Annotated in this window: 62 protein-coding genes and 3 tRNA genes (2 of these 65 running past the window's edge); 38 read left to right on the plus strand and 27 right to left on the minus strand. The window is 56.6% G+C overall.

Going from position 1 to position 55530, the window contains the following annotated elements; genetic code table 11:
• The 9 genes from tsaB to NMK_RS15455 all read left to right on the plus strand — a co-directional run.
• Window positions 1-266 carry the end of a tRNA (adenosine(37)-N6)-threonylcarbamoyltransferase complex dimerization subunit type 1 TsaB gene (tsaB, locus tag NMK_RS15415; RefSeq protein ID WP_109016661.1) on the plus strand. Its footprint begins 418 nt before the window's first position, so only the last 266 of its 684 coding nucleotides appear in the window; the start codon falls outside the window, past its left edge; its stop codon occupies window positions 264-266.
• Entirely contained in the window at window positions 263-724 is a 462-nt protein-coding gene (gene rimI, locus NMK_RS15420; protein ID WP_109016662.1) for a ribosomal protein S18-alanine N-acetyltransferase, read from the plus strand. Before tsaB ends, rimI begins: the two co-directional genes overlap by 4 nt.
• Window positions 721-1512: a uracil-DNA glycosylase gene (locus NMK_RS15425; RefSeq protein WP_109016663.1), complete on the plus strand. Its 792-nt coding sequence runs from the start codon at window positions 721-723 to the stop codon at window positions 1510-1512. Before rimI ends, NMK_RS15425 begins: the two co-directional genes overlap by 4 nt.
• A 28-nt stretch (window positions 1513-1540) precedes the next feature.
• A complete protein-coding gene (locus tag NMK_RS15430; RefSeq protein ID WP_109016664.1) occupies window positions 1541-2134 on the plus strand; it encodes a LemA family protein in 594 nt (197 codons plus the stop codon).
• Window positions 2135-2180: 46 nt separating this feature from the next.
• Window positions 2181-2975 (plus strand): TPM domain-containing protein, encoded by a 795-nt coding sequence (locus NMK_RS15435; RefSeq protein ID WP_109016871.1) that lies wholly within the window; start codon window positions 2181-2183, stop codon window positions 2973-2975.
• Window positions 2976-2977: 2 nt separating this feature from the next.
• Window positions 2978-3469, plus strand: coding sequence for a TPM domain-containing protein (locus NMK_RS15440; protein ID WP_227871531.1), 492 nt, complete (start codon window positions 2978-2980; stop codon window positions 3467-3469).
• Window positions 3450-4052 carry a hypothetical protein gene (locus NMK_RS15445; protein ID WP_227871532.1) on the plus strand — a complete coding sequence of 201 codons (603 nt, stop codon included), beginning with the start codon at window positions 3450-3452 and terminating at the stop codon, window positions 4050-4052. The genes NMK_RS15440 and NMK_RS15445 overlap by 20 nt, the downstream gene beginning before the upstream one ends.
• 76 nt (window positions 4053-4128) lie before the next feature.
• Complete coding sequence (locus NMK_RS15450) at window positions 4129-5829, plus strand: proline--tRNA ligase (protein ID WP_109016666.1); 1701 nt, start codon at window positions 4129-4131, stop codon at window positions 5827-5829.
• Window positions 5817-6431 carry a lytic transglycosylase domain-containing protein gene (locus NMK_RS15455; RefSeq protein WP_109016667.1) on the plus strand — a complete coding sequence of 205 codons (615 nt, stop codon included), beginning with the start codon at window positions 5817-5819 and terminating at the stop codon, window positions 6429-6431. Before NMK_RS15450 ends, NMK_RS15455 begins: the two co-directional genes overlap by 13 nt.
• 30 nt (window positions 6432-6461) lie before the next feature.
• Here NMK_RS15455 and NMK_RS15460 read toward each other — a convergent pair whose 3' ends face one another.
• Window positions 6462-7346 (minus strand): hypothetical protein, encoded by an 885-nt coding sequence (locus NMK_RS15460; RefSeq protein WP_109016668.1) that lies wholly within the window; start codon window positions 7344-7346, stop codon window positions 6462-6464.
• A gap of 82 nt (window positions 7347-7428) precedes the next feature.
• Here NMK_RS15460 and NMK_RS15465 point away from each other — a divergent pair, with 82 nt between their 5' ends.
• Entirely contained in the window at window positions 7429-8529 is a 1101-nt protein-coding gene (locus tag NMK_RS15465; RefSeq protein ID WP_109016669.1) for a glycosyltransferase family protein, read from the plus strand.
• Here NMK_RS15465 and queA read toward each other — a convergent pair.
• Complete coding sequence (queA, locus tag NMK_RS15470) at window positions 8493-9521, minus strand: tRNA preQ1(34) S-adenosylmethionine ribosyltransferase-isomerase QueA (protein ID WP_109016670.1); 1029 nt, start codon at window positions 9519-9521, stop codon at window positions 8493-8495. The two genes, NMK_RS15465 and queA, sit on opposite strands and share 37 nt — an antisense overlap.
• 34 nt (window positions 9522-9555) lie before the next feature.
• Between queA and NMK_RS15475 the strand changes: the two genes are divergently transcribed.
• Window positions 9556-9640 (plus strand) — tRNA-Leu (locus NMK_RS15475).
• A gap of 91 nt (window positions 9641-9731) precedes the next feature.
• Here NMK_RS15475 and NMK_RS15480 read toward each other — a convergent pair.
• Window positions 9732-10904: a GGDEF domain-containing protein gene (locus NMK_RS15480; protein ID WP_109016671.1), complete on the minus strand. Its 1173-nt coding sequence runs from the start codon at window positions 10902-10904 to the stop codon at window positions 9732-9734.
• 157 nt (window positions 10905-11061) lie between these two features.
• Here NMK_RS15480 and NMK_RS15485 point away from each other — a divergent pair, with 157 nt between their 5' ends.
• Window positions 11062-11673 carry a histidine phosphatase family protein gene (locus NMK_RS15485; RefSeq protein WP_109016672.1) on the plus strand — a complete coding sequence of 204 codons (612 nt, stop codon included), beginning with the start codon at window positions 11062-11064 and terminating at the stop codon, window positions 11671-11673.
• 78 nt (window positions 11674-11751) lie between these two features.
• Entirely contained in the window at window positions 11752-12585 is an 834-nt protein-coding gene (murI, locus tag NMK_RS15490; RefSeq protein WP_109016673.1) for a glutamate racemase, read from the plus strand.
• Here the strand turns inward: murI and NMK_RS15495 are convergent.
• Window positions 12582-12773, minus strand: a complete 192-nt coding sequence (locus tag NMK_RS15495; protein WP_109016674.1) for a zinc-finger domain-containing protein — start codon at window positions 12771-12773, stop codon at window positions 12582-12584. The genes murI and NMK_RS15495 overlap by 4 nt on opposite strands.
• A gap of 23 nt (window positions 12774-12796) precedes the next feature.
• Window positions 12797-13723, minus strand: a complete 927-nt coding sequence (locus NMK_RS15500) for a branched-chain amino acid transaminase (RefSeq protein WP_181376311.1) — start codon at window positions 13721-13723, stop codon at window positions 12797-12799.
• 73 nt (window positions 13724-13796) lie between these two features.
• Between NMK_RS15500 and NMK_RS15505 the strand changes: the two genes are divergently transcribed.
• From NMK_RS15505 to NMK_RS15530, 6 genes are all read left to right on the plus strand, one after another.
• Window positions 13797-14654, plus strand: coding sequence for a PfkB family carbohydrate kinase (locus NMK_RS15505; protein ID WP_109016675.1), 858 nt, complete (start codon window positions 13797-13799; stop codon window positions 14652-14654).
• Between the two features lie 162 nt (window positions 14655-14816).
• Entirely contained in the window at window positions 14817-15293 is a 477-nt protein-coding gene (locus tag NMK_RS15510; protein WP_181376312.1) for a DUF2244 domain-containing protein, read from the plus strand.
• Window positions 15294-15318: 25 nt separating this feature from the next.
• Complete coding sequence (gene coxB, locus NMK_RS15515) at window positions 15319-16488, plus strand: cytochrome c oxidase subunit II (protein ID WP_109016677.1); 1170 nt, start codon at window positions 15319-15321, stop codon at window positions 16486-16488.
• 25 nt (window positions 16489-16513) lie between these two features.
• The gene (gene ctaD / locus NMK_RS15520) at window positions 16514-18115 is read left to right on the plus strand and encodes a cytochrome c oxidase subunit I (RefSeq protein ID WP_109016678.1); all 1602 of its coding nucleotides are present in this window, start codon (window positions 16514-16516) and stop codon (window positions 18113-18115) included.
• A gap of 141 nt (window positions 18116-18256) precedes the next feature.
• Window positions 18257-18793, plus strand: coding sequence for a cytochrome c oxidase assembly protein (locus NMK_RS15525; RefSeq protein WP_109016679.1), 537 nt, complete (start codon window positions 18257-18259; stop codon window positions 18791-18793).
• 122 nt (window positions 18794-18915) lie between these two features.
• Window positions 18916-19791, plus strand: a complete 876-nt coding sequence (locus NMK_RS15530; protein ID WP_109016680.1) for a cytochrome c oxidase subunit 3 — start codon at window positions 18916-18918, stop codon at window positions 19789-19791.
• A 49-nt stretch (window positions 19792-19840) separates the two neighbouring features.
• On the opposite strand, the gene NMK_RS15535 is transcribed toward NMK_RS15530, so the two are convergent.
• Window positions 19841-20044, minus strand: coding sequence for a twin transmembrane helix small protein (locus tag NMK_RS15535; protein WP_109016681.1), 204 nt, complete (start codon window positions 20042-20044; stop codon window positions 19841-19843).
• Between the two features lie 50 nt (window positions 20045-20094).
• Between NMK_RS15535 and NMK_RS15540 the strand changes: the two genes are divergently transcribed.
• The 13 genes from NMK_RS15540 (at window position 20095) to NMK_RS15600 (ending at window position 33132) form a co-directional block, all read left to right on the plus strand.
• Window positions 20095-20829 (plus strand): SURF1 family protein, encoded by a 735-nt coding sequence (locus NMK_RS15540; RefSeq protein ID WP_181376313.1) that lies wholly within the window; start codon window positions 20095-20097, stop codon window positions 20827-20829.
• Entirely contained in the window at window positions 20826-21407 is a 582-nt protein-coding gene (locus NMK_RS15545; protein ID WP_109016683.1) for an SCO family protein, read from the plus strand. Before NMK_RS15540 ends, NMK_RS15545 begins: the two co-directional genes overlap by 4 nt.
• A 5-nt stretch (window positions 21408-21412) precedes the next feature.
• Window positions 21413-22384, plus strand: coding sequence for a COX15/CtaA family protein (locus NMK_RS15550; RefSeq protein WP_109016874.1), 972 nt, complete (start codon window positions 21413-21415; stop codon window positions 22382-22384).
• Window positions 22381-23289, plus strand: coding sequence for a heme o synthase (gene cyoE, locus NMK_RS15555; RefSeq protein WP_109016684.1), 909 nt, complete (start codon window positions 22381-22383; stop codon window positions 23287-23289). Before NMK_RS15550 ends, cyoE begins: the two co-directional genes overlap by 4 nt.
• 192 nt (window positions 23290-23481) lie before the next feature.
• The gene (locus tag NMK_RS15560) at window positions 23482-24204 is read left to right on the plus strand and encodes an OmpW/AlkL family protein (RefSeq protein WP_109016685.1); all 723 of its coding nucleotides are present in this window, start codon (window positions 23482-23484) and stop codon (window positions 24202-24204) included.
• Window positions 24205-24318: 114 nt separating this feature from the next.
• Entirely contained in the window at window positions 24319-24900 is a 582-nt protein-coding gene (locus NMK_RS15565) for an SCO family protein (protein WP_109016686.1), read from the plus strand.
• 116 nt (window positions 24901-25016) lie between these two features.
• Window positions 25017-26456 carry a cytochrome-c oxidase, cbb3-type subunit I gene (gene ccoN / locus NMK_RS15570; protein WP_109016687.1) on the plus strand — a complete coding sequence of 480 codons (1440 nt, stop codon included), beginning with the start codon at window positions 25017-25019 and terminating at the stop codon, window positions 26454-26456.
• 29 nt (window positions 26457-26485) lie between these two features.
• On the plus strand, window positions 26486-27238 hold the full coding sequence (ccoO, locus tag NMK_RS15575; protein ID WP_109016688.1) for a cytochrome-c oxidase, cbb3-type subunit II: 753 nt from the start codon (window positions 26486-26488) through the stop codon (window positions 27236-27238).
• Window positions 27239-27256: 18 nt separating this feature from the next.
• The gene (locus NMK_RS15580) at window positions 27257-27418 is read left to right on the plus strand and encodes a cbb3-type cytochrome c oxidase subunit 3 (RefSeq protein WP_109016689.1); all 162 of its coding nucleotides are present in this window, start codon (window positions 27257-27259) and stop codon (window positions 27416-27418) included.
• Between the two features lie 40 nt (window positions 27419-27458).
• Window positions 27459-28388: a cytochrome-c oxidase, cbb3-type subunit III gene (gene ccoP / locus NMK_RS15585; RefSeq protein WP_109016690.1), complete on the plus strand. Its 930-nt coding sequence runs from the start codon at window positions 27459-27461 to the stop codon at window positions 28386-28388.
• A gap of 100 nt (window positions 28389-28488) precedes the next feature.
• Window positions 28489-29928 (plus strand): cytochrome c oxidase accessory protein CcoG, encoded by a 1440-nt coding sequence (gene ccoG, locus NMK_RS15590; protein WP_109016691.1) that lies wholly within the window; start codon window positions 28489-28491, stop codon window positions 29926-29928.
• Between the two features lie 12 nt (window positions 29929-29940).
• On the plus strand, window positions 29941-30717 hold the full coding sequence (locus NMK_RS15595) for a FixH family protein (RefSeq protein WP_227871533.1): 777 nt from the start codon (window positions 29941-29943) through the stop codon (window positions 30715-30717).
• Between the two features lie 9 nt (window positions 30718-30726).
• Entirely contained in the window at window positions 30727-33132 is a 2406-nt protein-coding gene (locus NMK_RS15600) for a heavy metal translocating P-type ATPase (RefSeq protein WP_109016692.1), read from the plus strand.
• 15 nt (window positions 33133-33147) lie between these two features.
• Here the strand turns inward: NMK_RS15600 and NMK_RS15605 are convergent, their stop codons facing one another.
• The 6 genes from NMK_RS15605 to lnt all read right to left on the minus strand — a co-directional run bounded on the left by NMK_RS15605 (window position 33148) and on the right by lnt (window position 39655).
• Window positions 33148-33852 carry a M48 family metallopeptidase gene (locus NMK_RS15605; protein WP_109016693.1) on the minus strand — a complete coding sequence of 235 codons (705 nt, stop codon included), beginning with the start codon at window positions 33850-33852 and terminating at the stop codon, window positions 33148-33150.
• 64 nt (window positions 33853-33916) lie between these two features.
• Window positions 33917-34627 carry a lysophospholipid acyltransferase family protein gene (locus tag NMK_RS15610; protein WP_109016694.1) on the minus strand — a complete coding sequence of 237 codons (711 nt, stop codon included), beginning with the start codon at window positions 34625-34627 and terminating at the stop codon, window positions 33917-33919.
• Window positions 34624-35166, minus strand: a complete 543-nt coding sequence (gene gmhB, locus NMK_RS15615; RefSeq protein ID WP_109016695.1) for a D-glycero-beta-D-manno-heptose 1,7-bisphosphate 7-phosphatase — start codon at window positions 35164-35166, stop codon at window positions 34624-34626. The genes NMK_RS15610 and gmhB overlap by 4 nt, the downstream gene beginning before the upstream one ends.
• Window positions 35167-35176: 10 nt before the next feature.
• Window positions 35177-37276 carry a glycine--tRNA ligase subunit beta gene (gene glyS / locus NMK_RS15620; protein ID WP_181376319.1) on the minus strand — a complete coding sequence of 700 codons (2100 nt, stop codon included), beginning with the start codon at window positions 37274-37276 and terminating at the stop codon, window positions 35177-35179.
• Window positions 37273-38190, minus strand: a complete 918-nt coding sequence (gene glyQ, locus NMK_RS15625; RefSeq protein WP_109016697.1) for a glycine--tRNA ligase subunit alpha — start codon at window positions 38188-38190, stop codon at window positions 37273-37275. Before glyQ ends, glyS begins: the two co-directional genes overlap by 4 nt.
• 37 nt (window positions 38191-38227) lie before the next feature.
• On the minus strand, window positions 38228-39655 hold the full coding sequence (gene lnt, locus NMK_RS15630; RefSeq protein WP_265415777.1) for an apolipoprotein N-acyltransferase: 1428 nt from the start codon (window positions 39653-39655) through the stop codon (window positions 38228-38230).
• A gap of 139 nt (window positions 39656-39794) precedes the next feature.
• On the opposite strand from lnt, the gene mscL reads away from it, so the two are divergent.
• The gene (mscL, locus tag NMK_RS15635) at window positions 39795-40250 is read left to right on the plus strand and encodes a large conductance mechanosensitive channel protein MscL (protein ID WP_109016699.1); all 456 of its coding nucleotides are present in this window, start codon (window positions 39795-39797) and stop codon (window positions 40248-40250) included.
• 71 nt (window positions 40251-40321) lie between these two features.
• Here the strand turns inward: mscL and NMK_RS15640 are convergent, their stop codons facing one another.
• The 6 genes from NMK_RS15640 to NMK_RS15665 form a co-directional block, all read right to left on the minus strand.
• The gene (locus NMK_RS15640; protein ID WP_109016700.1) at window positions 40322-40717 is read right to left on the minus strand and encodes a hypothetical protein; all 396 of its coding nucleotides are present in this window, start codon (window positions 40715-40717) and stop codon (window positions 40322-40324) included.
• Between the two features lie 51 nt (window positions 40718-40768).
• Window positions 40769-41611 (minus strand): CorC family transporter, encoded by an 843-nt coding sequence (locus tag NMK_RS15645; RefSeq protein WP_109016701.1) that lies wholly within the window; start codon window positions 41609-41611, stop codon window positions 40769-40771.
• A complete protein-coding gene (gene ybeY, locus NMK_RS15650) occupies window positions 41604-42077 on the minus strand; it encodes an rRNA maturation RNase YbeY (protein ID WP_109016702.1) in 474 nt (157 codons plus the stop codon). Before ybeY ends, NMK_RS15645 begins: the two co-directional genes overlap by 8 nt.
• The gene (locus NMK_RS15655; protein ID WP_109016703.1) at window positions 42074-43021 is read right to left on the minus strand and encodes a PhoH family protein; all 948 of its coding nucleotides are present in this window, start codon (window positions 43019-43021) and stop codon (window positions 42074-42076) included. The genes ybeY and NMK_RS15655 overlap by 4 nt, the downstream gene beginning before the upstream one ends.
• Entirely contained in the window at window positions 43011-44357 is a 1347-nt protein-coding gene (miaB, locus tag NMK_RS15660; protein WP_109016704.1) for a tRNA (N6-isopentenyl adenosine(37)-C2)-methylthiotransferase MiaB, read from the minus strand. Before miaB ends, NMK_RS15655 begins: the two co-directional genes overlap by 11 nt.
• A 290-nt stretch (window positions 44358-44647) precedes the next feature.
• Window positions 44648-44724, minus strand: a tRNA-Met gene (locus tag NMK_RS15665).
• Between the two features lie 131 nt (window positions 44725-44855).
• Between NMK_RS15665 and NMK_RS18915 the strand changes: the two genes are divergently transcribed.
• From NMK_RS18915 to NMK_RS18820, 3 genes are read left to right on the plus strand one after another with little or no spacing between them, the layout of a single operon-like run.
• A complete protein-coding gene (locus tag NMK_RS18915; RefSeq protein ID WP_265415778.1) occupies window positions 44856-45185 on the plus strand; it encodes a DEAD/DEAH box helicase in 330 nt (109 codons plus the stop codon).
• Window positions 45182-46096, plus strand: a complete 915-nt coding sequence (locus tag NMK_RS18815; RefSeq protein WP_265415779.1) for a RecQ family ATP-dependent DNA helicase — start codon at window positions 45182-45184, stop codon at window positions 46094-46096. Before NMK_RS18915 ends, NMK_RS18815 begins: the two co-directional genes overlap by 4 nt.
• Complete coding sequence (locus NMK_RS18820; protein ID WP_227871534.1) at window positions 46063-46569, plus strand: DUF3553 domain-containing protein; 507 nt, start codon at window positions 46063-46065, stop codon at window positions 46567-46569. Before NMK_RS18815 ends, NMK_RS18820 begins: the two co-directional genes overlap by 34 nt.
• Before the next feature lie 62 nt (window positions 46570-46631).
• On the opposite strand, the gene ychF is transcribed toward NMK_RS18820, so the two are convergent.
• The 9 genes from ychF to NMK_RS15715 form a co-directional block, all read right to left on the minus strand.
• The gene (gene ychF, locus NMK_RS15675; protein WP_109016705.1) at window positions 46632-47717 is read right to left on the minus strand and encodes a redox-regulated ATPase YchF; all 1086 of its coding nucleotides are present in this window, start codon (window positions 47715-47717) and stop codon (window positions 46632-46634) included.
• 175 nt (window positions 47718-47892) lie between these two features.
• Window positions 47893-48453, minus strand: a complete 561-nt coding sequence (locus NMK_RS15680; protein ID WP_109016706.1) for a cytochrome b/b6 domain-containing protein — start codon at window positions 48451-48453, stop codon at window positions 47893-47895.
• Between the two features lie 167 nt (window positions 48454-48620).
• Entirely contained in the window at window positions 48621-49205 is a 585-nt protein-coding gene (gene pth / locus NMK_RS15685; RefSeq protein ID WP_109016707.1) for an aminoacyl-tRNA hydrolase, read from the minus strand.
• 72 nt (window positions 49206-49277) lie between these two features.
• Window positions 49278-49880: a 50S ribosomal protein L25/general stress protein Ctc gene (locus NMK_RS15690; protein WP_109016708.1), complete on the minus strand. Its 603-nt coding sequence runs from the start codon at window positions 49878-49880 to the stop codon at window positions 49278-49280.
• Window positions 49881-49964: 84 nt separating this feature from the next.
• Window positions 49965-50900, minus strand: a complete 936-nt coding sequence (locus NMK_RS15695; protein WP_181376320.1) for a ribose-phosphate pyrophosphokinase — start codon at window positions 50898-50900, stop codon at window positions 49965-49967.
• Window positions 50901-50987: 87 nt separating this feature from the next.
• Window positions 50988-51064: transfer RNA gene (locus NMK_RS15700), tRNA-Gln, on the minus strand.
• A complete protein-coding gene (gene ispE / locus NMK_RS15705; protein ID WP_109016710.1) occupies window positions 51042-51902 on the minus strand; it encodes a 4-(cytidine 5'-diphospho)-2-C-methyl-D-erythritol kinase in 861 nt (286 codons plus the stop codon). The genes NMK_RS15700 and ispE overlap by 23 nt, the downstream gene beginning before the upstream one ends.
• Window positions 51902-52501, minus strand: a complete 600-nt coding sequence (gene lolB, locus NMK_RS15710) for a lipoprotein insertase outer membrane protein LolB (RefSeq protein WP_109016711.1) — start codon at window positions 52499-52501, stop codon at window positions 51902-51904. The genes ispE and lolB overlap by 1 nt, the downstream gene beginning before the upstream one ends.
• The gene (locus NMK_RS15715; protein ID WP_109016712.1) at window positions 52501-54210 is read right to left on the minus strand and encodes a tetratricopeptide repeat protein; all 1710 of its coding nucleotides are present in this window, start codon (window positions 54208-54210) and stop codon (window positions 52501-52503) included. The genes lolB and NMK_RS15715 overlap by 1 nt, the downstream gene beginning before the upstream one ends.
• Window positions 54211-54417: 207 nt before the next feature.
• Between NMK_RS15715 and NMK_RS15720 the strand changes: the two genes are divergently transcribed.
• Both NMK_RS15720 and NMK_RS15725 read left to right on the plus strand, forming a co-directional pair.
• The gene (locus NMK_RS15720) at window positions 54418-55353 is read left to right on the plus strand and encodes an ABC transporter ATP-binding protein (protein WP_109016713.1); all 936 of its coding nucleotides are present in this window, start codon (window positions 54418-54420) and stop codon (window positions 55351-55353) included.
• Window positions 55354-55381: 28 nt separating this feature from the next.
• A protein-coding gene (locus NMK_RS15725) for an ABC transporter permease (RefSeq protein ID WP_109016714.1) crosses the window boundary here: on the plus strand, window positions 55382-55530 show its 5' portion. The gene runs 598 nt beyond the window's last position; 149 of the gene's 747 nt are visible here — the first part of the coding sequence; the start codon lies at window positions 55382-55384; its stop codon lies beyond the right edge, outside the window.

Below are 55530 nucleotides of genomic sequence, written 5' to 3' on the forward strand. Positions count from 1 at the left end.
CCCCATTAGATGTTCCGAAGGTTGAGGGCACAGGTTGGTGCGGTATCGGCAGCGGTTGGGATCAATTCGGTGACGCAATGAACCAGGTTTATGCTGGCCAGTTTGAGCAAACCATCGAAGGCGCCTTTCCCCTGGCGCGGCACATGGCCGAATTGGCCGCCCCTCGACTGGCTCGCGGCGAAGGGCGTCCTGCTCATGAAGCGGCACCGCTCTACATCCGCAACAAGGTCGCCTTCACCACACGCGAACGCGAGGCGGCCAAATGAGTGCCGTGCTCAAACCTGCGGTCAGCTACCGCCCGATGAAGTCGGGCGACCTGGATACCGTGATGACGATCGAGCCGGAGATTTACCCTTTCCCTTGGACACGCGGCAATTTCGCCGACTCGCTCAAGGCCGGCTACAGCTGCTGGGTTTGCGAGCACGAGAAACAGATCATCGGTTACGCGGTACTCATGATGGTGCTGGACGAAGCGCACCTGCTCAACATCAGCATCGCTAAGGAATATCAGGGCCGTGGGTTGGGCAAAAAGCTCCTCGAACACATCATGCAGGTCGCACGCGGCCATAAGGGGCAGATGATGTTCCTGGAAGTGCGGCCGTCCAATAAGTCCGCATTGCGGCTTTACGAGAACATGGGCTTCAACGAGTTTTCGGTGCGCAAGGGCTATTACCCGGCAGCAAATGGGCGTGAGGATGCGATTTTGATGGGGTCGGCACTGTGACGGTCACGCGTATCGATATTCTGCGCGAACTGGAATTGCTGCCGGTATGGCGGCTGAGGGAACCGGTCGTCAATGCCGCCGAGGATGCCAGCGTTATTGAACCTGAGCCTCAATCTGTAGCGCAGGCGGCCTCGCCTGCGGCAACGATGGAAACTTCGGCTGCAGTTCCGGCAACTGCAGCCGCGCCAGATCGCCACCCCCTCATCATGCAAATGGATTGGCCAGAACTCAAGCAAGCCGTTGCTGCATGCGAAGCCTGTTCCCTTGCATCCACTCGCACGCAAACCGTGTTCGGCGTAGGTGACGAGCATGCCGAATGGCTATTTGTTGGCGAAGCGCCAGGTGCGGAGGAGGATAAACGAGGCGAACCTTTTGTCGGCGCCGCCGGGCAACTGCTCGACAATATGCTGGGAGCAATCCAACTGAAGCGCGGCGAGAACGTCTACATCGCCAATGTACTCAAATGCCGCCCCCCGCAGAATCGCGACCCGCAGGGGGAAGAAGTGGTGAAATGCGATCCTTTCCTCAAACGCCAGGTCGAACTGATCAAGCCCAAGCTGATTGTCGCGCTGGGACGTTTTGCGGCGCAGTCTGTGCTGGCCACCGAGCAGTCCATCGGTGCATTGCGCGGTAAGCTGCACGATTATCACGGCGTGCCGGTCATTGTGACGTACCACCCGGCGTATTTGCTGCGCAACCTGCCGGACAAGGCCAAGGCCTGGGAGGATCTGTGCTTTGCCCGTGCGACCATGCGCAACTTGCAATCCGCCGATTCGCCCGCATCTTGAGGATGAGTTTCTCACCAAGGAGTTAAAAATGCGCAAACTTATGACTGCTTTCCTGTTACTCGCCACGCTGGCCCTATCCGGCTGCGGCTACAACGCCTTCCAGTCGCAAGACGAACAAGTCAACGCCGCTTGGGCGGAAGTGCTCAACCAGTACCAGCGCCGAGCCGATCTCGTGCCCAACCTCGTGAATACCGTGAAGGGCTACGCCACCCACGAGAAGGAAGTGCTGGAGCAAGTGACCGAGGCACGTTCCAAGGTGGGTAGCATCCAGGCCACGCCGGAACTGGTCAACGACGAACAGGCGTTTGCCAAGTTCCAGGCTGCACAAAGCCAATTGACCTCGGCGTTGTCTCGTCTGTTGGTGGTTTCCGAAAACTATCCGCAGCTCAAGGCCGATGCTAATTTCCGCGACTTGCAAGCCCAGCTCGAAGGCACGGAAAACCGCATCACCGTCGCCCGCAACCGCTACATCAAAGCTGTGCAGGAGTACAACGTCACTGTGCGCTCCTTCCCCACCAACCTCACGGCCATGATGTTCGGCTACAAGCCCAAGCCTTCCTTCACGGTGGCGGACGAAAAAGCCATCTCGACCGCGCCCAAGGTCGATTTCGGCACCAAGTAAGAGGCGCGTCCCCGTGCGTCGTTGGCTGGCGATTTTCTTCCTCAGCATGCTGCCGCTGCTCGCGGCGGCGGAGGTGCAGGTGCCTGCACTGACGGCGCGCGTTACTGACCTAACTAATACCCTGTCACCGGATCAGCGCGGCGCGCTGGAATCCAAACTCCAGGCCTTCGAGACGCAAAAAGGCAGCCAGATCGCCGTGCTCATCGTGCCGACCACCCAGCCCGAAACCATCGAGCAGTACGGCATCCGGGTCGCCGAGCAATGGAAACTCGGGCGCAAGGGGGTGGATGACGGCGCGTTGCTGCTGGTGGCCAAGGATGACCGTACCTTGCGCATCGAAGTCGGCTATGGCCTTGAAGGCGCGCTCAACGATGCGACTTCCAAGCGCATCATCGAAGACATCATCATTCCCCGTTTCAAGCAGGGCGACTTCTACGGCGGCATTTCCGCCGGCGTGGACGGCATCCTTAAGGTCGTGCAGGGCGAGCCCTTACCGGAGCCTGTAGCCAAGCGGGGGAGTGCTTCGCATCCTATCGATCAATATTTCCCCGTACTGTTCGTCGTCGCCATCGTTGCCGGTGCCATCTTGCGCGCCGTGCTCGGCAGTTTCATGGGCGGCGTAGCGACGGGCGGTCTGGTCGGTGTTGTGGTCTGGCTGTTGGGCGCCGGATTGGCGTTCGCTCTCATCCTGGGGTTCGTCGCTTTCATTTTTACGCTAGCCGGCGGACGCGGCGGTTTTCCGGGAGGCTTTGGCGGAGGCGGTGGGTTCGGTAGCGGCGGAGGCGGGTTCAGCGGGGGAGGCGGCGGCTTCGGCGGCGGTGGCGCTTCGGGAAGGTGGTGATAATGCGCGTGCTTCAACATCTGTTCAGTGGGCCCTGGCTGGTGCGGCGTTCTTTCACGGCATCGGCACTATCCAAGATAGAAACGGCGATCCAGCATAGCGAAAGCTCACATCTGGGCGAGCTGCGTTTTGTGGTCGAGCCTGGGCTTCACCTGTTCGACTTGTTGCGCGGCAAGTCGGCACGCGAACGCGCCCTGGAAGTGTTTTCACAATTACGCATCTGGGATACCGAGCATAATTCCGGCGTATTGATTTACTTGCTCCTGGCCGAGCGCGATGTGGAAATAGTCGCCGATCGTGGAATCCATCAACGCGTGGGTGAAGGCGCTTGGCAAGCCATTTGCAAAGAAATGGAAACCCGTTTCAAGCAGCAACAGTTCGAGCAAGGTGCGATTGAGGGGATCGCCCGCATTACGGCCTTGCTGCAACAGCATTTCCCAGCCGATAACAATGATAATCCCAATGAACTTCCGGATGCGCCGCTTATTCTTTAGCCTGCTGTTACTTCCCTGCTGTGCCTGGGCCGATGGCCCCACGATGACCCGAGTGCTTCAGTCCCCGGCATCCATTGAAAAATTCCTGTTCTGCGACGGCGGCACCTGTGCCGAAGTGCAAACCGTGCACCTAACGAAAGACGAATGGCAAGAGGTGCGCGACTTGTTCGACCCCCAACCCGAAACCGCCGAGCAGGAACGCGAGGTGCTGCGCGACGCCATCGGCCTCATGGAGCGCATCGTCGGGCCCAAGACGGGTACGGACGACGACCGCGGCGGCACCTTCGGCAATTCGGAATATCCGGGGCAGTTGGACTGCAACGACGAGGCGACTAACTCCACCACCTACATGCGCTTGATGGCGGCGGACGGATTATTGCGTTTTCATCGCATTGCGGACACCAAGACGCGCGGCGGCTTCCTGTTTTTCGGACGGCATTCGGCGGCCGTTATCAGCGAAATCGCTACAGGCAAGTTTTACGCGGTGGACTCGTGGTTCTACGACAACGGCTATCCGGCCGAAATTCTGCCACTGGAACAGTGGCGTAGCGGCTGGCGACCGGCCTTGAGCAGCGCCCACTAACGCCCGCCGTTGCTGACGCGGCGAGTGAAATCCTATAAAATTCCGCGCCTTAACCGAACGTCAGAAAGCCATTCTCATGCGCGTCAGCCAGTTTTTCCTTTCCACCCTCAAAGAAGCCCCGGCAGAAGCCGAGCTCGCCTCGCATCGCCTGATGCTCCGCGCCGGCTTGATCCGCCGCTTGGGTTCAGGTCTCTACAACTGGATGCCGCTGGGCCTGCGGGTGCTGCGCAAGGTGGAAGCCATTGTGCGCGAGGAAATGAACAAGGCCGGCGCGCTGGAGCTGCTGATGCCCGCAGTGACACCCGCCGAGTTGTGGCAGGAAACCGGCCGCTGGGAAGTCTTCGGCCCGCAGATGCTGAAGATCAAGGACCGCCACGAGCGCGATTTCTGCTTTGGCCCCACCCATGAGGAAGTCATCACCGATATCGCTCGCAAGGAAATTCGCAGCTACAAGCAGCTGCCGCTCAATTTCTACCAGATCCAGACCAAGTTCCGCGACGAGATCCGTCCTCGATTCGGCGTAATGCGTGCGCGTGAGTTCGTCATGAAGGATGCCTATTCCTTCCACACCGACAAGGCTTCTCTGGAGCAGACCTACGAGGTGATGTACCAGACCTACTCCAACATCTTCACGCGTCTGGGACTGCAATTCCGCGCCGTGCGTGCCGATACCGGTGCCATCGGCGGCACCGGTTCGCATGAGTTCCACGTGCTGGCCGATTCCGGTGAAGACGCTATCGCGTTCTGCCCGGATTCCGACTACGCCGCCAACGTCGAACTGGCGGAAGCGCTGGCACCGACCACGCCGCGCGCAGAGCCTGCGCAAGCCATGCAAAAGGTGCATACTCCAGGCGCCAAGACCATTGAGCAGCTGTGCGATTTCCTCAAGGTGACGCCGCAGCAAACCTTGAAGGCGTTGGCGGTGATGCACAACGACGCGTTCTCGCTGCTGCTGCTGCGCGGGGACCATGAGCTCAACGAGATCAAGCTGCAAAAAATTCTCGATCCGTTCCGGTTTGCCACGCCGGAAGAAATCGAGCGCCACATGGGCGGCAAGGCCGGCTACATCGGGCCGGTGGGGGTTAGCGTCAATATCATCGCCGACCGTGCCGTCACGGCCATGAGCGATTTCGTCTGCGGTGCCAACGACGAAGGCTACCACCTGGCCGGTGTCAATTTCGGCCGCGATCTGCCGTTACCCACTCAAGTGGCAGACATTCGCAATGCCGTTGCCGGCGACCCCAGCCCCGACGGAAAGGGTGCGCTGGAAATCTGCCGCGGCATCGAAGTCGGCCATATTTTCCAACTCGGCAATAAATACTCCCAGGCGATGGAAGCCACCTATCTCGACGAAAACGGTCAGCACCAGGTCATGGAAATGGGTTGTTACGGCATTGGCGTGTCCCGCATCGTTGGCGCGGCCATTGAGCAGGGCAACGACGACCGCGGCATCATCTTTCCCGAAGCCATCGCGCCGTTCCAGGTCGCTATCGCAGCGATTGGCTTCGATCGCAGCGAAACCGTGCGTGAGGCTGCCGTCAAGCTGCACGACGAACTGCAGAACGCCGGTTTCGACGTACTGTTGGACGACCGCGGCGAGCGGCCTGGCGTGATGTTTGCCGACCTCGAGTTGATCGGTATCCCGCACCGGATTACGATAGGCGAACGCGGGCTCAAGGAAGGTCAAGTCGAGTACCAGGCCCGCAAGGGAGGTGAAATGCAAACGGTTGCGTTGGCGGAAGTCCAAAACTTCCTCAAGGAAGCATGTCTCGCCTGATTCTGGTCTTGTTGCTCTGGCCGGCCCTGGCGCTGGCCGGTGCGCAGCGGGAAGAGCCGCTGTCAGCTAGCGTGCGTGCGGTGATGCAGAAAACCGTCTCCGACAGCGCGCCGCCGCGATTGGTATTCGATTCCGAAACCGAAGGGTATGCCTGGCTGGCGGAAATGTCCCGTCGCCTGGAGAAACGGATCCCTGACAAGGAGTTCCGCGTCGATTTCCTCAAGACTGTGCATTACGAGGCTACCCGTGCCGGACTCGATCCTCAATTGGTGCTAGGCTTGATCCAGGTGGAAAGCGGCTTCAAGAAGTATGCGGTTTCTACCGTCGGTGCTCGAGGATTCATGCAGGTGATGCCGTTCTGGGTCCGCCAGATCGGCACGCCGGAGCAAAACCTGTTTCACCTGCGCATCAACCTGCGCTACGGCTGCACCATCCTCCGCCATTATCTCGACATCGAAAAAGGCGACCTCTACCGCGCGCTGGGCCGTTATAACGGTAGCCTAGGCCAGCCGGAATACCCCACCATGGTCGTCAACGCCTGGCGCAACAACTGGAGTTATCGACAGGTCGGTACGCTGGCCCAAGCAAAAACGCCGCTTTGAAGCGGCGTTTTTTATTTGGATCGTGAGCGGTTATTCGCTCTTGGCCTGGTCCGAAATCCGGTAGCCGTGATAGGTGCCAAATTCCCCTTCAGTCTCGCTATATACGAAGAACATGCCGTTGGCGTAGCCCAAGCCGTTGTAGTGGTTCTGGGCGCGCAGCTTGATCCCGGCAGGTAGGGCACTGCGGCCGACGAACTTGCCGTTCTGGTCGAATACCAGGATGGCTTTATGGTCCACGTCCAGCACGGCCAGTTCCTCCGATGGAATGCCTGTCCATGCGACGTAGTGGTCGCTGATGTCGTCGAATTGAACGCCGGCGGCGTTCAGGTCCAGGTTGATTTCCGCGATCTTCTCGCGGCTCTCCAGTTTCACCACCAATACTTTATTGCTGCGTGCCTGCTTGGCGAAATAGCGGTTTCCGGCGGGATCATAGCTAGGCATGGTGCCGGCTTCGCCAAAGGCCGGATTGTAGTTGCCGACCTGGTCGCGGTCGCTCACCAATGCGCCTTTGTCATCCAGCACGACGGAGAATACTCCGGCATTGGGCGTGAACCCTGCATCGCTGGAAATGTTGTAGGTGATAGCCTCCAGCTTGCGGCTGTTGGGGTTGTAGTAAAGCGAACGGCTATCCAGGCCTGGTTTTCCTGATTGCAAATACACGCCGTCGGCGCCGAAGGCATGCACTTCGGACTTGGGCGTGGGCACCCCGCCGTTTTCGTCCACACCGCCCAGGCCGCCGTCGGCAATATAGTAGCGTTTATAATCCGGCACGTAAGCAACGCCCATGGGGCGGGTCGTCGGTTTTTTTGCGAGGACGATCTTCATGGTATCGGCCGCCTCGGGCAGTACGGCCGAATGCGCCCATGGTGCGATGCCGAGCAGCAGGCCTGCGGCGATGAATAGTTTGATCTGCATGTACTGTATCCCTCTTGAAGCGCTTGGTAGCCGGCCATTGTAAGAAAAAAGCCGGCCCTGTAAAGACTCATCTAAAGACCTCATGAAAGCCGATTCTGTTCCTTATCTGTTGGTTTATATTTCCGGGCACGGTTTCGGTCATGCCGCCCAGGCTGCGCCGGTGATTAATCGCCTGTGCGAACTGGCGCCTAAACTTCGGCTGACCATTATTTCTGCGGTGCCTGCCGCACATCTTCATTCGCGGATACACGGCGATTTCGAGCATATCTCGGAAGCCGTGGATTTCGGCATGAAGATGGAATCGGCCCTGGACGTGCTGCCGAAAGAAAGTCTGGAGGCATACCAGGAATTTCATCGCGATTGGTCACAGAAGGTGAATGCAGAGGCAAATCGGATCACGGCGCTTGACCCCGATTTCGTTCTCACCAATGTGTCGTATCTTCCGTTGGCTGCTGCCCGAAAAGCCGATATCGCGTGCGCGGCCATGTGTTCGCTCAACTGGATTGATATCTTCCAGCATTATTGCGGCGCTATGCCGGGGGCCGAGGCGGTGCTCGCTGAGATGCGCGAAGCTTATGTTGCTGCTGATCGATTTCTGCGCATTACACCCGGCATGACGATGGGAACGCTGCCCAATGTGAAGCCGATTGGGCCGATTGCCAGGATGGGGGTAAACCGTCGCAAAGAGATTGCGCAGCGATTGAGGTTGAATCCACGCGACAAGCTGGTGCTGGTGAGCATGGGCGGTATTGCCACGGACTCGCCAATGGCTAGTTGGCCGTCGATCCCCAGCGTGCGCTGGCTGGTGTCGCCAGAGTGGGCGTTGCCGCGTGAGGACGTTTCGAGCTTGGCCGAGTTGGGCATGGACTTCACCGATCTACTGGCGAGTTGCGACGCCATGCTCTGCAAGCCGGGCTACGGTAGCTTTACCGAGGCGGCTTGCAACGGCGTCGCCGTGCTCTACGTGAGCCGTAAGGACTGGCCGGAAGAGCCGTGTCTGGTTTCGTGGCTGGAGCAAGTTGGGCGGTGTCAGGAGATTTCGCGGGAGGCGTTCGAAACCGGCCGTTTTCAACAGTCGCTAGAAGACTTGCTGGCAAAACCCGTTAAACCGCCCATCGCCCCGACAGGCATCGACGAGGCAGCGCGTTATCTTTTGCGTTCGATCAGCATCGCATCGCCGTAGCTGAAAAAGCGATAACGCTGCTCCACGGCGTGGCGATAAGCCTCGCGGATATTCTCGACGCCGGCGAAAGCGGATACCAGCATCAGCAGGGTGCTCTTGGGCAGGTGGAAGTTCGTGAGCAGACGCTCGACCACCTGAAATTGGTAACCCGGCGTAATGAAAATATCCGTTTCTCCGCTCCCCGCCTTCAACTGCCCGTCGCGTGCGGCACTCTCCAGGGCGCGCATGGCCGTCGTGCCGACAGCGGTCACAGTCCTTCCTGCGGCGCGCGTCGCCTCAATGGCATCCACCGTGGCCTGAGGGACGTTGTAACGCTCGCTATGCATACGGTGTTCGGCGATGTTATCTACCCGCACCGGTTGGAACGTCCCGGCACCTACATGCAACGTGACATGGGCGATGCCAATCCCCTGATTTTTAAGTTCCTCCAGCATGGCGTCGTCGAAATGCAAGCCCGCCGTCGGCGCCGCAACGGCGCCTGGTTCGCGGGCGTAGACGGTCTGGTAGCGGTTCTCGTCAAACTCGTCCGGGTTGTGCTGGATGTAGGGCGGCAAGGGCAGGGCGCCATATTCGTCCAGCAGGTCCAACAAGGGCTTTTCGCCAAGAAAGCGGAGCCGGAACAAATCCCCTTGGCGTTCGACCATTTCCGCCTCGACCGCATCTGCAAATATCAGGCGCTGCCCTGGTTTGGGAGCATGGGATGCACGTACATGGGCCAAGGCCTCGTGTTCATCGAGAATGCGCTCGATCAGGGCTTCGACCTTGCCGCCGCTTTCCTTCTGGCCGAGCAAACGCGCCTTGATGACGCGCGTATCGTTGAAAATTAGCAAATCTCCCGGCACGAGCATGTTCGGCAAGTCCTTGAACCATGCATCGGACAGTGCGCCGCTGTTGCCGTCCAGCCGCAGCAATCGGCTTGCACGACGTTCAGGAGCGGGAAATTGGGCAATCAGGTCTTCGGGGAGATAAAAATTGAAATCTTCTGTTCGCAAAATCGGGTCAGTTCGTTATAATGCTGCCTCCCAAGCCGGGATGGCGGAATTGGTAGACGCAGCGGACTCAAAATCCGCCGCCGCAAGGTGTGGGGGTTCGAGTCCCCCTCCCGGCACCAGATTTGAATTTTATATTCAAAATCAATGAGTAGCAAACGCGGGTGTGCCGCGTTTCTGCTTTCTTAAGCTGATGACCTCTCGTAGTGCTTTTTAAAGATTCAGTGGCATGTCGTCCGCAACGATGCGGTTTCTGCCTGAGGTTTTTGCACGATACATGCGCTTGTCGGCGATTTCGACGAGTTCTTTCCAGTTCAGGCTGTCGTCGGTGGAGATTTCCGCCAACCCGATACTGGCGGTGACTGGCGTGCCGTTAGGGCGCAACCCCAGGCCTTGCTCGGTGAGTCGCTCCAGGGCGGTCAATGCTTGCAGCCGGTCGGTATTGGGCATGACGAGCAGGAATTCTTCCCCGCCCCAACGTACCAGCATGTCGCCCATACGCATCCTGTTTCGGATGGTGGTGCTGGTCTTGATGAGCACTTCGTCTCCAGCGTCGTGTCCGTAGCGGTCGTTGATTTCCTTGAAGTGGTCGAGGTCCAGGAATGCGAGGGAGAGCGCCATGCCGCTGCGACGTGCAAGTGTGAATTGCAGGTCGATGAGTTCTTCGCCGCTGGGGCGAGAGAAGCAGCCTGTCATACTGTCCCGGATGTTTTCACGCACCAGTACGATCATGAAGGCTAATTGGGAAAGTCCGGCCAGGGCCGATACTGCGGTGATGAGGATCAACAGCCATAGCGAGGCTGCGACTGTTGGCCAGTCGAGTACCGGCCAGCGCATGACGGCGGCGAGCGATTGAAAAGCGAGGATGGGGCCTGCGAATGCCAGACATTCCGCCAAGGTCAGCGGAAAGATGGAAAGGCCCGCCACAACGACGAACGGTAGGAACGCATAACCCGTACTGAAAGCGGCTTCAAACCCGTGCATCTCGAAATGCGCCATGTGCTGGTAGGTAAAAAGAAAGAACAGCATGGGGATGGCGAACAGCATGGCGAGCGCGCGATAGGCATTTTGTATGGTATCCATGCGTCGAGCTGCAACCAGGATCAGCACAAAGGCAATGGTGGCGCCGAGCCTAGCTGCCGCTAGTCCATGCCATACTTCGGGCTGAAAAGCGAAGACGTCGGCGACGATCCAGAGTGGGGTAAAGAGCGCGAACAATCCGGCCATGAGGCGGACGCGGGTAACGATGATGGTGGTGCGGCGACTGGTCAGCAGGGACATGTGATCGCGTGGGCGCAGCAGCCAACCGATTTCCTGGCTCGTCATCTCCATCAGCACGAGCGACCAGGCGCGTAGCCATAGACGCTTCAAGGCATCGGTCAGCATGTTTCTGTGTCCCTCTCGATCAACACAGGCATTTAAGATGTATGTAAAAGTTAAGTTAATATGTGGAGTTTATCATCCTTTATTCTGATAAATTCTGGCAGGAATGCTCTCGCATGTCTAAAGTGCTATTTGATTCAAGTGTATTGGTTTGAAAACATTGAATAACTCTAAATCTACCATTGTCGATCTGATTCGTCACGGCGAACCTGTTGGCGGACGCAAGTACCGCGGGCATCTTGATGACCCGTTATCTGAAAAAGGATGGCAGCAGATGTGGAGTGCTGTGGGAGCCTTTGACGGCTGGAATGCCATTTATTCCTCACCCTTGCTGCGATGTTCCGAATTTGCACAGGCTTTGGGCGAGCGGTTGGGCGTGGATGTCTATGTCGATGAGCGCTTGAAGGAAGGCGGATTCGGTGTGTGGGAGGGCAGGCTGCCGAGCGAGATTTGTGCCGAGGATCCGCAACGCCTATTCCGGTTTAAGCGCGATCCGATCGAAGCGGCGCCGGAAGGCGCGGAAGCTTTATCGGCGCTACATGACCGAGTCGGGGAGGCATGGGGTACCATGTTGGATCGACATGTCGGGCAGCATGTGCTGGTCGTAGTGCATGCTGGAGTCATACGAATGTTGATGGCCCATGCCTTGGGCCTGCCCTTGGCAAATATTTATCGTATCGAGGTAGGAAACGCCGCGCTGACTCGGCTCAAGGTCGAGCGGTGGGACGATGAGATGCTCGCCAGCCTGGTATTTCATGACGGTAAGCTGTAACGCGTTTGGGAGCACTTTGCAATCGTGTTACCCTTCCGCTCCATCGTCTTCTAACGCTCAAATTCTGCAATAACTCCGATGAACTCCAATCCCATAGGCGTTTTTGATTCCGGTGTCGGCGGCTTGTCGGTACTCAGACATATCCGCGAAGAATTGCCGGCAGAGCACCTTTTGTATGTCGCGGATTCGGCCTATGCGCCTTACGGCGTCAAAACGCCGCGAGAGATCCGGGCTAGGACGCTGAAGTTGGCTGAGTTTCTTGTGAATCAGGGTGCCAAGGCTTTGGTGATCGCCTGCAATACTGCCACGGCAGCTGCGGCAGAAATGCTGCGCGGTAAGTTTGCTTTGCCGATCATTGCCATGGAGCCTGCGGTCAAGCCAGCTGTTGCTGCAACGCGTAGTGGGGTGGTGGGTGTGCTGGCGACGAGCGGGACGTTGAAGAGTGCTCAATTCGCGGCTTTGCTTGAGCATTACGGGCAAGGCGTGCGCGTCACCACGCAGAGCGGTCATGGGCTGGTTGAATGCGTCGAGCGAGGGATGATGGATACCTCGGCTACACGCGACCTGCTATGGGGCTATGTGCAGCCTTTGTTGGCTGAAGGCGCCGATACGTTGGTCTTGGGTTGTACCCACTATCCTTTTCTCAAGCCGCTTATCGAAGAAATGACGGATGGCAGGGTGGCGATTATCGATACCGGTGCAGCCGTTGCTCGACAAGTCCGCCGGCGCTTAGTGGAGAGCGGTTTGCAGCGCATAAATCAGGAAGAACTTGGCGATGTGGCCTTTTGGAGCAGCGGGGAAATCGGTCAGGCACGTGAAATCATGAGCATGCTATGGGGAATGCCGACGGTGGTTGAAGCATTACCGCCGGCTTATCAATCTGATCAGGTAGAACCTACACCTGTCGGCTAGTGGTGTTTCACCACTTCGCCGGCTTTCAGTCGATACTTGGTTCCGCAATAAGGGCACATGGCCTTGCCAGACTCACCGAAATCGAGGAATACGCGCGGGTGGGAGCACCAGAGCGCCACTTCGTCCGTAGGGCAATGAAGCGGCAGATCCTTAGCGGAAACTTCGAATTCACGATTGTCGTTGGCCATGTTGCGATGTCCCAATATTGGCGTTATTGATCGACCAGGGTGAGCCAGCCCATGTGCTCGGGAGAACGGCCCATCACCACGTCGAAGAACTTGGTCTGTAGCTTCTCGGTGATCGGACCGCGCTTGCCGGCTCCAATGGGGCGGTTGTCCAGTTCACGGATAGGCGTTACTTCTGCGGCAGTACCGGTGAAGAAGGCCTCGTCGGCAGAATACACTTCGTCGCGGGTGATGCGCTTTTCCACTACTTCCAGGCCCATCTCGGTGGCCAATTGGACGATGGTGTCGCGGGTGATGCCTTCCAGCGCACTGGTGAGGTCGGGGGTGAACAGCTTGCCCTTGCGTACGATGAAGACATTTTCGCCGGAGCCTTCGGCCACAAAGCCGTCCACATCAAGCAGCAGGGCTTCGTCGTAGCCGTCCTGTGCCGCTTCCTGGTGTGCCAGGATGGAATTCATGTAGTTGCCGTTAGCCTTGGCCTTGCACATCGTGATGTTGACGTGATGGCGGGCGAAAGAAGAGGTCTTCACGCGAATGCCGTTTTCCAGGGCTTCCTTGCCCAGGTAGGCGCCCCAGGCCCAAGCCGCCACGATGACATGGGTGGAAAGAGTTTTGGCAGAGATGCCCATGGCTTCTGCACCGTAGAATGCCATGGGGCGCAGATAGCCGGATTCCAGCTTGTTCTCGCGCACGGCAGCTTTCTGGGCTTCGGCGATGGTCTGCTTGTCGAACGGCATCTTCATGCCCAGGATGTGGGCGGAGCGGAAGAGGCGATCGGTGTGTTCCTGCAGACGGAAGATGGCCGTTCCTTTGTCGGTCTTGTAGGCGCGAACGCCTTCGAACACGCCCATGCCGTAATGCAGGGTATGGGTCAGGACGTGAGTGGTAGCGTCCCGCCACGGCACCATTTTGCCGTCATACCAGATCACTCCATCACGGTCAGCCATCGACATCTTGTTTCTCCGAACTTAAAAAGTTTCAATTGTAAACGTAACTGCCTCGCTTTGGCAGTGCGGGAAAGGGTTTATGACACAAATTCTGCTGGTTGGAACGGCTACGCTCGATATCGTTTTTCAATTTTCCGGTTATCCCTCCGAGGATGCGGAAGTCCGTGCAAACGGTCTACGCATGTGCCGGGGTGGTAACGCGTCGAACACGGCGGTGGTGTTATCCCAGTTGGGGCATCGTTGCAGTTTCGTCGGCGTATTGGCTGATGTCCCTGAAACGGCGGTAATCCTGGATGATTTTGCCCGGTTTGGCATCAATGCATCCGTTTGCCCCAGAGTTCCTGGACGTCCTCCCACCTCGAGTATCCAACTCACGCCTCATAGTCGCACCATTGTGCATTACCGTGATTTGCCGGAACTGACGGCAGAGCAGTTCGCGACAGTGGATTTGAGCTCTTTCGGCTGGGTACATTTCGAGGGACGTAACGTTCCGGAGTTGCTCAAGATGCTGGCACTAGTAAAAGCGATCAGGCCGGATTTGCCCATCTCCATAGAAATCGAAAAGCCGCGAGAAGGTATTGATGAAGTATTTCGCTACGCTTCGCTGCTAATCGCTTCCAAGGGATTTGCTGCATCGCGCGGTTTCGATGCGCCGGAATCTTTCTTGCAGTGGTTGAGGTCGGCTTCCGATGGGGCTGAGGTGGTGGTGGCGTGGGGTGAGTTTGGCGCATTCGGTATCGATGGAAAGGGAATGCTTTCAAGTAGTTGTGCTTACCCGCCAAAAGAGATCATCGATACCCTAGGTGCAGGCGATACCTTCAATGCTGGTGTGCTATCAGCCATGATCAATAATATGGGTTTTTCCTCTGCAATCGAGCAAGGATGCCGACTTGCTGGAAAAAAGTGTGGATTTTTTGGATTCCACTTGGCCCAGTAATGTAAAATATCCGCCGAATGAGAAGGCTGCAATAAATCAACATTAAGATGTTGATATCTCATAAAAATCCTCTGGTTGACAGTTAAAAAATCCCTATGTTAATTTCCGTGGCGTGCGGCAATTTGTCGCACGGCGCGCGGTGTTAATACAGGAGGCGCGGGTGTGGGCAGTGAGGTACTAGCGACGAGCGATGAAGACTTCAGCATCACAGCTAGGCCTAACTGTTCTCTCTCGCTGCATCAAAGGCTTGGCGTTTTTGGCGCCATAGCATCCTTCTCGCTGTGTGTTGCAACAGGTTTCACTCTGGCTGGCGCATGGCTCGTATTTCCCTTCGCCGGTTTGGAGCTGCTCGCACTTGGGGCGGCGTTTTACATCATCCATTGCCATTCGGACGATTATGAGCGTCTCACAATTGCAGGCGACGATCTTGCAGTAGAAAAGCGTATTTATAAAAAAATTAGCCGGGTAGTGTTTCATCGTTACTGGGCACGTGTAGTACTGCGGGAAACCCCAGACGGTGATCGGCAATTGTGGCTCCGTTCGCATGGAAGAGAAGTGGAATTCGGGCGCTATTTGAATAACGACGCGCGCTTGATTCTCGCAAAACAGCTAAAACAGCGGACCGGAGCGGGTTCTTAACCGAGGAACGTTTCTGGGAGTGAGTATGGCCTTCAAGCAATACCAACAGTCGGGGGCGGCGTTGATGCTGGCCTTGTGGTCGCTGGCTGCACATGCCGAAATGCGATGGAATTTCCCCAAGCCGGTCACGCCGATGGCGGAAGACACCCTGCACGTGCACAACAAGTTCATGATCATCATCATGGTGATCTTCCTTGTGGTGCTGGGGATCATGATCTATTCGATCTTCAATCACCGTAAGAGCAAAGGCCACACCCCCTCGCAATTCACCGGGCCCACCACCCGGTCGCAAGTTATCTGGACCCTCGTTCCGTTCGCTATCCTCCTCTACATCGACTTTATCCTGATGGGCATTCCGGCCTATCACAGTGTCGTGATGATGGAAGACACCAAGAACGGCGCCGACATGGTGCTCAAGGTCACGGGAATGCAGTGGCGCTGGCAGTACGAGTACATGGACGGAGACGCCAAGGGTATCAAGTACGTCAGCAACCTTAAGACGCCGCAGGACGAAATCGACGGCAAAGCGGAGAAGAATCCAGACTACCTGCTGGAGGTCGATAATCCGCTGGTGCTGCCGGTCGGCAAGAAGGTGCGCGTGCTGCTTACCGCCAACGACGTAATCCACACGTGGTGGGTACCGCAGTTCGGTACAGCGCGCGACGCAATCCCCGGATTCCTGCGTGAAACCTGGATCAAGATCGAGGAGCCGGGGACTTATAAAGGCCAGTGCAAAGAGCTCTGCGGCAAGGGCCATGGTTTCATGCCGGTAGTCGTCAATGCGGTGTCGGAGGCTGACTACAAGAAGTGGGTAGAAGCCAAGAAAACCGAGCTGGAAGCAGCCTCTGCCGGTGCCGACAAGCAGTGGAGCAAGGAAGACCTGATTGCTCACGGCAAGGAGGTTTACGAGAAAAACTGCGCGGTGTGCCACCAGGCTGACGGCAAGGGTATTCCCGGCACATTCCCGGCATTGGCTGGCAGCAAGATTATCAATGCGCCAATCTTCGACAAAGACGGCAAGCTTATGACCGACAGCCATCTCGACCGCGTATTCAACGGCAAGAACGTCATGCCGGCGTGGAAGGGCATCCTAAACGACGTAGATATTGCGTCGGTGGTGACCTTCGAACGTAATTCCTTCGGCAACAGCATGGGGGATATGGTGCAACCGGCGCAGGTCAAGGCCTTGCGCTAAGACTTGCGGCATTGAGGAGAGTGAAATGACAACTGCAACAGACGTACACGCGCACGACGATCACCACGAGCATCATCCCGCCGGGATCATGCGCTGGCTGACTACTACCAACCACAAGGACATCGGGACCATGTACCTGACGTTCTCGCTCATCATGTTCCTTGTGGGTGGCATGATGATTCTGGGCGTACGGGCCGAGTTGTTCAAACCCGGTTTGCAATTGATGCGGCCTGAATTCTTCAACCAACTCATCGGCGTACATGCGCTGGTCATGATTTTCGCGGCACTCATGCCGGCTGCGACCGGCTTCGCCAATTGGCTGTTGCCGCTCCAGCTGGGCGCGCCGGATATGGCATTGCCTCGCCTCAATAACTGGGGCTTCTGGCTGTTGCCGCCCGCAGCGATCCTACTCACGCTGCCGTTCACACTTGCGCTCTTCGGCATCGGTGACGGCGCGGTGGCAACCGGATGGACGCTCTATGCGCCGCTTTCGGTACAGGGCGGGCTGGGCGTGGACTTCGCCATCTTCTCGATCCACCTTCTGGGGATTTCCTCGGTACTGGGATCCATCAACATCATCGTGACGATATTCAACATGCGCGCACCTGGCATGACGTTGATGAAGATGCCACTGTTCGCCTGGGGCTGGTTGATTACCGCCTTCCTGCTGATTGCAACGATCCCCGTGTTGGCCGGTGCTGTCACCATGCTGTTGACCGACCGTCACTTCGGTACGCACTTCTTCGATGCGGCCGGCGGTGGCGATCCGATCCTGTTCCAGCACTTGTTCTGGTTCTTCGGCCATCCTGAGGTTTATATCTTACTGCTGCCGGTGTGGGGCTTTATTCCTCATATCCTCTCGGCTTTCACCCGTAAGCCGGTCTATGGCTACAAAGCTCAGGTGTATTCCTTCTGGGCGATCGGTATCCTCTCTGTCGTGGTCTGGGCCCACCACTTCCTGACAGTGGGTATGCCGGTACCGGCACTGCTGTATTTCATGTACAGCACGATGTCGATTTCGTTGCCGCTGGCGGTGCTGTTTTTCTGCTGGATCGCCAATATGTGGAAAGGCTCGATGAGCTTCGAGACGCCCATGCTGTTCGCCACCGGCTGGATCATCCTGTTCGGTATTGGCGGCTTGACTGGCCTGGTGTTGGCGGATGTAGCTGCAGATGCGCAGTATCACCACTCCTATTTCGTGGTGGCGCACTTCCATTACACCTTGTTCGCAGGCGGCATCATGGGTGTGATGGCTGGTGTTTACTTTTGGCTGCCCAAGATGACGGGGCGCATGTATAACGAGAAGCTGGGTAAGCTGCACTTCTGGCTGACGGCCATCGCTTTCAACATGACCTTCATCCCGCAGTTCTTTCTGGGCCTGGCCGGTATGCCGCGTCGGATTCCCGACTATGCGCTGCAATTCGCCGATTTCAACATGATTTCGTCGATCTCGGCTTTTGTGCTCGGGCTGTCGCAGCTCCTGTTCGTCTACAACATCGTGAGCTGCGTTCGCGGTCATGGTGAAAAGGCGGCAGATAAGCCTTGGGAAGGTGCGGAAGGGCTGGAGTGGACCTTGTCTTCTCCGCCGCCTTACCACAGCTTTACCGAGCAGCCTGTCATCAAGTAACGAGGAATGGCAGGCACGTGAGTGCCCGCCCTGAAGAATGAGCGAACAGCAGCAACAGAAGACAAGCGTCAAGCTGGCCATCGTCCTCGGTGCGGTCGCTTTGGCTTGGTATGTGTTGTCCATGCTGGTCGTGTTGCACGGATGAATGCCGAGGACAGGGCGTTAGCCAACCGGAAACTGGTCAAGAAGCTGCTGTGGGTGATTGCCGGAGCCATCTTGTTCACCATTGCGCTGGTACCGTTGTACAACGTGATGTGCCAGGTGACGGGGTTTAACGGCAAGACGGGGAATTCTGCTGAGCAGGCCGCGAAATCTATGAAGGTGGATAACACGCGGTGGGTGACGGTGGAGTTCACCAGCAACGTGATGCCGGGGTTGGCTTGGACGTTCTACCCCAAGCAGACCAGCATTCGCGTGCACCCGGGTCAGATCGAGCTGGCGACTTACGTAGCGAAGAATATCGCCAATCAAGAGGTGATCGGCCAAGCGATTCCTAGCGTTAGTCCGGGGCAGGCATCGCTGTATTTTAAAAAAATCGAGTGCTTCTGTTTCCAGCGCCAAACGTTGAAGCCGGGGGAATCGAAAGAGATGCCGTTGACGTTTTTCGTGAGCCCGGATCTGCCCAAGCAGATTGAGACGATCACGCTGTCGTATGCGTTTTACAGCGCCGTGAAATGAATGCGGCGCAGGAATGAATCAGGAAAGAGAGAGCAGCAGGTAGCAACACAACAACAGGGCTGATCGGCTTCAGGGAGGCCGATCAAGCGATAACTGATATAACACCGTAGAGGAGTGTAAGTATGGCGACTGAAGCGCATCACTATTACGTGCCGAACCCGAGTCCGTATCCATTTATCCTGTCGACGGGCTTGCTGTTGATGACGTCGGGCTTCATTTTCAACATCAATCATTACGCACCGGGCGTTTGGATGATGCTGTTGGGTTTCTTGTGCGTGCTTTATGTGCTCTACGGGTGGTTCGGCCGGATCATCGGCGAAAGCGAAGGGGGCGCGTATTCCAAATGGGAGGACCGCTCTTTCCGCATCGGCATGATCGTATTCATCTCCTCAGAGGTGGCGTTCTTCGCGGCTTTCTTCGGTGCGTTGTTCTTCATGCGGCGTATTGCCATTCCCGAATTGGCCAGTTTCGACCACGACTTCACCATGTACAAGAGCTTTACCGATGCGTGGCCGTCTGCCGGACCTGGTGGGGTGGTGCTGGGCCATGCTTATGAAGTACCGAAATTCACGCCGATGTCGGCTTGGGGCATTCCCGCCATCAATACGCTGATTCTGCTGACTTCCGGTGCAACGGTGACTTGGGCGCACTGGGGGTTGCTAAAGAACAACCGTCAGCAACTCATCATCGGGTTGTTTCTGACCGTTGCGCTGGGTATCGCCTTCCTCTGCCTGCAAGCGTTCGAGTATCACCACGCTTACACCGAAATGGGCTTGACCTTGGGTACCGGCGCTTACGGTGCGACATTCTTCATGTTGACAGGCTTCCACGGCTTCCACGTAACGCTGGGGACCATCATGCTCATCGTGATCCTGATGCGTAGCATGAAGGGGCATTTCACTTCCGATCATCACTTCGCTTTCGAAGGTGTCGCCTGGTACTGGCACTTCGTGGACGTCGTCTGGCTGTTGCTGTTTGTTCTGGTGTACTGGCTGTGACAAAAAAGGCGATGCATTTGCATCGCCTTTTTAATTTACTGCTGGTGAATCAAGGATGGGGCTGGCCGATCAGCCCTAGCTTGAAGCTAATCAGCAACAGAATGAATAGCGTGATAGACAGCGAGATGCGGAGCGTCAAAGCCTTGGCTGTACGTTCACCCTTGCCTTTGTCTTTCATCATATAAAACAACGCAGAGAACAGGCTGGCGAGAATCAGTGCCAGCATGACGAGAATGACGATTTTAGTCAGCATAAACAGTCCTTTGCATATAGGTTTTCCGATTATGCGGGGCGGTGATGCCCTTGGCAATTAGAAAAAAACACAACGTGAATTTCGAGTTTCGACCCCAACTGATTCCTACGCTTGCAGCTATTGTGGCAATCGCCGTCATGGTGAAGCTGGGCTTTTGGCAATACAACAAAGCACAGCAAAAACTTACCCTTCAGGCAGCCTATGTTGCACGACTGCACGAGCCTCCTGTTGCCTTGCCTGCAAAGGTCACCGATATCGAAGCATGGCGTTATCGCCATGTAACGGCTTCAGGTCATTACGATCCTCGCTATCAGATTTTGCTCGACAATCAGGTCGAAAATGAATCCGCCGGATATCACGTGATTACGCCGTTCATGCCCGATGGCGGTGGGGCAGTCGTGTTGGTTGACCGCGGATGGATTCCCATGGGGGATCGTGCGCATCTTCCTATTCCGAGCGTGCCGACCGAGACCATTCAAATCACGGGGGCTGCTTGGGTGCCGCCCAGCAAGTTTTTCGAATTGGCGACGCCGCTTCAATCTCAGGATTGGACGGCGCTATGGCAAAACCTGGATATCAAACGCTATGCCGCTAGTGTGCCTTTCCCTGTGCTGCCATTTGTCGTGAGACTGGATTCCAATGTCGAAGGCGGGTTCGTGCGCAATTGGCCACAACCGGCAGAACGGGTGGAGACCAACATCGGCTATGCCTGGCAGTGGTGGGGCTTTGCCTTTACGCTGGCTTGCATTTGGGTCTATGTGAATTTCAGGAGAAAACCGGCATGAATTCGCAGCGCAAAGGCCGGCTGCAGTTATTGTTGCTGGTCATGGTATTCGTCTTACCCGTGTTGGCTGTTGTCGTGTTGCATTCAACCGATTGGCGGCCTGATGGCAAGAGCTATGGCGAATTATTTCAGCCGCCACGCCAACTCACTTTCCCTTCATTGAGCACTTCCGGGCACCAATCGTTTGATGCCGCCTCTTGGCAAGGGCATTGGCATTTAGTCTACGTGTCAGCGCAGGAGTGTGGAAGATCTTGCGGAGCCGATCTGCATATGTTGCGCCAATTGCACGCATCACTAGGCAAAGAAATCGATCGTTTACAGCGTGTCTGGCTCATTTCCGATTCATTACCGACAGATATCGCAAACATAGAAAATCAATACCAGGACTTGGTCATCCTTCCACAATCCCGCGCACTCATCGCCCAGTTCGACCTACCGCACATACCTGCGGCTGACAGCAGAAGAATATATCTGGTGGATCCCTTGGGACATCTCGTCATGAGCTATCCGCCGAACAGCAATCCATACGGTATTCGTAAGGATTTGATGCGATTATTGTCTTATTCATGGGCGGGATAATTAGGATGCAGGCCAAATTCAGATGGTTGGTATTGGGGACGGCGGCGCTGGCGCTCTGTGTAGTTGTCCTCGGCGCATTCGTAAGGCTTTCTGATGCCGGCCTTGGTTGTCCCGATTGGCCTGGATGTTACGGCCATATGGCGGTGCCGCAGGCCGACGCTGCTTTGCAGGCATTTCCGCAAAAGCCGCTTGAAGCGCATAAGGCCTGGAAGGAAATGGTTCATCGTTATTTTGCGGGGACATTAGGTTTGCTGATCGGGGGGATTGCAATCGCTTCTTGGCGCGGTAAAGGTCGACTGCCTGTTACGCCGGTGATTCCAACCGTGCTGGTGGGGCTGGTGCTGTTTCAGGCTGCATTGGGAATGTGGACGGTGACGCTGCTCCTCAAACCTGTGATCGTTAGCCTGCATTTGTTGGGTGGAATGACGACCATGGCATTGTTGATGCTGCTTGCCAGCCTTCTTGAAAGTCAGCCTGTCCGTGTGCCTGAAGGAGTGAAGAGACTGGGTATTCTCGCCTTGCTGCTGCTGGTGGGGCAGATCGTACTGGGTGGTTGGACTAGTTCCAATTATGCTGCTCTGGCTTGTACCGAATTTCCCGAATGTCATGGCTCGTTTTGGCCAGCGATGGATTTTGGTAGAGCCTTTCATTTGATCCGTGAACTTGGCTTGAACGCAGATGGAACCCAACTTTCATCGGAGGCGCTGACTGCAATTCATATGACACACCGAGTGGGTGCTTTGGTAGTCTTTTTGGCGCTAGGTTGGTTCGGTAGTCGCTTGTTAGTACTAGAACAAATGCGTTCGTGGGGAAGGTTGTTGTTGGGCCTGCTTACGATCCAAGTGGCGTTGGGTATCAGCAACGTGTTGTTGAGCTTGCAATTGCCCATTGCTGTAGCTCACAACGCTGGCGCAGCCTTGCTCTTGGCGACGATGGTAGTGATTAATTCTAAAACGATACGAGGAGATGCATCATGACGAGCGTAACCCTAAGCACCGGTCTTGAACGGCTCAGCATCAATTGCCGTAGCTTTTTCCTCATGTGCAAGCCGCGCGTGACGGCGCTTATTGTGTTTACCGCGTTGATCGGGATGTTTCTCGCAACGCCGGAAGCGCCGCCTCTTGGCTTGGTGCTAGCCGCAACCATCGGCATCGCCCTAACCTCAGGTGCAGCAGCAGCCTTTAACTGCTTGATCGAGCAGAAGATCGATGCCGTCATGGCCAGAACTCGTGCCCGTCCTTTACCTACAGGACAAGTCGGTTCCATTCAGACGGCGGTGTTTGCGACTGTGGTTGGTTTAATGGGGTTGGCTATCCTTTACCAGTACGTTAACCCGCTAACCATGTGGCTCACCTTCGGCACCTTCGTCGGATATGCCGTGATCTACACGATATTTCTTAAGCCCGCGACCCCGCTCAATATCGTCATTGGCGGCGCCTCAGGTGCCATGCCGCCGATCCTGGGCTGGGCCGCCTTGACCAATACCGTCTCGCCGGATTCCTTGATCCTGTTCCTGATCATTTTTGCCTGGACGCCTCCGCATTTCTGGGCATTAGCCCTTTACCGCCGTAATGAGTACGCAAAATCTGGACTGCCCATGTTGCCGGTGACACACGGGGAAGAGTTCACACGCTTGCACATCTTGCTCTACACCATCATCTTGGTTGCTGTCACCTTGATGCCGATGGGCACGGGAATGTGCGGTGTAATTTATCTTGTTTCCGTGCTCGTGCTGGACGCCATCTTTATGGGATACGCCATCCAGATTTACCGTCGGTACAGCGACGAACTGGCCAAGCGTACATTCCGTTTTTCGATCATCTATCTCACCTTGCTGTTTGCAGTACTGCTTCTTGATCACTACCTGAAATTCCCGCTATAAGCTTCTAATCCAGGCGGGGCGCCGATTTTGAGGGGTGTTGTATATTTGATACAACACCCCTAATTCTTTAGGTTTAATTCTTTTGTTCAGTTGCATTTAAAAACTGATGTAGTAATATTCTTAAACAAGATATTGATATCCGTTATACATTTTTATCCATTTATATTTTTTAAAGGCAAGGGAGCTTTGAACATGAAAAAAACTCTAGTGGCAATGGCAATCGCTGCAGCATTTGTGCCTGCAGTGGCAATGGCTGAAGCTGGTGACATCGTCGTGCGTCTGCGTGCTACTCATGTTTCGCCGGACGAGAGCAGTGATCTGGGTAAGCAGACCAACAACGTTTATGGCTCTACTACGCTCGCAAATACGGTTTATGGCAGCAATAACGCTGAGTTGCGCGTTGACAGCAACACCATTCCTGAGCTCGATTTTTCTTACTACATCACCAAGAACATTGCTGCAGAATTAATCCTGGCGCTTGGTACTCGTCACGATGTTAGCGTGTCTGGTTCCGGCGGCATTCTCAATAAGCGTGGCCTGGGTAGCGTTAATCTCTTGCCCCCCACCCTTACCTTGCAATGGCACTTCATGCCCGATCAAACGTTCGATCCTTATGTCGGTGCCGGTCTGAGCTATGTTCGTGCGATGGACAACAGCTTGACTGCTCGCACGGCTCTTGGTGACTTGCCCATTCGGGTTGATCGCAATGCGTGGGGCCCTGCAATTCAAGCTGGCTTCGACTACAACCTGCAAGACAAGTGGCTCATCAACGTTGATGTCAAAAAGATTTGGTTCGATACCGACGTTAAGCTGAACGCTCTAGGCGCAGCTGGTTTGCCCGTGGGATATCGCAAAATCGACAGCCTCGACGTAGATCCCTGGGTCGTCAGCGTCGGCTTCGGTAAGAAGTTCTAAACGTGTTTTTCTGGTGCATCTCCTTGACGTTGCCTTACCCCTTCCGGCCACATCGGAAGGGGCTTTTTTTGAGGTAAAAGGGATGTGCTAAAGTGCATCGGAGGAGGATTCCCGATGCGAAAGATTGCAGTAGCTGTATTGATGTTGTGTTTGCTTGGGTGCGCCGATAGGCAAGCCAAGGTCGAGTTTGTTGGGACGGATGTATCGGGAAGCCAGATCGGTGACGATTTGGGATTGACCGATCAGGATGGCAAGGTTCGGCATTTATCCGATTTCAAAGGAAAGCTGGTCGTCCTTTTTTTTGGATATACACACTGCCCGGATATCTGTCCGACAACGTTAATGGAGTTGACGAAGGCGATGCGACTGCTCGGGCCGAAAGGGCGAGAGGTTCAAGTGCTCTTCGTGACGCTCGATCCGGCCCGGGATCAGCCCGGTGTGCTCAAACAGTACGTGCCTTCCTTCGATCCCAGTTTTATCGGGCTCTGGGGAAGCGAAAAGCAGACGCAACAGGTCGCCAAGGACTTCAGGATTTTCTACGCGAAACAGGCGTCCGGCGGCAGATCCGGCTACAGCATAGACCACAGCGCTGGACTTTATATATTTGATAAAAAAGGGAGAATCAGGGTTTATTCCAACCCTGGGCAGGGGGCGAAAGACATTGCTGGCGACTTGGGTAAGTTGCTGAATGAATAAGACAAACTTGTCGTGTTAATTCGTTTGGCATATACTCGCCGGCCTGGAAAGCCACTTTGCCGCTGAGTTCGAGGCGTGGTTTGAGTGCAGTTTTTACGTTTTATTGGGGGAAGCTAATGGCAACGGTAAGTGTGGCTGCGAGCGAGCAATACAATTACGATATTGTCCGCAAATTCGCTATCATGACCCTAGTCTGGGGTGCGGTGGGGATGCTGGTGGGGGTGTATATCGCCTCCGAATTGGCATTTCCGTTTCTAAATTTTGATATTCCTTATATCACCTTCGGTCGTCTGCGTCCGGTTCACACCGGTGCCGTGATTTTCGGTTTCGGCGGCAGCGCACTGTTTGCAACGTCTTATTACATCGTCCAGCGTACCTGCCAGGCACGTCTGTTCGGTGGCGGTCTTTCCACCTTCACCTTCTGGGGCTGGCAAACGATTATCGTGCTGGCGGCATTGGGCGATGTGCTGGGTTATTCCCAAGGCCGTGAATATGCTGAAATGTGCTGGCCGATCGACCTGTTGATCGAAGTGGTCTGGGTGGCATACCTAGCTGTCTTCGTCGGTACGATCATGAAGCGCAAGCAAGAGCATATCTATGTCGCCAACTGGTTCTACCTGGCCTTCATCCTGGCAACTGCGCTCCTGCATACCTTCAACAACCTGGCAGTGCCAATCAGCATGTTCTCGCTCGAGTCCTACAGCCTGTTCTCCGGCGCACAAGACGCGATGACGCAATGGTGGTACGGCCACAACGCCGTGGGCTTCTTCCTGACCGCAGCCTTCCTGGGCATGATGTACTACTTCGTGCCTAAGCAAGCCGGCCGTCCGGTGTACTCCTACCGCCTGTCCATCGTCCACTTCTGGGCGCTGATCTTCCTGTACATGTGGGCGGGTACCCACCACCTGCACTGGACCGCGATCCCCGACTGGACATCGACCCTGGCTGCCACCTTCTCCATCATGCTCTTGCTGCCTTCCTGGGGCGGTATGATCAACGGCATCATGACCCTGTCCGGTGCCTGGGAAAAGCTGCGCACCGACCCGGTCATGCGCTTCCTGATCGTGTCCTTGTCCTTCTACGGTATGTCTACGTTCGAAGGCCCGATGATGTCGCTTAAGGACGTGAACGCGCTGTCTCACTACACTGATTGGACCGTCGGTCACGTGCACTCCGGTGCATTGGGCTGGGTGGCCATGATCTCCTTCGGTTCGCTGTATCACATGATTCCGCGTCTGTGGAACACCAACATGTACAGCAACAAGCTGATCAACGTGCACTTCTGGCTCGCAACTATCGGCATCCTGCTCTACATCACCGCAATGTGGATCTCCGGCATCATGCAAGGTCTGATGTGGCGTGCATTCGATGATTTCGGCAACCTGCAATACTCCTTCGTGGAATCCGTTGCTGCGATGCATCCGTTCTACGTGATGCGTGCACTGGGTGGTGTGTTCTTCCTGAGCGGCATGTTGCTGATGTGCTACAACATGTTCAAGACCATCAAGCAGGGCAGCGCAGAGCCGCAAACTGACGCAGTCGCGGCAGCCGCCTGATCGGACGAGTTGAGATTACTGGAGCTGAAATGAAACACGATAAAATCGAACGTAACCTCGGGCTGATGCTGGTGTTGACCATGCTGGCAATCAGCGCCGGGGGCCTGGTTGAAATCGTTCCGCTGTTCTTCATCAAGGACACGGTGGAAAGCGTCAAGACCGCAGACGGCAAGGAAATGGTTCACCCCTATTCCCCGCTTGAACTGCGCGGTCGCGACATCTACATCCGCGAAGGCTGCTACCTGTGCCACTCGCAGATGATCCGCCCGTTCCGCGATGAAGCCCTGCGTTACGGCCACTACTCGCTGGCTGCCGAGTCCAAGTACGACCACCCCTTCCAGTGGGGTTCCAAGCGTACCGGTCCGGACCTGGCCCGTGTAGGCGGCAAGTACTCCAACGACTGGCATGTGCAGCACTTGACCGCACCGCGTTCCATGGTGCCGGAATCCGTGATGCCTAACTATCCATGGCTCATCAAGACGCCGTTGGATACGTCGGACATCGGGCTGCGCATGGCTGCCTTGCGTGTGACTGGCGTGCCTTACTCCAAGGGTGAGGCCGAATATCAGCAAAACGTGAAGACCTTCGGGGAAGACGTCGCGAAGAACCTGCGTATCGAAAATGCCGAAGCCAACCTGCGTGCGCAGGCTGCCAGCGGCAACTACGATAACAATCCGAGCGATGTGACCGAAATGGACGCACTCGTGGCTTATCTGCAAGTGCTGGGCACGATGGTCGATTTCAAGCAGTTCGACGACGACTACTTCGTCAAATTCCGCTAATCGAGAGGAATCGCCGAAATGGAAATGTTGATGTGGTTTACCAAGTTCGAGAATACCAAGCCCTTGGCACTGGTCATTTTCTTCACTTTGTTCTGCATGATCTTGTACTACGTGTTCGGGAGCAAACAGCGAGGCGAGCGCTTGGAAGACCACAAAAACATTCCGCTGCAAGACGACTAATTGCATGCTGATTAACACGCATGACTGAGGGATCAAAATCATGAGTCAGGAACAAAAGAGTACCGTTCAAACGACAGGCCACGTCTGGGACGACGACCTGCGCGAAGCAACCAATCCGTTGCCAAATTGGTGGCTGTGGACCTTCTACATCACCATCATCTTCGCAATCGTCTACTGGGTCCTGTACCCGGCATGGCCGATCGGCAAGAGCTTCACCAAAGGCATGGGCAACAACATCAGCTACACCGCCAAGACCGTTGATGGCAAGGAAGTACAGAAGTCCACGCACTGGAACATGCGTGCCAAGCTGATGGCCGAAATGAACGAAGCGCAAGCCGCGCAACAGAAGTACGTCGCCAAAGTGGCTGCAACGCCGCTGGCCGATGTGCCCAAGGATGCCGAGCTGATGCAGTTCGTGCAGTCCTCCGGCAAGACGCTGTTCTCCGACAACTGCGCAGCCTGTCACCAGGCCGGCGGTCAAGGCAAGGTGGGCATGGCGCCTAACCTGGTCGACGACAGCTGGATTTACGGCGGTAGCTACGAGAAGATCAACGAGACCATCACCAACGGTCGTAACGGCATGATGCCGGCTTTCCACGGCGTGCTGACCGACGAGAAGATCACGCAAGTTGCTAATTATGTGTTGAGCCTCTCAGGCGAACCGCATAATGCAGAAGCCGCCAAGGCTGGCGACGCGATCTTCCACGGCGAAGGCGGTTGCTTGGTCTGTCACGGTCCGGATGCCAAGGGTAACCAGGATCTGGGTTCTGCCAATCTGACCGATAAGATCTGGCTGTGGGCAAACGTTCCCGCGCAATCCACTCCGGAAGGCAAGCTGGATGAAGTGCGCAAGGTCATCACCGCAGGCGTCAGCCGCGGCAAGATGCCGACTTGGGGCGGCCGTCTCTCCGCAGAACAGATCAAGGTGCTGACCGTTTACGTGCACGACGTGCTGGGTGGCGGTAAGTAATCAAGAACTGCAATAATCTGCCGTAGTTTGTAGCATCTCAAATCAACAAAGGCTCGCGTATGTACGTGGGCCTTTGTGCTTTTAGGAAATTAGCAAAGTCATGTCGGAAACAGGGGCGTTGTACCAGAAGCGGATTCCCATCTACACCCGTTCGGTCAAGGGCAAGTTCAGAAACTTCAAGACCGGCGTCCTGATTCTGGCATTTAGCATATTCTTTGGCTTGCCGTGGCTGCCATGGCATCGCAGCAGCGCTGCTGCCCAGGCGTTGATGTTCGACCTGGAATCGCGCCGATTTTTCATCTTCGACCTGGTGGTCTATCCGCAAGATATTTTCTGGCTGGCGCTTCTGCTGTTCATCGCCGCCGCATTCCTGTTTTTTGTGACAGGGCTGGTTGGCCGCGCCTGGTGCGGATATTTCTGCTTCCAGACACTCTGGCTCGACTGCTTCATGTTCATCGAGCACTTTTTCCAGGGCGAACGTCCCGCACGCATGCGCCTGGCCAAGCAATCCTGGAATGCCGAAAAAATAATGAAGGTCGGGGGCTCGCATCTGGTGATGCTGCTTGTCTCGTTCTGGACCGGCTTCACCTTCATTGCCTATTTCACCTACGCACCCGATTTCTTCATCAATTTCTTTCACGGCGCCGCACACCCCACCGCATATTTTTCGGTGCTCACCCTAACCCTGACCACCTATGCCGCCGGCGGTGTTGCCCGGGAACAAATCTGTACCTACATCTGCCCGTATGCCCGCTTCCAAAGTGTCATGTACGAGCAAGATACCCTGGCACCCAGCTACGACCTGAAGCGTGGTGAAGGCGCAGCCGGACGTGTCGCGCCCAAGGCCGGCATCAAGACCCAGGAAGAGCGCCAATCCAAGGGCCATGGCGACTGTATTGACTGCGGCTTTTGCGTGCAGGTGTGCCCCACGGGGGTCGATATTCGCAAGGGCTTGCAGTATCAGTGCATCTCCTGCGGGCTGTGCGTCGATGCGTGCAACACCATCATGGATTCGCTGGGCTGGAAGCGTGGCCTGATCCGCTACGACTCGGAGCGCAACGTTCATAGCCCTGCACCAGCCAAGCCACAGCTCAAATGGAAGAATCTCAAGGTAATCGGATACGCCACGGCCTTGATCGTCATGAGTGCGGCTTTGGTATACAACATCGGCACCCGCAGCGACGCCGAGGTGCGTATCTCCCAGGTCCGTCAGCCGCTCTTCATACATCTCTCCGACGAGAAAATCCGCAACCGCTACGAGGTGCATATCGTCAACAAGACCGAGCATGACGAGAGCTATACGATCAAGGTACATGGCATTCCTGAGGATGCCTTGAACATGGGCGTGGAACCCAATCCCATGACGATTCGTGCCGGCAAGGATCGTCGCGTGCCGGTCAAGGTCGACCTGGATGAGCATCTCGCAGAAAAAACGCGCGAGTTCGATTTCGTCATCGTGGCCAAGAGCAATCCCGAGACGCCGGTGGTGCGCAGCGTACACTTCAATGCCGAGCATCAGGAAAACGACGAGCATCATTAACAAGAGGTGAATATGACTATTACCGAAACGCTGTTCGGCGGACTGTTCGCAGTCGCCATCCTGTTCATGGCAGCCCGTCGTTTGGGGCTGTCGTATTACTGGAGCGCCATCTTGGGCGGCGCCTTGCCTTTCCTGACTTTCCTGGGGTGGAGCATGGCAACCACAGGCTTGGGCGGCGACGTACTGGCGATTCACCTCGTGGTCTACATGGCTGGGGCGGCCGTGCTTGGGGTGTTCGGCAACATGCAAAGCAAAAAAGAACCGATGCATTGGGCACCCAAGTTGCTCATCGCGTTCTTTGTCGTATTGACGCTGTTCATGGCGGCTTTCGTTTCTATCGCGACTAACGGTTTACCCGACTCGGTGGCTCAACTCATCATGCCCAATGCCCACAACCAGGCAACGCATACCCGTTTTCCGGGTGCCGTACCGCATGATCGTAACCACCTCTACGAACCTCATCTCCAACGGCTGGAGCAGCAGCGAAACCTGGGTTGGCAAGTCGAATTGAAGGGCTTCGACGCCATCAAGGAAAATACGCCTGCCCAGGTCCAGATCGTTGCCAAGGACAAGCAGGGCGCGCCCATCGAAGGCGCGAAGGTGACGCTCGACCTGTGGCGCATGGCCAATAGCGCAGACGACCGCAAGGTGGAGATGACCGAGAAGTCTGCCGGGGCCTATGCCACCGAACTCAATTTGGGCGATGCCGGTAACTGGATCGTCGAGATTTACGTCGAGCGCGGGCAGGATAGCTACCTTGTACAGCAGCCCCTTACGGTAGTGGAATAACGCATATCGATGGACGCAGTGACGACCAGCTGCTATCACTGCGGCCTCCCCGTTCCCGCCGATACTGACTTCAAGATCACCATTCTCGAAGTGCCGCGGGAGATGTGCTGCCACGGCTGCATGGCGGTGGCCGAATCCATCGTTGAGAACGGCCTGGACGATTATTATCGCTACCGGACCGAGATGCCCAAGACGGCCGAGGATCTGGTCCCGGACGAACTGCGCAAACTCGATTTGTATGACCTGCCGGACGTGCAGAAGAGCTTTGTGCGAGCCGAGGGCGAGCATATCAAGCAGGCGTCTCTCATCCTAGAAGGTATCACTTGCGCCGCCTGTATCTGGCTTAACGAACGCCATCTCAAGCAGTTGCCCGGCGTTAAGGAAGCCAATGTCAATTACGCCTCGCACCGTGCTCGTGTCACCTGGGACGAGCGCGAGATCAAGCTCTCCACCATCCTGGCGGAGATCCGCAAGCTCGGCTACCAGGCCCATCCCTTCAACGCGCAGCAGCAGGAATCCTTGCGCAAGCAATCCCGTAAGATCGAGTTTCGCCGTATGGCGGTCGCTGGCTTGTCGACCGGACAGGTCATGATGCTGGCGGTGGCCCTGTATGCCGGAGCCGCGCAAGGCATGGAAATCGCCACCGCGGCTTTGTTGCGCTGGTTCAGCCTGCTCATGACCGTGCCGGCCATGTTGTACTCGGCCGTACCGTTCTACCAATCGGCGGCGATGGCGCTGCGGCGCAAGCAGGTCAACATGGACGTGCCCATTGTGCTGGGTCTGCTGGCGGGGTTTGTCGGCAGCCTTTGGGCGACCTTCCGCAATGAAGGCGTAGTCTATTACGACACGCTGACCATGCTGATTTTTCTGCTGCTTTCCACGCGTTTCCTGGAGCGCAATGCACGGGAAAAATCCGTCGAGGCGGCTGAGAACCTGCTTCGCTTGACGCCGGCCATGGCGACCAAAATCAGCGATGGGCAGTCCGAGATGGTTCCCGTTATGGACCTCCTGCCCGGCGATTTCATCCTGGCCAAACCAGGTGAAACCATCGCTGCCGACGGTCTGGTGGAAGAGGGGGCCAGCAGTGTCGACGAATCTCTATTGACCGGCGAAAGCCGCGCCTTGCCCAAGTCGATTGGCGACAAGGTCGTGGCCGGCAGCATCAATTACGAAAGCCCGCTGACGATTCGCGTGACCGAAGTTGGCGAAGATACCGTGCTGGCCGGCATCGCACGCTTGCTGGATCGTGCCCAGGCCGAAAAGCCGCGCATGGCACAAACGGCAGACCAACTCGCCGTCTGGTTTACCTACGTGCTGCTGGCGATCGTGGTACTGGCAGGCCTAGGCTGGTGGTATTTCAACCCTGCCAAGATTTTCGACGTGGTGCTCTCGGTGCTGGTGGTGAGCTGTCCTTGCGCGCTCTCCCTGGCGGCTCCAGCTGCGTTTGCAGCAGCGGGTTCGCATCTGGTCAAGCGGGGAGTGCTGCTGACACGCGGCCATGCCCTGGAAACCCTCGCCAAGGTCACCCACGTGGTGTTCGATAAAACCGGCACATTGACTGAAGGCAAGCCCGCGCTGGTCGCGCATCATGTTTATAGCGAGGTCGATCAAGCGCAATGCCTGCGATTGGCTGCCAGCCTGGAACAGGCTTCTGAACATCCCTTGGCAAAGAGCTTTCTCAAAGCAGTAGAAAAGTATCATTTGGCTGCCGTGGATGGCGCAGAGAATCTGCCGGGACAGGGTGTGGCTGGCTTCATTGAAGGCATTCGCTACACCTTGGGCAACGCCGCGCTCACACCGGCGCTTACCTTGCCCACCGTGGAAGGCATTCCTGGCGCCACCGTGGTTTGGCTGTGCGATCCGCGACGTGTGCTGGCGGCTTTTGTTCTGGCAGATGCTCCGCGTCCGCAAGCGGCTGAACTCATTCGTACGCTTAAAGAGCAAGGCGTGCGCGTATCCATGTTGAGCGGGGACGCACCTGAGGCGGCTACCTGGCATGCGGCAGCCTTGGGCATCGACCAGGTGTTCGGAGGGCTTTCTCCTGACGGCAAGCTCAATGAACTGATGCGTATGCAAGCCAGCGGCGAGGTGATCGCCATGGTAGGCGACGGCGTCAACGATGCCCCCGTGCTGGCCGGCGCTCCGGTATCTATCGCCATGGGTAGCGGTACGCAAATGGCGCGGGCCTCAGGCGATATCGTGCTTTTGTCGGAAAACCTCATGGAGATTGCCCACGCGCGCTACATGAGCCGTTTTACCATGAGCGTGATCCATCAGAACTTCATCTGGTCGCTGGCGTATAACCTGATTGCCGTACCGGTGGCCGTGGCCGGCTATTTGTCGCCATGGCTTGCGGCATTGGGGATGTCGGTGAGCTCGTTGATCGTAGTGCTGAATGCCCTGCGGCTGCGATAGCGCAGCCCGCATTCGTTAAACAAGGTGTAAATCGGCGGACATCGCCTTGAGTTCGTTACGCGATTTAGCATATTCAGGACAGAGCTTTTCCACCCAGGCCCAGAATTTCGGGCTGTGATTCATTTCCTTCAAATGCGCCAGCTCGTGCGCAACCACATACTGAATGATGTGCGGCGGTGCTTGGATCAGCCGCCAGTGCAGCCTGATTTCACCACGTGAATTGCAGCTGCCCCAGCGCGTTTTTGCGTTGGAGAGAAATACGCTGGGCATCGGCACGCCCAACTTAGCAGCCAGCAGTTCCACGCGTCGCCGGAAATCCTCGATCGCGTGCTTGGCAAACCATTGGCTGACCTTGCGTTGGATCACGGCAGTGTTTGTAATATCGGGCTGGGCGACGACGAGCGATTCGCCGTCCAGTACCGGCTGGCGATTGCGCGCATCCTGCCGAAGGCTGAGGACGATAGGCTCGCCCAAGTAGAACAACGTCGTGCCATCTTGCCACGTAACCGGTTCCGGCCGGTTCTCGCGTTCTGACAGCTTTTCGATAATCCAAGCGGATTTCTCCAGCAACAGCTGTTCCACATGGGGCCAGTGGATGCGCTTGGGGATGTGGACGGTGAGCCCATGATCGTCGATGCGGAGGCCGATAGTACGGCGCTTGGCGCTGATCTTGAGCGTGTAGGGGATAGTGCCGGAGGGGAGTTTCAACAACTGTTGCATGCGATTATCAGGCTGAAAATTTTGTCCTCGCGAAAACCTGTGAATGCAGGCGAGGCCGTCTGCGCTACAGGCTTTTCAGCCGTGGCATTTCGGCGGTAATCCAGGCTTCGACCTGTTTGTTCAGTTCGTCCGGTTTCATGCCTTGCGTGTCGATTGGTTTGCCGATACTCACCGTGATTGTCCCCGGCGTTTTCAAAAAACTATTCTTGGCCCAATGCTCGCCGGCATCCAGGGCAATCGGCAAGGCCAGCGCACCGGTATGCGTGGCCAACCATGCGCCGCCGATATGGAACTTGCCGTTTTGACCCGGTGGCATACGCGTGCCTTCAGGAAATACGACCACGAAGAAGCCCTTGGCGAGCCTATCCTTACCTTGTGAAACCAGCTGTTTCAATGCTTCGCGGCCGGCGGCGCGATCGATGGCAATAGGGTTGGTCAACGCCAAACCCCAGCCGAAGAACGGAATCCACAGCAACTCGCGTTTCAGCACCCAGACTTGCGGCGGCAGGACTTTCTGGAAGGCCAGGGTTTCCCACGCCGATTGATGCTTGGAAAGCACCACACACGGCTGGTTTGGAATGTTTTCCGCACCGATCACCCGGTACTTGATGTCGCAAGTGAATTCCAGCCAACGCAGCATCGTTTTTGCCCAGATGCTGATGATGCTATAGCGGCGATGCTGCGAGAGCGGAAACGTCAGCAGGATCAGCGTGCAGAAAACGGGCGTGAACAGCCATTGCCCCAACGCAAAAATGAACGAGCGCAGCCAGGTCATGCGAATTCGCGGATGATGTACTGCGCTGCCTCGGCAAGGTCGGCAAACACCTTGGTGCCTTCGGGCAGGCCGCCGGCAGCCAGCGTGCCTTCGCCCTTGCCGGTGCGGACCAACATGGGGAGTGCGCCCAGCGGCAAGCCGGCTTGCAAGTCTCGCAGTGAATCGCCCACGCTGGGAACGCCATCCAGATCCATGCCGAAACGGCGGGCGATTTCCTCCAGCATGCCGGGCTTGGGCTTGCGGCAAGTGCACTCGGCTTCCGCCGCATGGGGGCAGTAGAACAAGGCGTCGATGCGGCCGCCAAACTGCGCCAGTGAGCGATGCATTTTGTCATGGATGGCGTTAAGCGTCACCATGTCGAGCAACCCGCGGCTGATGCCGGATTGGTTGGTCGCCAATGCAACCCGGAACCCGGCCTGGTTGAGCGAGGCAATCGCCTCCAGGCTGCCGGGAATAGGCTTCCATTCGTCCGGCGTCTTGATGAACTGCGGACTATCGTAGTTGATGACGCCGTCGCGATCGAGGATGACGAGTTTCATGCGTTCCAGTTTACGCTGCCAGTTTGGAAAGGTCAGCCACGCGGTTCATGGCTTGGTGCAATGTGGCGAGCAGGCCCAGGCGATTGGCGCGCAGGGCCGCATCTTCGGCGTTGACCATGACGTTGTCGAAGAAGTCGTCCACGGGGGCCTTGAGCGCCGCCAGGGCTTGCAGCGAGGCGGTGTAGTCACCTTGCTCGAAGGCGGCGTTAGCCGTCGGCGCTACTTGGGCGAGTGCCTGGTTGAGCGCGGTTTCAGCGGCTTCTTTCAGTAGGCCGGCATCCACTTTGGCGTCTACCGTGCCTTCGACCTTCTTGAGAATGTTGCCGACGCGCTTGTTGGCTGCTGCCAGGCTTTCGGCTTCCGGCAAGGCTGCAAAGGCGCGCACGGCGGTGAGGCGCTTGGCGATATCTCCAAGTTGTTGCGGGCGCAGCGACAGCACTGCGTCTACTTCCTGAGCGCTGTAGCCTTGTTCGCGCAACAGGCCGGCAAGACGTTCGAACATGAAGTCTGCCACTTGTGTAGCGACATCTTCGGTAAAGCCACGTACACCAGCAGCGATGAATAGCAGTGCATCAAGTTGCAACGGCAGGTCGCGCTCCATGAGGATGCGGATGACGCCGAGCGCGTGGCGGCGCAGGGCAAAGGGATCTTTGTCGCCAGTCGGAATCTGGCCGATGCCGAACAGGCCGACCAGGGTTTCCAGCTTGTCGGCCAGCGCCACGGCAATGCCGATGTTGTTGCGCGGAAGACTATCGCCGGAGAAGCGCGGTTTGTAGTGGTCTTCGATGGCATCGGCGATGTCGGTCGAGAGACCATCGTGAAGCGCGTAATAGCGGCCCATGATGCCTTGCAACTCGGGGAATTCGCCCACCATGTCGGTTAACAGGTCGGCTTTGGATAGTGCGGCGGCCTTGCTGGCGGCTGCTTCGAGTTCCTTGCCGCCGAGTTGTGCAGCAATCGCAGCGGCGATCATTTGCACCTTTTGGCCGCGTTCGCCCTGGCTGCCCAGCTTGTTGTGGTAGACCACTTTATCCAATCCGGCCACGCGCGACTCCAGCGTCTTCTTGCGATCCTGGTCGAAGAAGAACTTGGCGTCGGCCAGGCGCGGGCGCACCACGCGCTCGTTGCCGCCGACGACGGCAGAAGCATCTTCTGGGCGAATGTTGGAGACGATGAGGAACTTGTTGGTCAGCTTGCCGTTGGCGTCCAGCAGCGGGAAGTACTTCTGGTTGGCCTTCATGGTCAGGATGAGGCACTCCTGCGGGACTTCGAGGAAGGCTTCCTCGAATTGCCCCAAGAGCACATTCGGACGCTCGACCAGCGCGGTGACTTCGTCCAGCAGTGCATCGTCCTCGATAGGCTTGAGGTTCTGCTTGGCAGCCGCTTCGGAGAGTTGGCGTACGATCTCGGCGCGACGGGCTTCAAAACCGGGAATCACGGCACCTTCGGATTCGAGCTGCGCGGCGTAGCTGTCGGCGTCCTTGAGTACGACCGGATGTTTCGCGGCTTCAAAGCGATGACCTTGTGTGCTGTTGCCAGCGGTAAGTCCCAAGGTGGAAACCGGAACAATCTCTGCCCCGTGCAGGGCAACCAGGCCGTGCGCAGGGCGCACGAAATTGACGCTGCTCCAGCCGTCGGTGAGCTGGTAGGTCATGACCTTGGGAATAGGCAGCTTGGCGAGGGCTTCTTCCAGCGCCTTTTGCAGGCCTTCTGCCAGCTTGGCGCCGGGCATGACAGTATCCAGGAACAGCACGTCGGCTTTGCCGTCGTTTTCGCGCTTGAGGTTGGGAACCACCGAAGCATCGGCACCCACAGCTGCCAGCTTCTTGAGCAACGCGGGCGTGGGTTGGCCGTTGGCATCCACGCCGACACTGACCGGCATCAGCTTTTGCGAGACCGGCTTGTCCGCGGCCTGTGCTACGACTTCGGTGATATGCGCCGCCAGACGACGAGGCGAGGCGTAAGCGGTGACTACCGCGCCAGCACCTGCCAGTCCTTGGCTCTTGAGATTCTCCAGCAACACGCTGGAAAACGCTTCGCCCAGCTTCTTCAATGCTTTGGGCGGCAATTCTTCTACAAACAATTCGACCAGCAAGTTCTTCATGCTTATGCGGCTTTCTTTTCCAGTTGCGCCAATACTTCCTCAGCCCATTCCTTGGGCGCCATGGGGAAGCCGAGTCTTGCGCGGCTGTCGAGGTAGGCTTGCGCGACGGCGCGCGCCAAGTTGCGGATGCGGCCAATGTAGGCGGCACGCTCGGTGACCGAAATGGCGCCACGAGCATCCAGCAGGTTGAAGGTGTGCGCAGCCTTGAGGACTTGCTCGTAGGCGGGCAATGCCAGCTGTTGTTCAATCAGGTGCTTGGCCGTGCCTTCATACGCGGTAAACGCCTGCAGCAGGAATTCCACGTTGCTGTGCTCGAAGTTGTAGGTCGATTGTTCCACTTCGTTCTGGTGGAACACGTCGCCATACTTGAGGCCCGGTGCGTAGGTCAGGTCGTAGACGTTCTCCACGCCTTGCAGATACATGGCAAGACGTTCCAGACCGTAGGTGATTTCGCCGGTGATCGGCTTGCAGTCGATGCCGCCGACTTGCTGGAAATAGGTGAATTGCGTCACTTCCATGCCGTTTAGCCATACTTCCCAGCCTAATCCCCAAGCGCCCAGCGTCGGGTTTTCCCAGTCGTCCTCGACGAAACGGATGTCGTTTTTCTTAAGATCGAAACCCAGCGCTTCCAGCGAGCCGAGATAGAGTTCCAGGATGTTTTCGGGCGCGGGCTTCAACACCACCTGGTATTGGTAGTAGTGCTGCAAACGGTTGGGGTTCTCGCCGTATCTTCCATCTTTAGGCCGGCGGCTAGGCTGCACGTAGGCGGCTTTCCACGGCTCCGGGCCGATGGCGCGCAGGAAGGTCGCGGTGTGGCTGGTGCCTGCGCCGACTTCCATGTCGTAGGGTTGCAGCAGGGCGCAGCCTTGCTTGTCCCAGTATTGTTGCAGGGTAAGGATGATCTGCTGGAATGTGAGCATCGAATTGGAATTCTTAATTTCGCAAAAGGCGTTGATTTTACTTCTTTTTGCGCACCCACAAAACCCCGAGTCCAAGGAAAATCAGGGCGATGGCGGGAACATTTCCCCAGAGTACATAAGGCGTCGTTCCGGCATAGCCTTGCGCCGCTCCATCGAGCGAAAGTTGCTTGAAATGGGGGGCGTGGGCGATGACCCTGCCTTCACGGTTGATGACCGCAGTAGCGCCGGTATTGGTGGCGCGCAGCACCATGCGGGCAGTTTCCAAGGCGCGTGTCATCGACATCTGCATGTGTTGGTCTGCCGCCAGCGATTCGCCATACCAGGCATCGTTGCTGACGTTGATGAGCAGGGTGGCCGCGGGGAGCTGGCGGATGATTTCCTCACCGAACACATCTTCGTAGCAAATGTTCATGGCAATTTTCTGCCCGGAAAGCGCCATCGGCTGTTGATACTTGTCGCCGGAGGCCAGGTCGGCCAGCGGGATATGCAGCAGGTTGCGGTAGATCCAGCCGAACACGGGTTTGAATGGAATGAATTCGCCGAACGGCACCAGGTGGAACTTGCGGTATGCCTGGGTGGGCGCCGTGCCGTAGCTCAGCATGGTGTTGTAGTAGAGCGTTTCGCCGTCTTGACGCTTTGCCTCCGGTACGCCGATCAAAATATCGCCGCCCTGCGCTTTGGCGTGTTGGGCGAGTTTGTCCAGATAGTCGCGAGGCACTTCGTCCATCAGTATCGGCAAGGCCATTTCAGGCATGACGATGAGCTGGGCGTGGCTTGTTAAAGCCATATCGCGGTAGGTCTGGAAGGTTCTTACAACCTCGTCCTCACGCCATTTCAGGTCTTGGGAAATATTGCCTTGTAGCAAGCTGAATGTGAGTGGCGTCCCGACAGGATGGCTCCACTCCACATGCTTGAGTGCGGCCCCTGTGATCCAGAGACCTAGCAGGGCAAAAGCCCATTGCTTGCGGGCTAAACGACCATGTAAAGCGCCTGCGACAATGGCTGCCGCAATGGCCGTCAACAGCGAAACGCCAAATACGCCTAATACTGGGGCAAAGCCGGCAAGCGGGCTGTAGGGGACTTGCGAGTAGCCCATCGTGAGCCAGGGGAAACCGGTGAAAATCCACCCGCGCACCCATTCCTGCCCGACCCACAACAATGGGGCAGCCAGTAGCGGTGCATGCGGAAAATACCTCTTCAGTGCCCAGCCGGCGCTCATCGGCAGTAAAGAGATAAAAGCGAAGAAGGCTGCTGTCGCGAAAATCGCCGCTGCTGACGGCATGCCACCGAAATCATGCAGGCTGACGTAAATCCAAGAAACCCCGGCGCCGAACAAGCCCATGCCGAAGGCGAACCCCAGTTGCATTGCATGTTTTTGCGTTTCTGCATCGCGCCAGAAATAGAACAATCCTGCCAATGCAAGGATAGGCGTCGGGTAAATGTAGTAAGGTGCAAATCCAAACACGGAAAGCGCACCAAGTGCGGCTGTGAAGATTAGTTGAAACGTGGGATGACGTAAGAAAGTAAGCACACAGCTAGACCGGTTATGGAAGTTTCTGCATTATAGCGGCTGACTTTGATCGTCCATGAAAGGAGAACAAGAGATGTTAAAGGAGTTCAAGGAATTCGCCGTGCGCGGCAACGTGGTCGATATGGCGGTGGGTATTATCATCGGCGCATCGTTCGGATCGATCGTGAAATCCCTGGTAGACGACATCATCATGCCGCCGATAGGCCTGCTGCTGGGCAATGTGGATTTCACCAATTTGTATGTAGTACTGAAGGCGGGAGCCGGCGACGGCGTCTATACCTCGCTGGCAGAAGCCAAGAAGGCAGGCGCAGTGACCCTGAATTACGGGGTTTTCATTAATTCGGTGGTGAGTTTCCTGATTGTCGCGTTTGCCGTATTCTTGCTGGTTCGCACCATCAATCGCTTGCGCGAACAGGTAGAAACAACCGCAGAAGCCGCACCTGAAAATACCAAGGAATGCCCGCGTTGCCGTAGCACCATCCACAAGGATGCCACGCGCTGCCCGAACTGCACGTCGGAATTGGGCTGAGGTAAATCCAGGCCTTGGATCTAGCCCCTGGCAACAAAAAGCCGCTGCTGTAATGGCAGCGGCTTTTTTATTTAGAATACGTTGGCGCGATCGAGCGATGAAGGCGTAAACGCAGAATCCGGCGGCGTGGGCTGATCTTCACCGGTGTCTTCGTCTTCGTTGTTGATCAATACGATATTGGCGACCTTGGTGCCGACGAAATCGAGTTCCGTCGTCTTGTAATACTGGCCGTCGTCGCCTGTGGTGACGCCGTGATAGTGCCAGATCGAGCCGACGACCTGGCCATCGTCGTCCTTGATGTCGTATTGATAGGCGGGGTCGCCCAGCAATTCGGCGATTTCGGACTGTTGCAGGGTCTGGACGGTGTCTACGAAGTCCTGCTCTTTTTCCGGAATCGCCTCGACAGAGGCTGCAAAGGCGGGGCCGGCTATCGCCAGCGCGATCAGAGGTGTCCAGCGAGTCGTCATTTGAAGCTCCCTATCGAGTAGAAGTCCAATATGTGACGTCGAAAAAACGGGTTAAGTTCCCTCGATCTCCGGGACGACTGGCAGACGCTCAAGTAGCAGGGAATGTACGCGGCGGCTGTCGGCGCGCAGCACGGTGAATTTCATGCCATCGAAGGTAATTTGTTCGCCGCGCTTGGGCAGGTGGCCGAACTTGCTGATGACAAGCCCGCCGATGGTGGAGAACTCTTCGTCGCTGAACTCGACCCCCAGTACTTCGTTGAAATCGGCGATCTCCGTCAATGCCTTGACACGGTAGCGCCCGCTGGCATCGCGGAAGATGTTGTCCTCGGTTTCGTCGTAATCGTATTCATCTTCGATATCGCCGACGATCTGCTCCAGCACGTCTTCAATGGTCACCATGCCGGCCACGCCGCCGTACTCGTCCACAACGATGGCGATGTGGTTGCGGTTGCTGCGGAATTCTTTAAGCAGCACATTGAGACGTTTGGATTCGGGAATGAACACCGCAGGGCGCAGCATGTCGCGCACGTCGAAATCTTCGCCAGCGTAATAGCGCAGCAAATCCTTGGCGAGCAGGATGCCGATAACGTCGTCCTTGTTCTCGCCGATGACAGGGAAGCGCGAGTGCGCGGTTTCGATGACGAAAGGAATGAATTTCTCGGGAGGATCGGTAATGTCGATCACGTCCATTTGCGAGCGCGGCAGCATGATGTCGCGCACTTGCATTTCGGAGACCTGCAACACGCCCTCGATCATGGTGAGGGCGTCGGCGTCCAGAAGATTTTTTTCGTAGGCGGAATGCAGCAGTTCTATGAGTTGTTCCCGGTCCACGGGCTCGCGCAGCAGCAGCGCCGCAATGCGCTCGACCCATCCCGGTTTGTCACCTTCAGCCATTTATTATTTCCACTTCCTTTTCAATGCGATAGGGGTCAGGATACCCCAATTTTGTGACGATTTGCGTTTCCAGCGCTTCCATCTCTTCAGCATCGGCGTCGTTCTCGTGATCGTAGCCCTGCATGTGCAGCATGCCGTGGATGAATAGGTGCGCGTAATGCGCTTCCAGCGATTTTCCCTGCTCGGTCGCTTCTTTCTCCACTACTGGCGCGCACAGCACGATGTCGCCGATGAGGATGGGGTCATCCTCCAGAGGGAAGGTCAGTACGTTGGTAGCATAATCCTTGCCACGGTAGTCGCGGTTGAGCTCGCGGCCCTCGGTTTCGTCCACGATACGCAATGCGACTTCCGCATCGCAGCCTAATGCCGCGAGTGCCCACTTACGGAATTGATGGCGTGTGGGAACGGTTTCAGGCTTGAAGGCGTATTGCACCGCCAGATTCAATTTCGGTTTTGCGGCGCTCACTCGGATTTGCTCTGGTCGTAGCGTTCGTAGGCGTTGATGATTTTCTGCACCAAAGGATGGCGTACCACGTCTTCGGACAAGAATTGCGTGAAGGCGATGCCGCGTACGTCATTCAGTATCTTTTGAGCCTCGATCAGGCCGCTTTTTTGGCCGCGGGCGAGGTCGATCTGCGTCACGTCGCCGGTGATAACAGCCTTGGTGCCGAAGCCGATGCGGGTGAGGAACATCTTCATTTGTTCCGGCGTCGTGTTCTGGGCTTCGTCGAGGATGATGAAGCTCTGATTCAGCGTGCGGCCGCGCATGTAGGCCAGCGGTGCGACCTCAATTGCGCCGCGTTCGAACATCTTGCTCACGGCATCGAAGCCCATGAGGTCGTAGAGTGCATCATAGAGCGGGCGTAGATACGGGTCGACTTTCTGCGCGAGATCGCCCGGCAGGAAGCCCAATCGTTCGCCTGCTTCCACGGCAGGGCGCACCAGGACGATGCGTTTGACGCGATCACGGGTAATGGCGTCCACCGCGCTGGCGACAGCGAGGTAGGTCTTGCCGGTGCCAGCCGGACCGATGCCGAAGTTGATATCGAATTCCTGGATCTTTTGCAGGTACTCCACTTGGCGTGGCGTACGACCATGCAGGTCGTGTCGACGCGTCATCAGCACCGGCATTGCGGCAGAGGCTACGGCCTCGGGTGCCAGCTTGCCGATCTCGACTAGGCCGAGCTGGATATCTTCCAGCGAGATGGGATTCTTTGCGCGTTCGTAGAAGTTCTGCAGCATTTGTACGGCCAGCTGCATGTGCTGCTTGCTGCCCGACAAGCGAAAGTGTCCCCCGCGGCGGGCGATGGACACGTCGAGCGCGTCTTCGATCTGTTTCAGGTTCTCGTCGAGAGAGCCGCAAAGGTTGGCGAGGAGCGTGTTGTCCTCGGGTGAAAAATTAATTTCCAAGAGTTTGGCTCGCGAGTTCGCCGCGCAAGGTATGCGACATGGCTTCAGTAATGGTAACCACCGCAAATTGATCAATCAAGCCGACAGGTCCCGGAAAATTGACAATGCGGTTGTTGTCGGTGCGGCCGGCTAATTCATTCGGGTCGCGCTTAGATGGGCCGATGACCAGCACACGCTGTTGCGTACCGACCATCTTCTGGCTGATAGCAAAGGCTTGTGCATCGATAAGTCCTTGTAGCTTTTCCAAACGGGCCAGCTTGATCTCCTGCGGGGTGTCGTCGGCAAGATAAGAGGCCGGCGTACCGGGGCGGGCGCTGTAGATAAAGCAGTAGCTGGCGTCGAAATCCAATTCTTCCGCGAGTTTCAGGGTGGCTTCGAATTCAGCCTCGGTCTCGCCGGGAAAACCTACGATGAAATCGGACGACAGGCACAGATCAGGCCGTGCCGCACGCAACTTGCGAATGATGGATTTGTATTGCAACACTGTGTAGTTGCGCTTCATCGCCATCAGTACGCGGTCGGAGCCGGCTTGCACGGGCAGATGCAGGTGCGACACCAGCTTGGGGTTACGCGCAAAGGCCTCGATGAGCGCAGGCGTCATTTCGTTGGGGTGCGATGTGGTGTAGCGCAGGCGCTCGATACCGGGGATTTCGCTGATGTAATCCAATAGCATGGCGAGGTCTGCTATCTCACCACCTGCCATGGTGCCTCGATAGGCATTGACGTTCTGGCCCAGCAGGGTGATTTCCTTCACGCCTTGACGGGCTAATTGCGCTGCCTCGGTCAGGATGTCCTCGAATGGACGGGACACTTCCTCGCCACGGGTATATGGCACCACGCAGAACGTGCAGTACTTGCTACAGCCTTCCATGATGGAAAGAAACGCCGCTGCGCCCTCGACCTTGGGCGGCGGCAAGGCATCGAATTTCTCGATTTCTGGGAAGCTGATATCGACTTGCGAGGCGCCGGTCTTGCGCTTGGCCGAAATCAATTCCGGGAGACGATGCAACGTTTGCGGGCCGAACACAATATCGACATAAGGCGCGCGGTCGACAATGGCCGAGCCTTCCTGACTCGCCACGCAACCGCCGACACCGATGACGAGGTTAGGGTTGGCCTGCTTCAGCTCCTGGAAGCGGCCTAGTTGGTGAAACACTTTTTCCTGCGGTTTTTCGCGCACCGAGCAAGTATTGAGCAGGATGAGATCGGCTTCCTCGGGGTTCTCGGTCGGCTCCATGCCTTCCGTGGCACGCATGAGGTCGGTCATGCGGGACGAGTCGTACTCGTTCATCTGACAGCCGAACGTTTTGATAAAAACCTTTTTAGGAGCGCTCATGAAAATACCCGAGAAGCGAATGTACTAATGACGAAAATTGAAGCTGACTTGTTTTGACAATGCGCGCGAGGAACCATGTTCTTCCATTCGATCCATCAATGAAAGCAAACAAGCTCTTGCTCAGCGGTAAGGTAGTGATTCTTAAAGATACAGCCGAAATTTTACAATCCGCTAGTTTAATGTGACGGCCCCCGGTATGGCAAGGAAGCCATCCTTATCCACCTGTATTTCCGCAAGCCAAAAGTCGTCGTTTGAAAGCAAAACGGCCTCCGTTTGGAGGCCGTTTTGTTTGGTGGTGATGGGGGGACTTGAACCCTCGACCTACGGATTATGAATCCGTCGCTCTAACCAGCTGAGCTACATCACCGAAACCGGAAAGGCCGCAATTCTATAGGCTCAGGGTGGGCTTGTAAAGCCCGTATCCGCGCCGAATTAATTTCTGGTTTGAGGCAATCTTGAAGCATTAGGGCGGTTGCCCGAAGTATTGCAGGAGGCGTCATGCCTGAATCTCATACATCTGGTCCTGGACGGCGGCAGCGGTCCCCTTCCCGCAAGAAGTTCTCCTTGCCCCGAGATCGCGCATTGGCTGAGCTGCTCAGTCACTTTGGCGTCGAGCGCTTACGTCCTGGGCAGGTAGAGGTGATCGAGAGCGTGCTGGATGCGCGAGACACTTTAGCCATCATGCCGACGGGTGGTGGCAAGTCGCTGTGCTATCAGCTTCCGGCACTTATCATGCCGGGGACGACCGTGGTGGTCTCTCCGCTGATTGCGCTCATGAAGGATCAGGCCGAAAAGCTCGATATGAAGGGATTGCAGCCGAGCAGGTGAACAGCACGCTCAAGGCTGACGAGGAGCATCAGGCGCTGCGCAATATCGAAAAGTCTCGCAGCGAGATCGTCTTCGTGACCCCCGAACGTCTACAGGACGAAGATTTCATGGCGCGGTTGCAAGGCCTTCATATCGATCTTTTCGTGGTGGACGAGGCGCATTGTATTTCGCAGTGGGGCCGCGACTTTCGGCCGGCATTCCTGCATTTGTCGCATGCAATCCGTCAGCTCGGTCGCCCTCCCGTACTGGCACTGACCGCAACGGCAACCGAGGAAGTTGCTCGAGATATCGGGGAGCAACTGCAAATGAGAGTGCCGCGGGTCGTCAACCTCGGCATTTATCGCGACAGCCTCCAGTATCGTGTCGTGCCGGTGACAAGCGAAAAGGAGCGGAGAGCCCAGGCGCTCGCATTAGCGAGAGAAACACCGGGTTGCGGCATCATATATGCCGCGACGGTGAAAGCTGTGGAGGACGTGTTTGATGTGTTGCTTGAAGTGGGGGAATCGGTCACGCGGTATCACGGCAAGCTGAACGCGAGGCAGCGAGCCGAGAACCAGGAGCAGTTCATGCGTGGTGAGGCCCGGATCATGGTGGCGACTAATGCCTTTGGGATGGGTATCGATAAACCGGATATCAGATTTGTGATCCATTACCAGCTGCCGGCTAACCTGGAAACCTATTATCAAGAATCAGGTAGGGCCGGGCGTGACGGCAAGCCGGCGCAATGCCTGCTGATTTACTTGCCTCAGGATAAGCGGTTGCAGCAGTTTTTTCTGGCAAAGGCGATGCCTGAGGCGGCAGATTTGAAGCGTATCTACGAGGTGCTTCAGCAATGGGGGACGGGGGAAGAACCTAAGCAGCAGCGCTGGAGGAAAAGGTGGCAGAACTCCCGACGGCGCGATTGCGGGTAGCGCTCAACCTGCTGAAAGAAGCCAAATTGATTAGGCAGTCACGTGATGCCAGGCTGCATTTGACGAAGCGCCAACCCAAACCTGAACAATTCGAGCAACTGGCGGATCAACATCGTGTGCATCTGGAGAACGATAAAGAAGCGCTCGAGCGCATGATCGGCTATGCACAGAGCGGGTTTTGCCGTTGGAAGGTGTTGATGACGTACTTTGGTGAGGAAGCTTTTGACCAGTGTGGCGGTTGCGACAATTGCCTGCATCCGCCTTCCGCCCTCGTGGAAACGGCAGAGACTAAGGATGAGTCCAGCAGCGAAGAGGCGGCCGAAGTTAAGGAAGTCTTTACACCCGGCATGATGGTAAAGGCGCCTAAATACGGGCAAGGGCAGGTGCAAGCACAAGTTGGAGAGCAAGTGACGGTGCTGTTCCCCGACAACGAAACGCGGACCTTTTTGAGCACCTACCTGAAGCCGGTATAGCACCAATAAAAACGCGGCTCTCAAGGGAGCCGCGTTTGAAATAGACGGGTGACTGCTAGCGATTAGACGTTGAAACGGAAGTGCATGACGTCGCCGTCCTGCACTACGTACTCCTTGCCTTCCAGGCGCATCTTGCCGGCTTCCTTGGCACCTTGCTCGCCTTTGCATGCCACGAAGTCTTCATAGCCGATCACTTCGGCGCGGATGAAGCCTTTTTCGAAATCGGTGTGGATGACTCCGGCGGCTTGCGGGGCGGTATCGCCCTTGTGGATGGTCCAGGCGCGTACTTCCTTCACTCCCGCCGTGAAGTACGTTTGCAGGCCCAAAAGATCGTAAGCGGCGCGAATGACGCGGTCCAGGCCGGGTTCTTCCAGGCCCATTTCGGACAGGAACAAGGTTTTGTCTTCGTCGTCCAGATCGGCGATTTCCGCTTCGATCTTGGCGCAAATCGCGACCACGGGGGCGTGTTCTTGCTTGCCCAAGTCTTGAACGCGAGCCAGCAGCGGATTATCGCTAAAGCCGTCTTCGTTGACGTTGGCGAGATACATGACCGGCTTGACGGTAATCAGGCAGAGCGGCTTGAGCATTACCAACTGCTCTTTGTCCAAGCCCAGGGTGCGCACCATCTTGCCTTCGTCGAGGTGCTTCTGCACTTTTTCCAGCAAAGCACACAAAGCAATCGCCTCCTTGTCGCCGGACTTGGCTTTCTTGCTTTCGCGGGCGATGGTTTTTTCCACCGTTTCCATGTCGGCGAGTGCGAGTTCGGTATTGATGACTTCGATATCGGAGAGCGGATCGACCTTGCCGGCCACGTGCACGACGTTGCCGTCCTCGAAACAACGCACGACGTGGGCAATGGCGTCGGTTTCGCGGATGTTGGCGAGGAATTTGTTGCCGAGACCTTCGCCCTTGGATGCACCGGCGACCAGGCCTGCGATATCGACGAACTCAACGATGGCCGGCTGCGTCTTTTGCGGTTTGACGATATCGATCAGCGGATTCATGCGGGGGTCGGGCACTTCCACGATGCCGACATTGGGCTCAATCGTGCAGAACGGATAGTTTTCTGCGGCAATGCCTGCCTTGGTGATGGCGTTGAACAGGGTGGACTTGCCGACATTGGGCAAACCGACGATACCGCATTTCATATTCTGGAATTCCTCAAACTGAAAGAATGCGCGCCATGGCGACCCGGGATAGACTTCGGCCGACGCGAAAAGGGGCTATTGTACCTTGCGAGGGGAGTGGCGCCAAAACTTTGAATAATAAAGAAGCCTGCATCTCTAGGCAGAAAGATGCAGGCGTTCTCGCCGGAGAAGCAGGCTATTTTTGATCGACCGAAAGATGGTCGTGCTTGGCGTGCGGATGGCGTTGCTTGAAGCCGGTGATCATGGAGGCGATCAAGTTTTCCTTGAGCAACACGCTTTCAACCAGCACGCCGGTCACGTGGGTGCCGACCAGCGCGAGCCAGGTCCAGGCCAGCGTCTTGTGGATTTCGCCGATACCGTCCGCCCAATCGAAATAGGCTTCGTAGAAGTGCAAGATACCGGTTGCAATCGTGGATAACCCGACGACCAGCATGCCGTAGATGACCAGGCTGCCTGCTGGATTATGGCCGATGAAGCGTTTGGCGTGGCCGGTGATGGATTGCCAGGCGTAGCGAATCCCTGCGATGGGGCGAAACGGAAACTTGGCGAAGTTGCAGTAACCCTTGGCCGTGATGCCCCAGACAATACGCGCGATCATCAGTACAGCGGCCAGATAGCCGGCTTTGACATGGATGCCTTCATACCAAAGGCTTTCGCTGGTCAGAAAGGCCACGGTAAAACACGTAACCAATAGCCAGTGGGTGGTGCGAATAAATAGACTCCAGACATAGAGCATGGTCGTCTCCTAGTAATGCAAAAACAGTCGAATTAAAAGCAAGTTGAATGCCAATTGCCGAACAGGCTACAACCCTGTCAAAAAGAGTTGTAACTGAATAGCTTAGTAAAAAAGTATGACATTAGTTTGAAGTTTGGCCGCGTGGACCATGGTTGGTTTTGGTGCGCCTAGTGCTTTCTGGTGTGCAGCTTAAGCATGGCGGCTTCAAATTCGCCGGAGAGCAGTTGCGGGAGCAATGCCATGCTGTCGTCAATGGTGCTCTGGATCAATTGCGCCTCATCGCGCGAGGGTGCATGCAGAACGAAATTGACCACGGCGCTACGCTCGCCGGGATGCCCGATGCCGAGGCGCAAGCGCCAATAATCTGGCGTGCCGAGATGGGCTGTGATGTCTTTCAAGCCGTTATGACCGCCGTTGCCGCCGCCTTTTTTCAGCTTCGCTGTTCCTGGCGGGATATCGAGCTCGTCGTGGACGACCAGAATGTTTTGCGGAGCGATGCGGTAAAACTTGGCGAGGGCGCCTACTGAGCGACCGCTGGCATTCATAAAGGTCGTGGGTTGCAGCAACCAGACTTCCTTGCCGTTTACCTTGAGCTTGCCGATCTTCCCGAAGAATTTGGATTCGGTGTTGAGGCTAACGCCGTGGCTGCGGCAGATCTCATCGATCCACCAAAAACCGGCATTGTGGCGGGTATCTTCATACTCGGAACCGGGATTACCCAAACCGACCAGCAGTTGAATGCCTTCGCTCATATCGATCTCTTGAAATGAAAAACGCGCGACCGGCGGACCGGACGCGCGTCGTTTCTACTCGTTGCGTCCTACTTATTCCGCAGCAGCAGCTTCGTCGGCCACAGCACCGCGCGGCTTGGTCACGGATGCGACAGCGGAGTCGTCGCCGTGAGCCAGCTTCACGAATTCAACGCCCTTGGGCAGCTTGATTTCGTGCAGGTGAATGGTCTGGCCGGCTTCCATCTTGCCGAGGTCGACTTCGATGAACTCAGGCAGATCCTTGGCCAGGCAGCTTACGTCGGCTTCGGTCAGGATGTGGGTGACGATACCGCCACCGGTCTTCACGCCAGGAGCGGTGTCAGCGTTCACGAAGTGGAGCGGAACCTTGACGTGGATCTTTTCGGTGGTGCTGACGCGTTGGAAATCGATGTGAGCGATTTCGGTGCGCACGGGGTGCATCTGGTAGTCGCGCAGCAGCACGGGTTCCTTCTTGCCATCCAGGTTCAGCGTGAGGATGGAAGCGTGGAAAGCTTCGTGACGGAACTGCAGGAACAGTGCCTTGTGATCCAGTTCGATGGAAGCGGCGTCCTTGCCACCACCGTAAACGATGCCCGGCACTTTGCCAGCGCGGCGCAGGCGGCGGCTCGCTCCGGTACCCTTGCTATCGCGCGAATTGGCGATGATTTCAATAGTCATGTCTAACTCCTAAAGTTAAAAAAGCCGTCCGCGACCAGACGGCTGCTTATTCGGCCTGTACTTGTTAGTACAAGCCAGAATTCTTTACTCCATAAACAGCGAGCTTACCGAATCCTCGCGGCTGATGCGGCGGATGGTTTCGGCCAGAAGCTCGGCGGCGGAAAGCTGGCGGATTTTGCCGCACTCGATGGCTTCCTGACGCAATGGAATGGTATTGGTAACGACCAGTTCATCCAGTGCAGAATCAGTAATGCGCGGGATGGCTGTGCCGGACAGCACTGGGTGCGTACAGTAAGCGACAACCTTTACGGCGCCTTGCGCCTTCAACGCAGCTGCAGCTTCGCACAACGTATTGGCGGTATCGACCATGTCGTCCATGATGACGCAGGTACGGCCAGCCACGTCGCCGATGATGTGCATCACCTTAGCAACATTGGGCTTGGGACGGCGTTTATCGATGATGGCCAGGTCGGAATTCAGTTGCTTGGCGAGCGCACGTGCTCGCACCACGCCGCCGACGTCGGGGGAAACGACCACCAGGTTGGGGTAGTTATGTTTCCACACGTCGCCCAGCAAAATCGGCGAGGCATAAATGTTGTCGACGGGAATATCGAAGAAGCCCTGGATCTGGTCGGAGTGCAGATCCATGGTCAGCAAGCGGTCGATGCCGACGGAGGTCAGCATGTTAGCCACCACCTTGGCGGTGATCGCCACACGGGCAGAGCGCGGACGGCGATCCTGGCGTGCATAGCCGAAGTAGGGGATCGCGGCGGTAATGCGAGCCGCAGAAGAGCGGCGCAGCGCATCCACCATGACCAGTACTTCCATCAAGCTGTCGTTGGTCGGCATGCACGTGGACTGGAGGACGAAAACGTCCTTGCCGCGAACGTTTTCCAGCAACTCCACCATGACTTCGCCATCGCTGAAGCGGCCAACGGTGGCCTTGCCCAGGTCGATATTGAGGTGACTGACGACCTCCTCGGCGAGCCGTGGGTTGGCGTTGCCCGTAAAGACCATCATCTCCCCGTTAGCCACTGCGCAATCCTTTTTCTCAGTCGATTAAAAACAAAAAGCGTGTAGTTTCTCTACACGCTCTCTTTGATTGTATGGCTGGGGAGGAAGGATTCGAACCTTCGCATGCCGGAATCAAAATCCGGTGCCTTAACCAGCTTGGCGACTCCCCAATTGTTCATTTGCATTTTCCCGGAGAGGATGAATGTCCAATCCTTGTGCCGCAAACCCGCGCATTCCGCTCGGCTTTTCCGCTACTACTTTATTCGCGGCTTCCATCGAGGGAAGCTCCACAAACACGCTAGCACCAGAGCCCGACATTCTAGCATCTCCGAACTGCTTTAGCCAGTCCAAAGCCGCTGCGACTTCGGGGTACATGCTGCACACCACGGGTTCCAGGTCATTATGACCGTAGCCCTTGGAAAAGGCCGCTATTTTCGCGAGTCTCGTATCCCTTGTCAATTCCTTTTTTGAAAAAATTGCGGGGGTCGAGACGTGGATATTCGGCGTCAACACGGCGTAACAAGCCGGTTCCAGCTTGATGGGCTGGAGTTTTTCCCCGATTCCTTCCGCCCAGGCGCTTTCGCCGAAAACGAATACAGGAACGTCAGCGCCGAGTTGCAATCCCAGGTCGATAAGTTGCTGGCGCGAGAGGTTCAGGCCCCATAGGCGGTTGAGCGCGAGCAAGACAGTAGCAGCGTCCGAACTGCCGCCGCCAAGGCCTCCCCCCATTGGGATGTGTTTGGTCACTTGTATATCTGCGCCCAAGGTGCAGCCGGTTGTCTGTTTGAGCAGTTGCGCGGCACGGATGGCGAGGTCGATCGCTTCGGGCACGCCCTCGACATGGTTCAGGCGCCGGATTTCCCCGTCCTGACGCACCTCGATTTCAACGGTGTCGCCGTAGTTCAGGAATCGGAACACGCTTTGCAGCAGGTGATAGCCATCGTCCCGGCGACCGACGACGTGCAGAAATAGATTGAGCTTTGCCGGCGCAAGAAAGGCTTGCAGCATTATTGGCTTTCGACGTGCCAGTTTTCCACGACTAGCTTGAGGTCGAGCTTGCGGCTTTTCAGGACAATCTTGGTGGGTAGCTCGAAACCCTGGTTCTGGTAAGTGGGGTACTCGATATCCCATCCCTGTTGGCGGAGTTTGCTGATACGACCTGCGGTATCCCAGGCGAGGATTTCGGCGTCGCCCTTGGTGGGGCGGCCGAGCGCCCAATCGGGCAGTCCACGCAGAGGCAGGCTCCAGCCCAGCGTTTGCTGCGTCAGGGTTTCGGCATCCGCTGCGTGATAGGTTTTCTGGCTGGTGGTGAGCGTGACGCCGTTTGCGTCGGCTTCCAATTCGCCGAGCTGGGTGCCTAGCGGCGAGTAGAAGGCGATGGTGTCGCCGTCGTTGCGATGGTGCCAGCGCATGGTGCCGGAGAATCCCTTGGTTTCGGTCAGCACCCCGATGCGTCCTTCCAGGCCGAAGTTTTCAATGGCTGCGAGATGCTCAAGGTGAACCCGGTATGCCACGGGTTCGACCGGTTTCTGTTCTGCGGATTTTTGCTGGACGGGAAGGGCGCTGCAGCCTGCAAGCAGCAGCGCCGGAATCAGTCGCAACCACATCACTTCATGAATTTCTTGGAAGTGTTGAGGAGCGTCTCGTTGTCCGGGAAGGCGTGCAGGGCTTCGTTCCAGGTTTTGACAGCCTCGTCGTGCTTGCCTTGCTGCCACAAGACCTCGCCTAGATGGGCTGCGATTTCCGGGTCGGCTTGTACCGAGTAGGCGCGCTTGAGGTAATCGGCTGCCTGGGTCAATTGACCGCGACGGTATTTCACCCACCCCATGCTGTCCAGCACATAGTAGTCGCCCGGGCTCAGCGCCAAGGCTTTCTCGATCAGCTTCTGTGCTTCATCCAGGCGCTCGTTCCGGTCTGCCAACGAGTAGCCCAGGGCATTGTAGGCATGCCACATCTCCGGCTTCAGCACGATAAGCTTGCGCAGCTCGTGTTCCATGACATCGAAGCGATGAACGCGCTCGGCGGCCATGGCATAGTCATAGATGAGGTCCGGGCTGTTGGGCAGGGTTTCGACGGCCTGCTTGAGCAGGTCGAATGCTTCTTGCGGGCGCTTGGCCTGAACCAGCAAGTTGGCTTCAGTCTGGAGTGCTACCACGCGCTGCTCATTGGTCAGGTTGGGAATCTCGGCGATACGCTTGCGTGCTTCTTCGACTTTACCCTGCTGGGCGATCAGCGAGGCGGAACGCAGTTGAGCGTCGAGGTACTGGTTGCTGTCCTCGCCGACCTTGCCGTACCACTCCTGTGCCTTGGCGAGGTCTTTCTGGCGCTCGGCGATTTGCCCCAGATAAATATAGATCTGGTCGGGCTCTTTGTAATTGAGCGTCAGGGCTTTCTTGAAGTTGGTTTCGGCCTCGGCCAGGTCTTCCATTTGCACGTTGAGCAAGCCGACGACGACATGCATCTCGGCATTCTCAGGAGCATCCTCGATCAGCTGCTCGAATTGCTGCTTGGCTGGCTCGAACTGCTTTTCATTGACCAGCAGCTTGGCGTAAGCGAGGCGAACTTCGTTGCTGTGTGGGTTTGTTTCGAGAAAGTCATGGTAGAACTGCAAGGCATCCTTTGGGCCTTTGCGCATCAAGACCTGGGCCTTGAGCAGGGCGGCTGGCTCCCAGCCTGGGTTGAGCTTGTCCGCGGTTTGCAATTCGCTCAAGGCGAGCTTGTCCTGCTCTGCGGTCCAGGCAGCATGGGCGATGGCGAAGTGGGCTTCGGGCAACTCAGGATAAGGTTTGGCCAGGTCCTGCATGAGCTTGAGGACGGCGTTCTTGTCCGGCACCCGGCTGAACATCCCCACCATATATAAGAAGGCCGCGGCATGGTCGTCTTCGCCGGCGATGAGTTTTTGCAGCGGTTGCCGGAGCTCCGACACCTTGCCGGATGCGATCAATAGCTGCGTGAGAACCTGGTAGCCTTCCTTGGCGTTGGGATCGAGTTCGACCCAAAGGCTAGCGGCCCGCAAAGCCATGGCTTGCTGGTTGCCGTAGAGGGCTGCGCGGGTGGCACGTTCTGCTAGCCGGGGATCGCGCGTGCTTTTGGCAAGGTCGAGCATGACGGCGCCGGCAAGACCCAATTCCCCGCGCTGCCCCGCGATCTCGCCTAGAAGATACTTATAAACGAATTCTGCAGTGAGTCCGGAAGTACTGTTGGTTGCGACGGTTTTAGGTGCGGCCGTTTGTTTTGCATTGTCGGCCAGTACCCCTGTAGAACCCAGCGCCAACGTCAGCGTAATGAGGGGCACATAAAAAAGTTTGCGTTGCATACGGTGATTTTTCCGAAATTGGCTCGTGGGCTTTGACCATGGCACAAGCCAAGGGTTTCGTATAGTATAAGCAACCGGTTCGGATTGCCACAAGCGCGGTTAAGCCCGCGCTTTTTTGTATCTAGAATCCAGATATTTCAAGCTCGCTTGACAAGATTCAAGCGATTTTTTAACTTAGCAACCCCCTTCTGGACCACATAGATCGATATGGATAATGTGACTGTCGAGGCCGATGCGCTGAACCGCGTATACGGCAGCAACGCTGTGGTACGCGACGTGAATTTCAGCCTGCGCAAGGGCGAAGTTCTCGGTTTCCTCGGCCCTAACGGTGCCGGCAAATCCACCACGATGAAAATGCTTACCGGCAATCTCGCGCCGACATCCGGCAGCGTCAAGATTTGCGGTATCGATATCATCGAACAGCCCAAGGAAGCCAAGGCGCTCATCGGCTATCTGCCGGAAACGCCGCCGCTCTATAAGGAGCTGACGGTCGATGAAATGCTGACCCTGTCAGCCCGTCTGCACGGTGTAGCACGCGGCAGCGTGAAGAAGGCCGTCGAATCCGCCAAGGAGCGTTGCGGGCTGACCGAGATGAGCAAACGCCTCATTGACAACCTGTCCAAGGGCTACCAGCAACGCGTGGGCATCGCCCAGGCCATCATCCACAACCCGATGGTCGTCATCCTTGACGAACCCACCGTCGGTCTCGATCCGATCCAGATTCGCGATATCCGTGCCCTGATCAAGGAATTGGGCGGCGAGCACAGCGTGATCCTGTCCACCCACATCCTCCCGGAAGTCGAAATGGTGTGCGACCACGTGCAGATCATTCACAAGGGTCAACTGGTGTTCAACGGCTCCATCGACGTGCTTAAGCAGCAACGTCACGGCAACCGCCTACTGCTCGGCTTGACCAATGCGCCTGATACGGAAGAACTTCTCAAGATCGACGGCGTCGTAAGCGTTGAGCCGGCGGCTAACGGCCTACTGCGCCTGCGCTATGCCGAAGGTGCTGCGCCCGCCGAACGCATCGTGCAATCGGCCGTAAACAACAATTGGGGGCTTTACCAGATCAATCCCGATCAGACCAGCCTGGAAGAAGTGTTCATGCAGCTCACTTACCAGGAAGCGGCTGCTAACTAATTCGCGTTAATTCAACGGAACCGCAATCATGATTCTTACCGTCGCCGGCAAGGAACTCAAAGCCATGTTCTCGTCCCCCATGGGATGGGTCATCCTGGCCTTGCTCCAGTTTATATTCGGGACTTTCTTCCTGGTCGGCATCGACCAGTACTTCCAGACCATGTCCGGCATGATCCG

The sequence above is a fragment of the Novimethylophilus kurashikiensis genome, from assembly GCF_003112435.1.
Lineage (GTDB): Bacteria > Pseudomonadota > Gammaproteobacteria > Burkholderiales > Methylophilaceae > Novimethylophilus > Novimethylophilus kurashikiensis.

Bases quoted from the DNA above. Each gene is read 5' to 3' on its own strand.
- rimI (WP_109016662.1), top strand. From the start codon at position 263: ATGAGTGCCGTGCTCAAACCTGCGGTCAGCTACCGCCCGATGAAGTCG.
- NMK_RS15430 (WP_109016664.1), top strand. From the start codon at position 1,541: ATGCGCAAACTTATGACTGCTTTCCTGTTACTCGCCACGCTGGCCCTA.
- NMK_RS15435 (WP_109016871.1), top strand. From the start codon at position 2,181: ATGCTGCCGCTGCTCGCGGCGGCGGAGGTGCAGGTGCCTGCACTGACG.
- NMK_RS15440 (WP_227871531.1), top strand. From the start codon at position 2,978: ATGCGCGTGCTTCAACATCTGTTCAGTGGGCCCTGGCTGGTGCGGCGT.
- NMK_RS15445 (WP_227871532.1), top strand. From the start codon at position 3,450: ATGCGCCGCTTATTCTTTAGCCTGCTGTTACTTCCCTGCTGTGCCTGG.
- NMK_RS15450 (WP_109016666.1), top strand. From the start codon at position 4,129: ATGCGCGTCAGCCAGTTTTTCCTTTCCACCCTCAAAGAAGCCCCGGCA.
- NMK_RS15455 (WP_109016667.1), top strand. From the start codon at position 5,817: ATGTCTCGCCTGATTCTGGTCTTGTTGCTCTGGCCGGCCCTGGCGCTG.
- NMK_RS15460 (WP_109016668.1), bottom strand. From the start codon at position 7,346: ATGCAGATCAAACTATTCATCGCCGCAGGCCTGCTGCTCGGCATCGCA.
- NMK_RS15465 (WP_109016669.1), top strand. From the start codon at position 7,429: ATGAAAGCCGATTCTGTTCCTTATCTGTTGGTTTATATTTCCGGGCAC.
- NMK_RS15480 (WP_109016671.1), bottom strand. From the start codon at position 10,904: ATGCTGACCGATGCCTTGAAGCGTCTATGGCTACGCGCCTGGTCGCTC.
- murI (WP_109016673.1), top strand. From the start codon at position 11,752: ATGAACTCCAATCCCATAGGCGTTTTTGATTCCGGTGTCGGCGGCTTG.
- NMK_RS15495 (WP_109016674.1), bottom strand. From the start codon at position 12,773: ATGGCCAACGACAATCGTGAATTCGAAGTTTCCGCTAAGGATCTGCCG.
- NMK_RS15500 (WP_181376311.1), bottom strand. From the start codon at position 13,723: ATGTCGATGGCTGACCGTGATGGAGTGATCTGGTATGACGGCAAAATG.
- NMK_RS15505 (WP_109016675.1), top strand. From the start codon at position 13,797: ATGACACAAATTCTGCTGGTTGGAACGGCTACGCTCGATATCGTTTTT.
- coxB (WP_109016677.1), top strand. From the start codon at position 15,319: ATGGCCTTCAAGCAATACCAACAGTCGGGGGCGGCGTTGATGCTGGCC.
- ctaD (WP_109016678.1), top strand. From the start codon at position 16,514: ATGACAACTGCAACAGACGTACACGCGCACGACGATCACCACGAGCAT.
- NMK_RS15525 (WP_109016679.1), top strand. From the start codon at position 18,257: ATGAATGCCGAGGACAGGGCGTTAGCCAACCGGAAACTGGTCAAGAAG.
- NMK_RS15530 (WP_109016680.1), top strand. From the start codon at position 18,916: ATGGCGACTGAAGCGCATCACTATTACGTGCCGAACCCGAGTCCGTAT.
- NMK_RS15535 (WP_109016681.1), bottom strand. From the start codon at position 20,044: ATGCTGACTAAAATCGTCATTCTCGTCATGCTGGCACTGATTCTCGCC.
- NMK_RS15545 (WP_109016683.1), top strand. From the start codon at position 20,826: ATGAATTCGCAGCGCAAAGGCCGGCTGCAGTTATTGTTGCTGGTCATG.
- NMK_RS15550 (WP_109016874.1), top strand. From the start codon at position 21,413: ATGCAGGCCAAATTCAGATGGTTGGTATTGGGGACGGCGGCGCTGGCG.
- cyoE (WP_109016684.1), top strand. From the start codon at position 22,381: ATGACGAGCGTAACCCTAAGCACCGGTCTTGAACGGCTCAGCATCAAT.
- NMK_RS15560 (WP_109016685.1), top strand. From the start codon at position 23,482: ATGAAAAAAACTCTAGTGGCAATGGCAATCGCTGCAGCATTTGTGCCT.
- NMK_RS15565 (WP_109016686.1), top strand. From the start codon at position 24,319: ATGCGAAAGATTGCAGTAGCTGTATTGATGTTGTGTTTGCTTGGGTGC.
- ccoN (WP_109016687.1), top strand. From the start codon at position 25,017: ATGGCAACGGTAAGTGTGGCTGCGAGCGAGCAATACAATTACGATATT.
- ccoO (WP_109016688.1), top strand. From the start codon at position 26,486: ATGAAACACGATAAAATCGAACGTAACCTCGGGCTGATGCTGGTGTTG.
- NMK_RS15580 (WP_109016689.1), top strand. From the start codon at position 27,257: ATGGAAATGTTGATGTGGTTTACCAAGTTCGAGAATACCAAGCCCTTG.
- ccoP (WP_109016690.1), top strand. From the start codon at position 27,459: ATGAGTCAGGAACAAAAGAGTACCGTTCAAACGACAGGCCACGTCTGG.
- ccoG (WP_109016691.1), top strand. From the start codon at position 28,489: ATGTCGGAAACAGGGGCGTTGTACCAGAAGCGGATTCCCATCTACACC.
- NMK_RS15595 (WP_227871533.1), top strand. From the start codon at position 29,941: ATGACTATTACCGAAACGCTGTTCGGCGGACTGTTCGCAGTCGCCATC.
- NMK_RS15600 (WP_109016692.1), top strand. From the start codon at position 30,727: ATGGACGCAGTGACGACCAGCTGCTATCACTGCGGCCTCCCCGTTCCC.
- NMK_RS15605 (WP_109016693.1), bottom strand. From the start codon at position 33,852: ATGCAACAGTTGTTGAAACTCCCCTCCGGCACTATCCCCTACACGCTC.
- NMK_RS15610 (WP_109016694.1), bottom strand. From the start codon at position 34,627: ATGACCTGGCTGCGCTCGTTCATTTTTGCGTTGGGGCAATGGCTGTTC.
- gmhB (WP_109016695.1), bottom strand. From the start codon at position 35,166: ATGAAACTCGTCATCCTCGATCGCGACGGCGTCATCAACTACGATAGT.
- glyQ (WP_109016697.1), bottom strand. From the start codon at position 38,190: ATGCTCACATTCCAGCAGATCATCCTTACCCTGCAACAATACTGGGAC.
- mscL (WP_109016699.1), top strand. From the start codon at position 39,795: ATGTTAAAGGAGTTCAAGGAATTCGCCGTGCGCGGCAACGTGGTCGAT.
- NMK_RS15640 (WP_109016700.1), bottom strand. From the start codon at position 40,717: ATGACGACTCGCTGGACACCTCTGATCGCGCTGGCGATAGCCGGCCCC.
- NMK_RS15645 (WP_109016701.1), bottom strand. From the start codon at position 41,611: ATGGCTGAAGGTGACAAACCGGGATGGGTCGAGCGCATTGCGGCGCTG.
- miaB (WP_109016704.1), bottom strand. From the start codon at position 44,357: ATGAGCGCTCCTAAAAAGGTTTTTATCAAAACGTTCGGCTGTCAGATG.
- NMK_RS18915 (WP_265415778.1), top strand. From the start codon at position 44,856: ATGCCTGAATCTCATACATCTGGTCCTGGACGGCGGCAGCGGTCCCCT.
- ychF (WP_109016705.1), bottom strand. From the start codon at position 47,717: ATGAAATGCGGTATCGTCGGTTTGCCCAATGTCGGCAAGTCCACCCTG.
- NMK_RS15680 (WP_109016706.1), bottom strand. From the start codon at position 48,453: ATGCTCTATGTCTGGAGTCTATTTATTCGCACCACCCACTGGCTATTG.
- pth (WP_109016707.1), bottom strand. From the start codon at position 49,205: ATGAGCGAAGGCATTCAACTGCTGGTCGGTTTGGGTAATCCCGGTTCC.
- NMK_RS15690 (WP_109016708.1), bottom strand. From the start codon at position 49,880: ATGACTATTGAAATCATCGCCAATTCGCGCGATAGCAAGGGTACCGGA.
- NMK_RS15695 (WP_181376320.1), bottom strand. From the start codon at position 50,900: ATGATGGTCTTTACGGGCAACGCCAACCCACGGCTCGCCGAGGAGGTC.
- ispE (WP_109016710.1), bottom strand. From the start codon at position 51,902: ATGCTGCAAGCCTTTCTTGCGCCGGCAAAGCTCAATCTATTTCTGCAC.
- lolB (WP_109016711.1), bottom strand. From the start codon at position 52,501: ATGTGGTTGCGACTGATTCCGGCGCTGCTGCTTGCAGGCTGCAGCGCC.
- NMK_RS15715 (WP_109016712.1), bottom strand. From the start codon at position 54,210: ATGCAACGCAAACTTTTTTATGTGCCCCTCATTACGCTGACGTTGGCG.
- NMK_RS15720 (WP_109016713.1), top strand. From the start codon at position 54,418: ATGGATAATGTGACTGTCGAGGCCGATGCGCTGAACCGCGTATACGGC.